We start from the raw sequence: 56,223 nt of genomic DNA, 5'->3' as shown, positions 1-56,223 counted from the left end.
GAATGACTGGGTGCCGAACAATGCGCGGTTGCCGGTCGTCATCTATCGCGCCGCGCTGGACGGCGAGGGCGAAGACCTGGCCGGCCGCTTCGAGGCTCTGTTCGAGGACCATGGTTGGCCGCCGGATTGGCGCGACGGCATATTCGACTATCACCACTATCATTCGACCGCGCACGAGGTTTTGGGTGTGTTCGCGGGCGAAGCGACGCTCGAGCTTGGCGGGCCAGACGGGCGCAAGGTGTCCGTCGCAGCCGGCGATGCGCTTATGCTACCGACCGGCACCGGCCACCGCGCGATTCATGCGAGCGAGGATTTCCAGGTTGTCGGCGCCTATCCGCGGGGACAGGGCTGGGACATCTGCCGCGAAGCTCCTGATGATGCGGCGCGCGCGCGGATGGAGGCGCTTCCCGATCCGAAGCATGACCCCGTCACCGGCGCGACGGGGGCACGGACGGGCACCTGATCTTGACCGACACTTAGGAGGTTCGGGCCTTGCTCTTGGACGGTGCGATCGAGGGTCCGGCCTGGGTGGGGAACGCGAACCCGTGCTGGACGCTTCAGCCGTTATGAAAACACAAGAGTACGCGCCGGCCGACACCGGCGAGGCAGGAACGATCGTCGATGCGCAGGAAGCCGCGGAAAATGCGGGTCTCGTCTACGTAACCGACGACAGCCCGGGAATCGTCCGCCAGTCCTACCGTGGCAAGTTTCGATATCGCGATGCCCGGGGCAACGTCGTGACGGACGAAAAAATCCTGAAGCGGATCGCTTCGCTCGCCATCCCCCCGGCCTATACCGATGTCTGGATCTGCCCCAAGGCAAACGGGCACATCCAGGCGACAGGCCGTGACGCCAAGGGCCGCAAGCAGTATCGTTACCATCCGCGTTTCCGCGAGGTGCGCGACAGCACCAAGTACGAGCACATGCTGGACTTCGCGAAGGCACTTCCTGGCGTGCGCGAGCGCATCGATGCCGATCTCAAGAAGCGCGGGCTGCCGCGCGAGAAGGTCCTGGCCGCCGTCGTGCATCTGCTCGAAACCACGATGATCCGCATTGGCAACGCGGATTATGCCAAGCAGAACAAGAGTTATGGCCTCACGACCCTCCAGGATCGCCATGTCGCGATCGACGGCGCTGAGCTCCGATTCAATTTCAAGGGCAAGAGCGGAAAGCAGTGGCGGCTGAAGCTGAAGGATCGGCGCATCGCGAAGATCGTCAAGGCCAGCCAGGATCTTCCCGGACAGCATCTGTTCCAATATGTGGGCGAAGACGGCGCGCAGTACGAAGTCACCTCGAACGACATCAATGCCTATCTTCGGGAGATCTCCGGGACGGACATTACCGCCAAGGATTTCCGCACCTGGAATGGCACGGTGCTCGCCGCTCTGGCGCTGTCCGAATATGAAAAGGTCGACAGCCAGGCTGCGGCGAAACGAAATGTCCGGACCGCAATCGAAGCCGTCGCTTCGCGGCTGGGCAACACGCCCACTGTGTGCCGCAAGTGCTACATTCATCCCGAAGTGTTCGAAAGCTACCTAAGCGACGAATTGGTCCTGGAGGCGCGGGACGCCGTCGAGAAGGAGCTACGGGAAGACCTGTCCCGCCTCCGTCCGGAAGAAGCGGTTGTGCTGGCGTTCCTCCAGCGTCGGCTCGCTCAAAAGGTTAAAGTTTCAGCCCTGTAGCGTTGTGATCGAGGGGTAGGGCTCCGACCGCCGCAGCGTTTCTGGCCGATCGATGCCTACGCTATCATGCCGGTTCCCCGCAGCCGCTGGCCGGCAACCTGCCAGACTTGTCGGGAAGCCTATCCCAGCTGAGGCTCTTGCGCCGCGGCTCGCCCCGCACTGAACCAGATGGCGAAAACCTTCTGCGGCAGCGGCTGCCAGGCATCAGCCCCAGAGATGCGCCCGATAACGTTCGAAACACCGGGCGCCGCAATTTAGGCGCATAAGCGCGCCTTCGGCGATCGCAGTCGCTAGTAGGGGCGTTTTTTCAATTGTCGGCCGGATTGCCTCGCGGTTCCAGTCGGCACTGTGCTTAACGTCGAGCACCGCATGAAGATCGAAATATCGTCGCTCACTATCTGTAAGCCCGATCCGTCGGAGCCCTTGGGCCACCATTGCCGACCGACCGGGCGCGGTCAACTCAATGACGCCGAGCGCGCCAACCGAATGCCAGGCGTAATGGCGCGTCGTCGCCATGGCCGTCATCGCGTTGGCTAGCGCCAGACTCTCCCAAACAGTCGTCTCGATCGCCGGTTCAACGCCGAGCGTTTGCACCAGGCGAGATAGCATTGGCCCGTGCATGCCCTTGGCATTACCGCGCCCCATCTCATCCCAGTAGTTTCGCGCGAGTTCGAGCTTGGCCGCCATAGGCAGTTTGACTTGGGTGTAAGCGACGAGATCGTCAAATCCCGCTTCACCAGCCGCTTCCTGCTCGAAGAACCAGCAGAGCTCCTCCCGGGTCGCCCGTTCGGCAAGCCAAGGGAACAGGGGATCGTCCTGTCCGGGTCCCGCAGCCTTCAAACCTTCGAACCACGCGATGAAGCCATCTGCATCGGTTGGCACTGCTGCGGCTTCTTCGCGAACCTCGGCGCGAAGCTCCTCAAGGAAGCCGATCTCGAGCCGGTGCATCCGGGTGTCGCGGTCCTCAATCTCGCGCCAGTTTTCCGGCGGCAGGCCCGGAGCCAGCCGTTCGTGGTTCCAGTGGGCGAGACCCTGTTGGAAGCTGTCGTTGAGGAACTGAGAGGTGCCGATCGCGGCGCGCGAATTCAATTGAGTTACCATGCAAAAAAGAACGACAGCCGTCTCAGGGGGTTCCTGACAGCTTTTGTGAATCGGCTGAGATGAGTGTGCGGGAACAGACGCGGCGGTGCGTTGTAGCACTTGGAAAATATCAGGCGGCCGCCTAGCCGGGCCGCCCGCCTTCAACGAAAGCTCGCCTTCAGCCGTGTGCCGGCGAAGCGCTGGGCTTCTCCCGCTTTACGGATCACCGCATCGGCGCTGAAGAACTAATGCGTGACGCCCGGATAGAGCTGCGTCGCAACCGGCACAGCCGCCGCGCGCAGCCGGCCTGCGAGTGTTTGGCCCTCGGACGTCAACGGATCGATCTGGGCCTGGATAAGGGTCACGGGCGGGAGTCCGCGCAGGTTTGCCGCGACGAGATTGATGCGCGGGTCAGTTGCGTCAGCCGGACCGCGCGTCGTGTGATGGAGGAACCAGGCCATGGCCGCCCGATTGAGCGGCATCGCATTCGCGTTTTCCTGATAGGAGGGGGTGTTGAGGTCGGAACCGGCGATGGGATAGATGGCCAGTACATGCGCGGGCTTTTGCAGTTTGGCATCGCGCGCGGCGATCGCGGTCGCGAGGGCGAGGTTGCCGCCGGCGCTTTCGCCCGCGAGCGCCACCTTGCGCGGGTCACCGCCGATCTCGCCGGCATGGCCGAGCGCCCAGCGGTATGCGGCGAGGGCGTCGTCGTGCTGAGCCGGGAACTTCGCCTCGGGCGCCTTGCGATATTCGACAGAGATCACGATCGCGCGCGCTTCACGGGCGAGGGCACGGGCCGAGGCGTCATAGGTGTCGATGGTCGCGAGCACCCATCCGCCGCCATGGTAGTAGACGATGACGGGGAGGGGACCTTGCGCGTCGGCAGGCCGATAGACCCGAGCTGGGATCGGACCTGCCCCGCCGGCTATCTGGATATCCTGCGTCGTGATGCCGGGTGGAGGCGCAACCGCGCGACCCTGCTTCTGGAGCGCGGCTTTTACTCCGTCGGCGAAGCTGGGTTGCAGGCGCGCTTCGGCCGGACTGAGCGTGTGGTAGGGCCGCAGGCCAAGCCCTTTCAAGGCATCGAGAACGGCCTGGTTGTCGGCGTCGACCTTGGCGCCGCTCGCCGGGACGCCCGGCTGGCCCTGCAGCGCCGCCGCCAGGACCGGCGCCGCTACGGGCGCGAGCGCGGCGAAAGCAAGAGCCGCGGAGACGAGCGTGCCGGCGGCGAGCAAAGGCGCTTTACGCATGAAGAGTGGTTCCCTGTTGCATGAAGTTGCGACAGGTGAACGGGCGCTGCGCATGCCCGTTCCCTAAGTCATTCCAGCTGCGGAAATAAATCATGCGAGTCTTCGCGCGGCAGGAACTGCGGAACCGGTCTGTCGTTCTCGAAAAACGCTGCTCAATGCAAAGCGCCGAAAAGGATGCTCCCATGATTTCGACTTCCGCTAGGCTGCTCTGCCTCCTTTCGCTCGGCCTGGCCGGCTCTGCCTTTGCCCAGAGCCCATCGAATCCCCCGCCGCCGACGCCCGCCTCCACAGGCGCGGCGATGCCCTATCTCCAGATTGCCGGGGAAAGCGATGTCTACGAGGTGACCTCCAGCCAGATCGCGGTGCAGCGATCGCAGAACCCGCGCGTCCGCGCCTTTGCGTCGATGCTGATCGATCACCATACGGAGACGACGAATGTCACGCTAACGCAGGCAAAGGCCGCCGGGCTTGTTCCACCGCCGGCAGTCCTGGGGCAGGGCACGCGCGCCCAGATCGACCAACTCTATGCAGCGAACCCGGCGGACTTCGACCGGATCTACATCGCGCAGCAAATCCCGGCGCACGAACAGGCGCTCGCGGTCCAGACTGCCTATGCCCAGACCGGCGACAAGGCGCCGCTGCGCACGGCCGCCACCGGTGCGATCCCGATCATCAAGCAGCATCTCGAGGGCTCTGTTGCAAAAATCGTGAAGCTTGAGCATGCTTGGCGGAGATTGGACGGACGGAACGATGACGGATTTCAAGTGGCGCCATTTCCAGGGTGATGTGATCCTGTGGGCGGTGCGCTGGTATTGTCGCTATCCGATCAGCTATCGCGACCTTGAGGAAATGCTGGCGGAACGCGGCATTTCGGTCGACCATACGACGATCTATCGCTGGGTCCAGTGCTACGCCCCGGAGATGGAGAAGCGGCTGCGCTGGTTCTGGCGGCGTGGCTTTGATCCGAGCTGGCGCCTGGATGAAACCTACGTCAAGGTGCGGGGCAAGTGGACCTACCTGTACCGGGCAGTCGACAAGCGGGGCGACACGATCGATTTCTACCTGTCGCCGACCCGCAGCGCCAAGGCAGCGAAGCGGTTCCTGGGCAAGGCCCTGCGAGGCCTGAAGCACTGGGAAAAGCCTGCCACGCTCAATACCGACAAAGCGCCGAGCTATGGTGCAGCGATCACCGAATTGAAGCGCGAAGGAAAGCTGGACCGGGAGACGGCCCACCGGCAGGTGAAGTATCTCAATAACGTGATCGAGGCCGATCACGGAAAGCTCAAGATACTGATCAAGCCGGTGCGCGGTTTCAAATCGATCCCCACGGCCTATGCCACGATCAAGGGATTCGAAGTCATGCGAGCCCTGCGCAAAGGACAGGCTCGCCCCTGGTGCCTGCAGCCCGGCATCAGGGGCGAGGTGCGCCTTGTGGAGAGAGCTTTTGGCATTGGGCCCTCGGCGCTGACGGAGGCCATGGGCATGCTCAACCACCATTTCGCAGCAGCCGCCTGATCGGCGCAGAGCGACAGCCTACCTCTGACTGCCGCCAATCTTTGCAACAGAGCCAGATGACTATCCATCCCAGGATCTCATCAAGGGTGAACGGCCACCAGAGAAACGGCATCCTAGTATCGGGCATGGCTCATCTGCCCTCCAGCGATGCCTCGCCGCAGGCCAATTGATGGAGCCGTGTGACCATCGTCACCATGATGCGGCGAACCGAAATCGGAGCCCCTATCCGTGGATCGCACCACAGATCGGCATAGAGGTTCGCGTAGGCGCGGAAGAATGCGGATTGGTCGCGCATGCCTGACAGATTTTCGGCTTCGACCAATGCATCGACGGCCCGCGCCGCGGCAGCTATTGGCAATCCTGAACCCGGTAGGTCCGCCATGACAGTGCGACGTTGGGCTTCCACGGTAAAGCTCGAAAGACCGGACTCAAAGACCTGGATCAGATCTTCCCGCAGCTCTGTTCCGTCGAGCCGACCTGCGCGCCGGAAGGCGAGTGCAAGCAACTGGTCATCGGCCTGTGGCGATAGCTCCAATCTTTCGATCCGACTCAAGCCATCATCCTCAACGCGCTTTGCGATCAGGATGCCGGAGGGCAGGCGCAGCACCTCATACGCACGCCGCGCGGCCCGCTCTATCAAGCCGACCAAAAGGCCGGCCTGACATACGCTATTATTCGACAATTTCTTCTCCATCGGATGGACCCAAACCAGCGGTTCACGCCGCTGTCGGCGGGTCAGGGTCCTCCTCATCCTGGATTGGCAGGGTTGGCTTGCGGCGGGACGCAAAGGGCACAACGACTCTTTCGTCCGCGATCTGCGCCTTATCGCCACCCGCCTCGCCTTTCGCGGACGCCACATCTTGTCGAATTATATTCATGTCATGCTCCTGGCGGCGATCGCCGCCTTCATCGACCTATGGGAAGGGTGATGACCCCGAGCCCTGCAATGGACTCGGGGAGGCTAGCCTCGGAGCTGGCGGCCTGCGTGGTGCGTCAAGCGCCCAATGGACACAATATCAGACATATCGCCACTCAAGATGGACCTTATGGAGTCGATGTCAATCCATTGCCCTGATCTTGACTAATCCTGCTGGAATACCGATCTTCTTGTTATGAGCAGCTTTTCTTCCCGACGCTCTCGTGAGCTTCACGCCGGCAGCATCGTCGCGGGCTCTTGAGCCCCGGCCGGTGCCGGCCTTCGCTGGCACGACCGGGGCCACTCCTGTCCCCTTGATGTAAGCCGCCGACTGCTCGTTTCTCTGGACCGACCTGCGGCCGACGGCATAGACCGGAGGTTAGAATGTTGGACTCCTTTGTGGTGGAAGCCAATCGTCGCGTGGTAGGCATCGCCATCCGCTGTCGCGGAGGCTATAAGTTTCATGCGTCAGAACCTGAATTTCGCGCGCTTGATAAGCAGACGTTTCGCCGCGCGAAGAACCTGGCGCACGGCGTCGCGGAGTATGCCCGGAAACTGCTGAAAGCGGGCGACCCAGCAAAGCTTACACTCCATTAAGCCGCGTTTGTACGGCTCACTGTCCCGCCGGAGCTGCATGCCCTCGCATGCGGCTCCGCTACGTCGATAGGCTCCCATGTCATTTCCCAGATCAAACACGGGGCCCCCTCCCGCAAAACGAGCGCCGGCTCGAACGTCGGCCGATGTCGCCAGCCTCCCACGCGCTTTGTCCAAGCTTGGCTTTTGTTCGCGAACCGAAGCCTCAGCGCTGATCGAGGCGGGCCGTGTTATGGTCGATGGCCGCGTTGCACGATCGATGCGGCAAAGAGTAAATCTGAAGACGGCGCGGATCGTCGTTGATGGCGAGCGCCTGCGCGAGGAACCCAAAATCTATCTGAAACTCAACAAGCCCCGCGGATATGTCACCACTTATCGCGATCCGAGCGGCCGTCCCACCGTATATGACTGCATGGCCGACGACCTGCCGTTCCTGTTCCCCGTGGGACGCCTCGATCGAGCAAGCGAGGGGCTACTGCTCATGACGAACGACACTCTATGGTCCGAGCGCCTTCTCAATCCCCTGAATGGGGTGAGGAAGTGCTACCATGTCAAGGTCGACCGTGCGCTCGAGCCGGACGACCTCGTCGCCATCGCCCATCCGGTCGACGATGGCGCGGAGACATTGACCACAGCATCCGTGCGCCTGCTTCGCCGCGGACCGCGCAGCTCTTGGCTGGAGATAGTTCTAACCGAGGGCCGCAATCGTCAGATTCGCCGGATCCTCGCTGCTAACGGGCTGAACGTCATGCGCCTGGTGCGCGTGGCGTTTGCGGGTCTGTCGCTTGGCGACTTACCTAAGGGCGGCACCGCCATGTTCGACGGCGTGGAAGCATTGCGCTCGATCGGGTTTTCTTGCGAGCCTGTAGTGTGAGAGAGATCAGCCGCTTCACCGTCTGGGCGCTGTGCGCTGCCATCGCGCTGGTCGCCTTTGCGCTCGCGCCGCATCATCATGGCTTGTGGAGCCTGGCCGTGGCCGCGACCGTGCTGGTTGCCGTGGGCGCCTGGGACTGGCGACAGCCCAAACATAGCTTGCGGCGCAATTATCCGATTATCGCGCATGTCCGCTGGCTTGTGGAAGCCGTCCGGCCTGCGCTGCGTCAGTATCTTTTCGAGGCGGATGAGGAGGCTGTGCCCTTTTCGAGGGCACAGCGATCGCTGGTCTATCGGCGCGCCAAGGTGGAGCAGGACGATCAGCCGTTCGGCACGTTGCTTGACGTCTATCAGGACGGGTACGAATTCATCAGCCACTCGCTCCGGCCAGTCGAGCTTCCCGATCCCAGCACTTTTCGGATCGTCATAGGGGGCGGTCAATGCGCGGCCCCCTATAGCGCGTCGATCCTCAATATCTCGGCAATGAGTTTCGGCGCGCTGTCGGCCAATGCGATCCGTGCCCTCAACCGGGGCGCGAAGCTTGGCGACTTTTATCATGATACCGGCGAAGGCAGCATCAGCCCCCATCATCGCGAAGGCGGAGGTGATCTGGTGTGGGAGATCGGGAGCGGCTATTTCGGCTGCCGCGATACGCTCGGCCGCTTCGAGCCTCAGAGTTTTGCAGCGCAGGCCGCCTCTGAACAGGTGCGTATGATCGAGCTCAAGCTCAGTCAGGGCGCGAAGCCTGGCCATGGCGGCATTCTCCCGGCTGCCAAGGTCACCCCTGAGATCGCCGCAACGCGCCATGTCCGAGCGGGGCAGGATTGCATTTCTCCCGCGCGCCATTCCGCCTTTTCCACGCCTCTGGAGATGATGATGTTCATCGCGGAGCTGCGGTCGCTCTCGGGTGGCAAGCCCGTTGGCTTCAAACTCTGCATCGGCCATCCCTGGGAGTTCATGGGGATAGTGAAGGCGATGTTGGAAACCGGGATCTTCCCCGACTACATTGTCGTCGACGGCGCCGAGGGCGGCACCGGCGCCGCGCCTTCGGAATTCTCGAACCATATCGGCGTCCCCATGCGTGAGGGCTTGTTGTTCGTCCACAATGTGCTGACGGGTGCGGGTATCCGCGACCGCATCAGTATCGGCGCGGCGGGCAAGATCATCAGCGCCTTCGACATCGCAAGCGTGCTCGCCATCGGCGCGGACTGGGTGAACAGCGCGCGCGGCTTCATGTTCGCGCTCGGATGCGTGCAATCGCTGTCCTGCAACACCAACGACTATTCTGCCCGTGCGACGACGCTGCGCGAGCATCGCGCCGAGATCGAAGCGTATCTTGGTCTGCGCGCCTTTGACCGGATCGACGTACGATCGACGCTGGCACTGGGATCAGAGATCGCCACCTCGACCGATCGGGGCGAGGCGATCGTCGCCGGCATGGTCAATCGCCTGCGGCTCGACCGGATTGTTCTGCCTGCGGCATCGACGCTGGAACGGCTCGCCCTCATCGTGCGGGCCCATGCACGCAAGGCCGCCCATGCCGGACTGATCCGCGATTGCTCGGCCGATCAGGAAGCGGCACTCGAACGCCTGATCGCATCCGATGACAATGGTCGCACCCGTCTGGGATGGCTACGCGAATGGCCGGAAGCGCCATCGGCGTCGAACCTGAAGGGGATCGTCGAACGGCTCGACGCGGTGCGCGGCATCGGGATCGCAACCGATCGGGCACGACGTATCCATGCCGCCCGCTATGCCGTCATCGCCCGGACCGCCGGCATCGTCACTGCGCAACACCTCCGGCGTCTCGAACGCCCGCGCCGACTCGCGATGCTGGTCGCCTCCATGATCGAGATGGAGGCGGCGCTGACCGATGCCGCCTTGGTCATGGTCGAGAAGATGGTGGGGGCGCTGTTCCGCCGCGCCGACCGTACCCGGTCCGACCGGCTGCTCGGGCAGGCACGGATGCTGAAAGACACGGCGCGCTTTCATGTCCGGCTCGGCCGCTTGCTGGTCGATGCACGCGCGAGCGGACGCGACGCCTTTCGCACGATCGATGACCGGGTGGGCTGGGATCAGCTCGAACGCAGCATCCGCTTCGCCGAGGATCTGACGCGTGCGGCCGATGACGGTCTGGAGGAAGTGGTCGAACGCTACCCTGCCGTGCGGCGGTTCGCCCCGACCTTCCTCGCCGCCTTCACCTTCCGGACCGCGAGATCGGGCGATCCGCTGCTCGGCGCGATCGAGGCGCTGCGAACGATGTACCGCGACGGCCGATCGGTCCTGCCGAAGCGTGTGCCGACCAGCTTCATCAAGCCACGCTGGCACAAGGTCGTGCAGCCGGCCGAAGGGACAATCGACCGCCGCGCCTATGAGATCGCGGTGATCGTCCACCTGCGCGAACGGCTCGGATCAGGCAGCATCTGGGTAGATGGCAGCCGCGCCTATCGCACGCTGGACGATTACCTGCTGCCGGTGCCCGCCTTTGAGACGATGCGCACCGATAGCGATCTGCGCCTCGCCGTGCCGTCCCGTTTTTCTCAATGGTATGAGGAACGGCGCGCGATGCTGACCCAGCGCATGACCGAGGTGGAGCGCGCAGCCGCGGCCGGCGAACTGGTCGACGTAACGATCGAGCGCGGGCAGTTGTTGATCTCGCCGATCCGGCGATCTCCGTCCGACGATGCCGAGGCGCTGAAGGCCCGGCTCTACGCGATGCTGCCGCGTGTCCGCATTACGGACCTGCTGGTTGAGGTCGCCGCGTGGTCGGGCTTTGCCGACCGTTTCGTTCATGCCCGCAGTGGCGAGCCGGCCTCTGACCAGTCCGCGCTGATGGGGTCGATCCTCGCCGATGCGACCAATCTCGGCCTCGGGCGCATGGCGGAAAGCTCGCGTGGGCTGACATTGTCACGCCTGCGCTGGACTGCGGAATGGCATGTGCGCGATGAAACGTACCTGTCGGCGCTGGCGGCGATCGTAGACTGCCACACCGCGCATCCGCTCGCCCAGGTCTGGGGACCGGGCGACACATCGTCCTCGGACGGGCAGTTCTTCCGCGCCGGCGGTCAGGGCGAGGCGCGCGCCGATCGCAACGCCCGCTACGGCAGCGAACCCGGCGTGCTGTTCTACACCCACGTCACCGACCGCTTCACGCCGTTCCATACCAAGGTCATAGCCGCCAATGCTGGCGAGGCCGCGCATGTCCTCGACGGCCTGCTCGATCATGAGAGTGAACTGGTGATCCGCGAACATGCGACCGATACCGCCGGGGCGGTCGATCATGTCTTCGGCTTGTGCCATCTGCTCGGCTTCCGCTTCGCACCGCGTATTCGCGACCTCAACGAACGCCGCCTGTATAGCCTGTCGTCGCTCGATCCTTGGCCGACGCTGCGCCAACTTGTCGCGGGCCCGGTCAACGTGCGCGCGATCGAAGAGGATTGGGACGAGACGCTGCGGCTCGCCGCCTCGATCCGCGCCGGCACCGTCAGTGCCTCGGTCATGCTGCGCAAGCTGGCGGGTTTCCCGCGTCAAAACCCCGTCGCCCGCGCGCTGCGTGAGATCGGGCGGATTGAGCGCACACTGTTCATGCTCGACTGGTTCGACGATCCCGAACAGCGGCGTCGCACCGGCAGCATCCTCAACAAGGGTGAGGCCCGCAACGCGCTCGCCCGCGCCATCTTCTTCAACCGCCTCGGCGAACTGCGCGACCGCACCTTCGAGAACCAGCGCCATCGTGCCTCTGGCCTGACCCTGCTCACCGCGGCCGTCACGCTCTGGAACACCGTCTATCTCGACCGCGCCGTCCGGCATTTGCGCGCCAGCGGTGTCGAGGTGCTGGACGAACTGCTTGCCCATGTCGCGCCATTGGGCTGGGAGCATATCGGCCTCACTGGCGACTATCTGTGGAGCGAGATGGACAAGCCCCGCGAGCGGTTCAGGCCGCTCCGCCTCCATCGGAACGGTCGGGATGCTTAGCGTACGTTTTCGAACATTCTCTCACCGGCCCCCATAGAGAGCCGCCACCGCCCGGCCGATCCCGCTGTCAGCACCGGTTATGATCGCGACCTTGCCCGCGAGGCGATCGGAACCCTTGTAGCGCGGTTGCCACTCTGGCCGCGGATCGAGACCGCTCTCGTGACCCGGAAGCGCATCTTCGTGAATCATCCCCTGGGTATCGCTCATGGACATCTCCTTCTCACAAGAGAACTCGCCCACCGCGGATCGGTTCTCCGCCTTGGCGACGGAGCGAAACATTAGGAGCCCAGGCGCCGGTACAGGATGGAGGAAGCCACCGGGACGACGACGCGGCGAGGCGCCGTCATCGCGAGAATTCATCCCGGGCAACGCCATTCATGGTTGCGCGTTCTCGTCCCTGTGCCTCGAGGCATTCGAGGAACCCATCCTGAACGGTCGCGCACCGGGAAGGCGCAGATCAGCAGGAGATTATCGCATGACCGACATCGTCTTCGTCCACGGCATGTTCCAGAACCCCAAAAGCTGGGAAAACTGGATCCGTATGTTTAGCGACAAGGGGTACAACTGCCACGCCCCGGCCTGGCCGCTGCATGAAGGTGATCCGCGCTCGCTGCGCGATAATCCGCCGCCGGGTCTGGGCGAACTTCGCCTCAAGGATGTCATCGCATCTATCGAGGCTACGGTGCGTGGCCTCGACCGCCCGGTGATGATCGGCCATTCGGTGGGCGGTCTCATTACCCAGATCCTGTTGAGCCGGGGACTGCTGTCGGCCGGGGTGGCGATCGATTCCGTCGCGCCCAATGCCATGGTCGACTTCGACTGGGGCTTTCTCAAGAACAGCGCGATCATCGCCAACCCGCTGAAGGGTGACGAACCGATCTACATGGATGCCAAGACCTTCCACGGCGCATTCGCCAACAGTTTGAGCGAAGGGGAGGCAGAGCGCGCGTTCGAAGCGACGGCGACGCATGACAGCCGCAATATCCTGCGCGACTGCATGGGCGAGGACGGCCGGATCGATCTCGACGCGCCGCACGCGCCCTTGCTGCTGATCGGCGGTGAGGAGGACGAGATCATTCCGGCGCATCTGACCGAGAAGAACCACAGGGCCTATAAGGATGAGGGGAGCGTTGCGGAGTTCGTGTCCTTTCCAGGCCGGAGCCACTTCATCTGCAACGAGCCCGGCTGGGAAGAGGTCGCGCAGACGGCGCTCCAGTTCATCGAGCGCAACGGCGTTCGTGCCGGATCTGGCGCCCGCAGCATTGAACCGATGAGCCCGTCCTGATTTGACGGGGGAGGGGCTGTCTCGTTGAGAACGGCCCCTTCCATTGTCCGACGGTTGCGGAGGGCCGGGCGAGCCCTTCCGCCGATTATCAAGGACGCCCCTTGGTGCCTCTCAGGATAGCCGCGCGATCGTGACCATCCGGACGAGGTCGGACAAGGTCTTTGCCTGCATTTTCATCATGACATTGGCGCGGTAGACCTCGACCGTCCTCGCGCTGATCTCCAGGTCATAGGCGATCGCCTTGTTAGCCTGGCCCGCGACGAGGCCGTCCATGACCTCGCGCTCGCGCGGGCTGAGCGTGGCGATGCGGTCGAGGATGGCCTGCCTTTCGGCGGCGGAGGCGGCATCTCCCGCGGTGCGAGCCAGCGCGTTGCGGATCGCGCTCAGCATGACCTCGTCATCGAACGGCTTTTCGATGAAGTCCGCCACGCCGGCTTTCATGGCCTGGATCGCCAGCGGGACGTCGGCGTGGCCGGTCACGACGATGACAGGGACTCCTGCGCCCCCGTGCTGCAGCTTTTCGGCCAGCTCGATCCCGGTCATCCCCGGCATGCGCACGTCGGTCACGAGGCAGGCGCCGGCGAGCGGCGGCGATGATTTGAGGAAAGCGTCTGCCGAAGCATAGGAGCGCACCCGTATCCCCGCCACATCGAGGAGAAATTCCAGTGAATGCCGGACGCTATCGTCGTCATCGATCACATAAACGATCGGGTCACTCGCCATCGTCTGGCCCTTCCTTGTCCGCCTTGGGCAGCGTGAAGCCGAACACGGCCCCGCCGCCTTCATGAGATTCCGCCCAGATGCGCCCGCCATGGGCCTCGACGATCGTGCGCGAGATCGACAGGCCTACACCCATGCCGGTGCGTTTCGTGGTGATGAATGGTTGAAACAGCCGGTCGGCCACATCGGCCGCGATGCCCGGGCCGGTATCGGCGACCGTCACCCGCGCCATGTCGGTGTCGGCCGGCGCGATGGCGATCGTCAACGCGCGTGGCCCCGACCCGGTCCCGGCCATGGCGTCAATGGCATTGCGAACGAGGTTGAGCACCACCTGCTGGATCTGCACCTTGTCCGCGAGCACAAGGTCGATCTCAGGGCTGAAGTCATGCTGGACGCGTATGCCATGCTCCTTGGCGCCGACGAGCGCCAGCGCGCTCGCCTCCTCGACGAGCTTCGGCAGGCTTTCGACTGTTCGTTCGGTTTCGCCGCGCGCGACGAAATCGCGCAGCCGGCGGATGATTTCCCCGGCGCGCAGCGCCTCGGCGGCGGCGCGGCCGACCGCATCGATAACCCGGTCGTTGCGATCCTCCTCGCGTTCAAGCAGCATCTTGCTGCCCTTGAGATAGTTGGCGATGGCGGAGAGGGGCTGGTTCAGTTCATGGGCGAGGGCCGAGGCCATTTCACCCAAGGCGGTCAGCCGCGAGACGTGAACGAGTTCGCTCTGCAGTTCCTGCAGCCTCGCCTCGGCATGTTGGCGCTCGGTGAGATCGCGGATGAAGCCGGTGAAGAAGCGCTGTCCGTTGGCCTGGACTTCTCCGACGGCGAGTTCGAGCGGAAAGGTCGATCCGTCGCGGCGCTCGCCGACGACGACACGGCCCTTGCCGATGATGCGGCGCTCTCCGGTCTGGTAATAGCGATCGAGATAGCCATCATGGGCTGCGCGGTAGGGCTCGGGCATCAGGAGCCGGACGTTGCGGCCCGCGATCTCCTGCGCCTTCCAGCCGAACATCCGTTCCGCGGCAGGGCTGAAGTCACGAATGAGTCCCGCAGCATCGATCACCACCATGGCGTCGGGGACGGTGTCGAGGATCGAGCGCAGATGCGCCTCTCGGCTGGCGAGGCCGGCAGCAGCCTCGTCCGAAGCCAGACGGGCTCGCTGAAACCACTCGCCCCCCAGCGCGATGGCGAGCCCGATCGCCACGAAGGCCACCGCGGCAATCACGCTGCCTTCCTCGATCGGGCCTGTCAGGTGGTCGCACCACAGGCCGGCGGCTGCGCCGGCCAGCGAAGCCATCGCGCCGACGCGAAGGCCTGACAGGGCGCTCGCAGCAACCACGCCCGGGACGAAGAAGATGAAGGTCGCGCGCGCGCCGAGCTGATCGGCAAACAGGAGCCGCACCGCGAGGCCGCCGGCGATCGCGAGCAGCGCGACGCCCAGGGCAGCGGGCAGGGCGAGCCGCGGCAGGAGCCGGCTTGCACCATTGCCGCGGGCCACCTCCGGAAAGTCCCTTAGGGGCACTGCGGTAGGGACATCATCCAAATTTTCGTCCTTCCTTTCCCCGTCTACTTACGGCCCATCAGCGGCGCCCCGTCAATCGCGTCGCCATCGGAGACACGACAATGACTGCACCGTTCATCGATCTGGGCGTTCACCACAAGGCCAGCGGACTTTCCGACAAGGTCGCGCTCGGCTTCACCAAGGTCTTGCGCTGGTGCGCGGACACCTTTTTTGCCCAGCGCTATGGTCACCGGGCCGTCGTGCTCGAGACCGTCGCTGCGGTGCCCGGCATGGTCGGTGCGACGATCAACCACCTCGCCTGCCTGCGCCGCATGTGCGACGACAAGGGCTGGATCAAGACGCTCATGGACGAGGCCGAAAATGAGCGCATGCACCTCATGACCTTCATCGAGATTTCCAAGCCGACCTGGTTCGAGCGGGCCGTGATCATCGGCGTGCAATGGGTGTTCTATGTCTTCTTCTTTGCTCTCTATCTCTTGAGCGCCAAGACGGCCCACCGCGTCGTCGGCTATTTCGAGGAAGAGGCGGTGATCAGCTACACGCTCTATCTCGCGGAAATCGACGAGGGCCGCAGCGCCAATGTGCCGGCGCCCGAGATTTCCAAGCGGTACTGGGGGCTGCCCGAGGACGCCACCTTGCGCGACGTGGTGCTGGTCGTCCGCGCGGACGAGGCGCACCACCGCGACGTCAACCACGGCTTCGCCAATGAACTGGGCGGGTTGCCGGTTGGAGCCGTCGCGCAGTGCCCGCCCCACGCCGAGCTCGTCCCCAACTGGAAGAAAGCCGCCTGACCTCGGCCTGACTGCGGAAGGACACGACATGGTCTTGGATCGCCCGGTCCTGCTGTTCGAAAGCGATCAGCCTGTCCTGTCCTCCCTGCAGTTCGCCCTGAGCCTCGAGGGGTTCCTGCCCGCGGATGGCAATGTGCCGGGCGCTGATCCCGCGGCGACCGAATGTCTCGTCATCGACCAGCGATATCGCACCGATGGGATCGGCTTTCTGCAGGAGCTGCGGGACAAGGGTGTCGCCGTGCCGGCAATCCTGCTGGCGACCAATCCCTCGCGGGAACTCCGGCGACGGATGAAGCCGCTCGGAGCGGTCCTGATCGAAAAGCCGCTGCTCGGCAACGAGCTTACCGATGCCCTCCTGACCATCATCGCTTCCACCAAGGCCGCCTGACATGTCCGCTTGCTCCCTCGACGAAACCGCCATCGACCTGCTCGTGCCTGCCTTCTATGCCCGCGTCCGGGCGGATGCGTTGCTCGGGCCGATCTTCGAGAGTGCCATCGACGACTGGCCCCATCACCTGGCGAAGCTGAAGGATTTCTGGTCGTCGGTGATGCTGGCAAGCGGGCGCTACAAGGGCCAGCCGATGCCCGCCCATATCCGTCACGAAAGGGCGCTGAGTGAGGAGGCCTTTGCTCGCTGGCTCGCGATCTGGCGAGAGACCACGGACGAACTTCTCGCGCCGGCCGTCGCCAGGGCGTTCCAGGACAAGGCGGCCCGCATCGCCGAAAGCCTTCAGCTGGGAATGCAGTTTCATCGCGAACGGAGCGCCGCATGACTGCCGCGATCCTAGCGAACGCCAAACCGTACAAGCGCACCGCGACCTTTACCGAAACCACCATTCCGGCAGGCCTTCTGGGCGACCATTCGACCAAGGAGGGCACTTGGGGCCTGATCCGGGTGGAAGAGGGCGCGCTTCACTATGTGGTGACAGACGAGCGCCGGCCGCCTTCGGAGCAGATCCTCACCGCCGCGGGCGAGCCGGGCGTGGTCGAACCGACCATCCTGCACCATGTAGCGCCGGTCGGCCCGGTCCGCTTCCACGTCGAATTTCTAAGGGTGGATTGATCGCCTGACTGGCACATCCTCTCGTCCCAACCTCGATAGCCTATCAAGGAGTTCCCTTATGCGTACTGCCTCCCCCGCCGCCATGGAGATCGTCAAGGCGACGGCTCCCGCTCTCGAAAAGCACGGCGTCGAGATCACCACGGCCATGTATGCCCGGCTGCTGCAGGATCCCGAGATCGCCGCCATGTTCGATCGCGCGGCGCAGGAAAGCGGTGAGCAGCCGCGCCGGCTGGCCGGCGCGATCCTAGCCTATGCCAAGAATATCGACAAGCTCCAGAACCTTGGAAGCGCCGTGCAGCGCATGGTCGCCCGGCACGTCGAGACCGGCGTCAGGCCAGAGCATTATCCCCATGTCGCGGCCGCTCTCCTTCCGGCGATCCGTGAGGTGCTGGGCGCCGAAGTCGCCACGGACGATGTGCTGGCCGCCTGGGGCGAGGCCTATTGGATGCTCGCCGACATTCTCATCGCTGCTGAAGCCCAGGCCTATGAAGAGGCCAGCGCGGCCTGATCGGTCGCGGGGGGGCATCCTTTCCCGAGGCAGCCGACAGGAGAGCTTTAACCAAGTTGCGATATCGCGAGTCCATGCCCGCAGCTGTCCGTCTTCTCCGCGTTTCTGTGCCACGGCAGTATCTTTGGCCGCTCCTGTCGCTGCTCGGCGTATGCTTCGGTTTCATCTTCCTGCTCATCTTCCTGAGCACCCGCGCGCAGGATGCCCAGCAGCTCGAGCGGGAGCGGCAGGCGCTCGGGGGTGTGTTCGCCACCGCTTCCGCGATGGTGCAGCACGATCTGCAGGATTACGCCAAATGGGACGATGCCGTGCGGCACATCGGCTCGAGGTTCGATGCGGCCTGGATGGATGACAATGTCGTGGCCTATCTGGGCCGCACCCAGGGATATTCCGACATCTTCGTGCTCGGCGCGGACGATCGGACCCTTTACAGCTTCAAAGACCGAAAGATCGCCGCGAACACCGCTCACCTGCGTCTTGGCGCCGACTTCGTCCGCTCGATCGCCGAAGTGAGGCGCTTGCCGCCTGAGGGCAGCCCGATCGTCAGTGGCTTCACGCGCTCGGGCCACCAGGTCATGGTCTATGCCACGGCCGCCGTGGTGCCCTTGACGGGTAAGATCGCGGCGCCCCGAGGGCCGACCCGCCTTCTGGTCATCGCCCGCCACGTCGACGAGGCGTTCTTGGCGGACCTCACGAGCGAACTCAATGTCCACGATGTGCGGATGACGCTGGGGACCCGGACAGCGGGAATGGACGCCATCGCCATCAAGGGCCGGTCGGGCGAACGGATCGCCTGGCTGGAATGGCGGTCGCATCATCCGGGTGCATCGCTGAGGCAGCATCTGGTGCCGGCGATCCTGGCGGTGGCTTTCGTCGCCTTTCTGGCAGCCGGCCTAATTCTTCGCCGGGGCAGCCAGTCGATCGAGGCTTTGCGCGCAAGCGAGCTTCTTGCCCGGCATCTGTCGGATCACGATACCTTGACCGAACTGCCCAATCGCCGCGCGCTAGGGGAGCGGCTGGACGAGCTTGTCGCGGCAAGGCAAGGACTGGCCCTGCTGTTCCTCGATCTCGACGGGTTCAAGGACGCCAATGATGTCTACGGCCATAGTGCCGGCGATCTCCTGCTCAAGGAAGCCGCCGGTCGCCTGAAGGCCGCGGCGGGAGAGGCCTTCATCGCGCGCGCGGGCGGCGACGAGTTTGCCGTTCTCTTGGGATCGCCATCGCCTGGCGCGGCGGCCGCGACATGCGAGGCCATTCTCGAAGCGTTCTCGACGCCTTTCAAGGTTGGCGCCTACAGCATCACGATCGGGACCAGCATCGGTTATTTCGAGACCGACGCATCCTGCGACGGCGCGGAAGAGCTCATTCGCAAGGCAGACGTCGCCATGTATGCCGCCAAGGATGCGGGCAGGCACTGCGCGCGGGTCTACCACCCCTCGCTCGACGAAAGCCATGAACGGCGCCAGCGGCTCGAGCAGGATCTCAAGCGCGCGGTCGAGGACGAAGAGATTTATGTCCGCTATCAGCCGATCGTGGATGCGCAGTCGGGTGAAGTCGTCGCCGTCGAGGCGCTGGCGCGCTGGTCTCATCCTGTCCATGGCGATGTTCCGCCCGACGTGTTCATTCCGATCGCCGAAATCAGCGGGCTCATCAACGCCATCGGCCGCCAGGTGCTTCTCCATGCCTGCCGGGAAATGCGCGAGACCGGGCTCGATCTGGCCGTCAACCTGTCGCCGGCGCAATTCTGGGATGGCAATCTCTACGACGAGGTTCAGCAGGTCCTGGAACGGACCGGGTTTCCTCCCGAGCGACTGGAGCTGGAAATCACGGAAAGCTTGCTGCTGCGCCGTCCCCAGGTCGCCGCGGCGGTGATCGACCGGCTGCGCTCACTCGGTATCCGCATGGCGCTCGACGACTTTGGCACGGGGTTCGCGAGCATCGCCTATCTACAGCAACTCACGATCGACCGGCTCAAGATCGACAGGTCGTTCCTTGCTCCGCTGGAATCGCAGCCTGACATGCGAGAGGTGCTGATCTCCATCGTCGGCCTGGCGAAGGCCTATCATCTTGAAGTCTGTGCCGAAGGGGTCGAGACGCCGGGACAGGCGCAGCTTGCGCGCATCGCGGGTTGCGGCCGCTTGCAAGGTTGGCTGTTTGGGCGTCCGCAAGCCGCGAGCGCGTTCCAGACCGTGGCGTTGCGAGCTTAGGAGCGCGAGGGAAGCGGTCGGCCGGTCAACGACTGCGCCGATCCTGCGGAACGATCATGGCCGAACGACGGGCGAGCAATGGGCCGCCTCGATGCGCCACTGATCGCCCGGCAGCCGGTGCCAGCAGCGCGTATAGGCGAAGGTGCCGCTGAAAGGTTGCGCGTCGTATGATCCCGACAACTGGACCGTGACGCAGACCACCGCGCTGTCGCCCAGGAGGCGAATGAGGGCTGGCTCGATGGGGTCCAGTTGTTCGATGCAAAGCAGGCCGGACTGGTGAGCGCCGAGATCATCGCCCTTGTCGAGCCGCACGCCGACCTGGTTGGTAAAAATCAGATCGGGGCTGAGCAGGGCATCGAGGGTCGTCACATCGCTGGCAAGCATCGCCGCGCGAAGCCGGCCTTCGGCATGCTCGATCTGCGCGCAGTCGTCCATAAGCAGGCCTGCCCCAAAGTCGGTTGAAAGGGGAGGGCGGTCAACGGCCGCCCAGGATCGATCCCAATATGCCGCCGAGTCCGCCGGCTGATGCGGCGCTCCCGGAGGACCCGCCGCTACCGGCGAGCGCACCGGCAATGCTGCCGAGAATGGATTCCAGTCCGCCCTGCTGCCCCCCGGAGCGCTTGGCGAGGTGCCCCGCGACGAGCATCGCGAGGATAGGGAGCATCTTCTTGAGGATCGCGGGATCGAGGCCAGTGGCTTGCGATGCTTGCCCGGCGACCTCCCGGCTGACGTCCTTCGAGCCGAACAGGCTCGCCAGCAGTTGATTGCCAAGGCCGGTGTCAGTGGGGTTGGAGCCGACGACATTATCGATGAGCCCCGAGCCGCCCAGCGCCTGGACCTGCGCCGCCAGACCCGCCGGTTCAACCGGGGCCGCTGTCTTGCCGTTGATACTGCCGATGAGCGAGGGAAGAAGAGCCTGCGCCCCGCGTTCGGCATCTTCGCGTGAAATGCCAAGTTGCTGGGTCAAGGCGTCGAGGCTTCCTTCGGGAAGCAGATCGGCAAGGTTCATGTCACGTCTCCAATTCCATGTGGGGCGGGGCAGCGTTGCACCCAGGGGTGGGCATCATCGGTCAGGGCGTCAACAGGCTTTCAGCCGCGCCGATACTTGCGCAGCGATGAGGCGGACAGTTCGCTCAGCCCTGCGGCGCCAAAAGCGAGCGTGGCTACTTGGATCAAGGGCTACCGCGACGATGTCGCCGCGCCCTCGGCCCGCGAGGCGGCCAGCCAATAGAGGACCGCGGCGATAAGCCAGAGGCCGGCGAACAGAGCGCTGAATGTTCCGCCGCGCGCATCAATTTGTGCGCCCATCGCCGCGATGCCTGCCTGGGCAGCGGCAGCCGCGCCATGGGAGATCGCCATGCCCAGCGGCTTGAAGCGCGCCATCGCCGAGCCGATGAAGGCGATGATGGGCACGCCCGCGAAGAGGAGGTTGAAGGGATTGTCTTCCGACCCGATCATGCCGACCGCGAGATTTGCCCAGATCGTCAGGAAAACGGTGAGGAGCGATACCACGCCGGCCGCGCGGGACCATGGATTGGGCGAGCGCCGGACCAGCCATTCGGCGGCGAGCCCCGTTCCGCCGAGCATGAGGCCCATGACGAGGAAGTCGGTTTCGTCCCAACGCACCTGCGGGGTGTAGCTCATCGCGATGGCGGGGAGCGCGAGGAGGAGCAACGCGAGCCCCCAAGCCGAGATCCGCCACGGATTGAGCGCCTGCTTGAGCCTGCCATTGTCGGACGCTGCGTAACTATCGTTCCGATGATCATCCATGATATCGCCTCCATTCGAGATGAGATCATCAGGGTCGCGGAAAGACCGATGAGCGTCATGAGAAGCATATGAGGTTTTGCTGAAAAGTGCCGCCGCGTGGATATCATTTCGGCCAGTTCGTCCTCGATCCCGAGGATCGGCGCCTGCTGCGTGACGGCGTTCCGGTCGAGCTCAACGCGCGCTATCTCGACGCACTGGCGCTTCTCGTGCGCCATGCCGGGTCGCTCGTCGGCAAGGACCGTTTTCTGGCGGAAGTGTGGAAACATGTGCCTGTCACCGACGAGGCGCTGACCCAGTGCATCCGGCTCCTTCGCCAGCGTCTGGGTGACGATGCGAGCCGTCCGCATTTCATCGAGACGGTACCCAAGCATGGCTACCGCTTCATTGCCGAGGTCGACTGGCGCGAAAGCTCTGCCCCGGCCGAAGATGCGGCCCCCCACACCCTTCCCCCACCGGCCCCGCCCTCGGCTCTTCGCCGCATGGCGATGATGGCGGGAGCCGGGACGCTGGGTGCTGGGGGCGCCGGATTGATCGGCGGGCTCGCCTATGGGTTTGTCGCCGCGACGCCGCCGCTGCCAGGCGGAGGCGGCGCCGCGTCCTCCGTCTTCGTGTTGCTCTGGCTCACCCTGGCGGTGGCGCTCGTGGGCGGCGCGGGTGTCAGCCTGGGGATCGCTTGGGCCGAAGCCGCTGGAAAACGCCCATGGCTTACTCTTGGCGGCGCAGTCGGCGGAATGATCGTCGGCGGCGTCGTGAAGTTGCTCGGGATCGACGCGTTCAATCTCCTGTTCGGCCAGTCGCCGGCTGCGATTACCGGCGGGCTCGAAGGGCTTTTCCTAGGGGCCGGGGTGGGCCTTGGCGCGACCCTGTCCGGCATGGGCAGCTTTGATCGTTCCCTTCGCTCTGTCGCAGCGCGCGCGGCGCTTTGCGGCGGTGCGGTGGGCAGCGTTGTCGTTCTTCTTGGCGGACATCTCATGGCCGGGAGTTTCGAGCAACTCGTCCAGACATTCCCGCAATCGCGGATCGGCCTTGCGCAGATCGGCGGCCTGTTCGGTGAACAGGGTCTTGGTCCGGTGGCCGAGACGGCCTGCGCGTTCGTCGAAGGCGCGCTGTTCTCGGCGGGCGTGGTCGTTGCCATGACGCTGGCGCGCCGTGAGTTGGACAGGCCTGAAGGCCGCTCGGCGTCGTCGTCCGGCCTGGTCACGAGCGGCAGAGGCGGCGCGCCTCGGTTGGGCTAGGACCCGCCAGCCCGAAGCATGGGCGGTGAGCGCCGCCGGTCGCGTCGTTCTGGCTATTATTGACCGCCTATATCGCCCGACTTAAATGTCGCGGAAGGCAATGGATTCCTGCCTGGCATGTCGCCGAACCGCCCTCGCACGGGACGATGATTCCTACCGGCGCCATCTGGCGAAGGAGGAATCATGCGTTTGTTCTTCATCGTGTTCATGGGTTCAGGGATGGGTGGCGCGCTACGCCATCTGGTAGGTCTCTTAACGCTCCGACTGCTCGGACCGAGCTTTCCCTATGGAACGCTGGCCATAAATGTGTTCGGCTCGGCGCTGATGGGGTTGGTCGTCGGAGTGCTGTCGATGCGCTCGGGAACCAGCCATGAGTTGCGGGTCTTCCTGACCACCGGCGTCATCGGCGGCTTCACCACCTGGTCGACGTTCAGCCTTGACGCGTACAGCCTGTGGGAACGCGGCGAACAGGCCGCGGCGATAGGCTACGTCCTTAGCAGTCTCGTTCTGTCGTTCGCGGTTTTGGCCGTTGTCGTGGTGGCGGCTCGCCGCTTCGGTTGATGCAGATTAGAGGTTGGATTGAGTGTCAGCGATCATTTGCCGGCGGCCCCGACGGCGGCACGGAGCCAGAAGAAAAACGTGCTGCCAGCCCCCACCGAAATCTTGTTTTTGGCCCGACCGCAACAAAATTGGATGAACGCGGCTATGCCGCGCTGGGCCACTGATACAGGAGCGAGGGCACGACGTTGAGCAGTCCTTATGAGGTCTTGGGGGTATCGCCGACAGCCTCGGCGGATGAAATTCAGAAGGCCTACCGAAAGCTCGCCAAGACCCTCCATCCCGATCTCAATCCCGGCGACCGTACGGCTGAAGACAAGTTCAAGGCCGTCGCGGGAGCCTATGATCTCCTTCGCGATCCCGAAAAGCGGCGTCGCTTCGACGCCGGCGAGATCGACGAGACCGGCGCCGAGCGACCGCCGCAGGGCTATTACCGGGACTATGCCAGCAACGATTACGGCCGATATGCCAACAGCGGCGGCTTTGCGGATTTCGACGAGGACCTGTTCGCCGACTTGTTCCGGCAACGCGGGAGAGCGCAGCCCAATCGGCGCGGCGAGGATCTCCAGTTCCGCCTGGGCCTGACCTTGGCACAGGCGATCACGGGCGGCGAACAGCGACTGACCCTGCCGGGTGGTGGTACGCTCGACGTCAAGATTCCCGCCGGGGTCGTCGATGGCCAGACATTGCGCCTCAAGAGCAAGGGCGCGATGGGCTTTGGCAGCGGCGGCCCCGGTGACGCCTATATCATGCTCGAGGTTCTGCCCGATCCGCGATTTGCGCGAGAAGGCGATGATCTCGTTCTCGAGGTTCCGATCTCGCTGAGCGAAGCGGTGCTCGGCGGCAAGATCCAGGTGGCGACACCCACGAGCCAGGTGTCGATGACGGTGCCGGCCGGTTCGAACAGCGGCAGCACATTGCGACTGAAGGGACAGGGGGCCCCGCGTGCAGGTGGCGGCCGCGGCGACGAACTGGTCAGGCTGAAGATCGTACTGCCCAAGCCGACCGATCCGGAGCTCGAAGCCTTCGTGAAAAGCTGGGAGGCGGGCAGGGCACATAATCCGCGGGAGACAAGCCGATGATCGACCTGGACGACTTCGTGCAGCGCACGGGTATCGCACGGAAGGTTCTGACGACCTGGATCGAGAGCGAATGGCTGGTCGCCGAGCACCCCGGCACGTTGCAGCTCTCGGAGATGGATGCCGCCAGAGCACGGCTCATTCATCAGTTGGAAGGCGATTTCGGGATTAACGACGAAGGGATCGAGATCGTTCTCCACCTGCTCGACCAGATCCATGGCCTGCGCCGCGCGCTCGAGACCATGCAGCGAGCAGGACCTGCCGGGCAGGGCAGGGTGACCCGGCGTGGGAGCCGCCTCCGCCAGCGCTACTATCGCCTGGGCAAGCGCCGGCCCTAGTTGGCCATTCGCCGCCCGCCCATAGGCGCGAGCAAGATGGGGATTATCGCCAAAGGCACACCGGTGACGCGCCTGGTTCGCGCGCAGTGGGAAAGTCGGCGGAAAGAGCGGGGAAGACTGTGGAACGCCTGTGAAAAAGAACAGGACTCAACCGCGATACAATTCGGCGTGTCGTGGAGCATCATCGACAAATCGCGCGGTCACAAAATCGAAGTTAACGACGAGAGTGGCGCAAATCTGTAAGGGTCCGCTTCAGGAGTAGACAGATGCCTTACAGTTTTTCCCCCGTGTGCGTCGACACGGGCTGCGAGGATGTTCAGGGTCTGCAGGTCTTTCGGGACGATCGCCTGATTGCCCTGTTCGTTCGCCTGGACGCGGATTGTCACAGTGACCACCGAGGTTGCTGGTTTCTGGAGCCGGGCTTTGGCCGCTGCGCGGCGATGTCCGCCGGACCCTTTGACAGCGTGTTCGATGCCTTTCGGTGGACCGCGGAACAATATGAAGGCCGTCGCATCGGGGACGGGCCCTTGCACAAGCTTGGTATCCTGGCCGAGCAAGTTGCAAACTGCATCCATTAGCGCTCCGAAGCGATCGCAATAGCGATCCTGGCTCCGAGGAGACGTGACCGGGCACATCTTCGGCCAGCGTCGGCGGCGCGAGCCTCTAATCCTCGGCACCCCGCTACGCGACCCACGCCGCCGCGAGATGATTCCATAGGTATACATCTTCATTTATCCGCGCTAATAAATCAGAACTGATGTTTTAAGCATCACATCGCGGCTTGCATGCCAGCGGCTCGCTGAAAGGAGCGATCTTGGAAGACGTTGTGATTTTGGCCGGTACGCGAACGGCGATCGGCGACTTTGGTGGTAGCCTGAAGGACGTCGCGCCCTGGCAGCTTGGCCGTATCGTCATTTCCGAAGCGATCGCCCGCGCCGGGATCGCGGCCGAGGACGTCGGCCATGTGGTCATGGGGCAGGTGATCCAGAGCGAGCCGCGCGACGCCTATCTCGCTCGCATCGCGGCGATCGCGTCCGGCATCCCGGACCGGACGCCGGCGCTCACTTTGAACCGGCTATGCGGATCGAGTGTGCAGGCGATCATTTCCGCGGCGCAGATGATCGCCCTTGGAGAATGCGAGATTGCTGTGGCCGGGGGCGCGGAAAGCATGAGCCAGTCCCCCTATGTCACCAAGGCAATGCGCTGGGGACGTCGCCTGGGCGACGAGGTGATGGTCGATGCACTGAGCGCGGTTCTAACCGATCCGTTTGGCGCGGGGCATATGGGGGTCACCGCCGAGAATGTCGCCGCGCGCCACGGGATCAGCCGCGAGGCGCAGGATGCGCTAGCCGCGCAAAGCCATGCCCGAGCGGCCCGGGCGATCGCGGAGGGTCGCTTCAAGTCGCAGATCGTGGCGGTCGAAGTAAGGGAGCGGGGGAAAGTCAGGTCGTTCGAAGTCGATGAGCATGTCCGTCAGGACGTGTCCTCCGAGAGTCTGATCTCGCTCAAGCCGATATTCAAACCCGAGGGTGGTACCGTCACGGCTGGCAATGCGAGCGGCATCAACGACGGCGGCGCGGCGGTGATCCTCGCGTCAGAGCGGACGGCGCAGGCCCGCGGTTTGCAGCCCATGGGGCGGGTCGTCGCCTGGGGCCATGCCGGCGTCGCGCCGGAAGTCATGGGACTGGGCCCGGTCGAAGCCGTACCGATCGCTCTGGCCCGTGCCGGGCTGACTCTGGCCGACATGGATGTCATCGAGGCGAACGAAGCTTTCGCCGCCCAGGCCTGCGCCGTGAGCAAATTGCTGGGTTTCGACCCGGAGAAGGTCAATCCCAACGGAAGCGGGATCGGTCTTGGCCATCCGGTGGGCGCAACCGGAGCCATGTTGACAGTGAAGGCGCTCTACGAGTTGACCCGCACCGGCGGCCGCTACGCCCTCGTGACCATGTGCATCGGCGGCGGGCAAGGGATCGCGATGATCATCGAGCGGCTTGGCCCAAGGCTTTCGTGATCCACCCGCTCGGCGGCCATAGGCTAGGCTTTGATGCAAAGGCCGGCGCGCTTCCCCCCTAGGCGGAACCGCCCGGAGGGGTGGCGTCTTGAGCGCTGGCGTCAGCATCCGCGGCGCCGGCCTTTGCGCCTTCTTCGGCGGCTTCGGCCACCGATTTTTCGAACATCTTCTTGAGCACCCAGCCCACCGCGAAAGTGACGGTTGCGGTGACCACTGCCCGTGCCGCGGTTTCCTCGAGCGACCGGATGAATTTCCGACGCCGGCTCGGGGCCGTGGCGCGTTCGATGATACTGTCAGCTGCTTTCATGTCCTGCCTCGCGTGATCCTTCGGTCGTGGAACGCGCTAGGCCCGGCTGCGCTCCCGGCGCCTATGGATCATGCGCAATAAAATGACGTCGAGGAGACGCCAGTAGCCCTCGTCAGCAGGAGGGGCCCAGGTGCTTGGAATGTCGCGCCGATTGCCGACGCTACTTGCCGGCGAGCAAGGATTGGTCAGACGCGCGTCATCCGGAGGATTTTCGCGTCCCATCATCTCGATGGCGTCACGGGCTTTGACACTGCCGCGATCAGGCAGATGGCTCGTGAATCGGACAGCGGTTGTACGCGGAGCGGTAATTGGCCGACATCGGATAGGCGCTGCGCCGGACGCGATTGATGACGCCGAGTGGCTGGTGAGCAGCAAGGCCATGCCATGGACTGAACGCAAGCCCGTCGTCGATGCGACTGGCCTTCTCGTCGTTCCAGCCAGGCTGGGGCTCGACGACAATCCGGCCGATCGCGCGGAATGGGCTTTGAGCTTCGTCCCAGACCACTGTGGCATCCTCTACGGGCATCGCCTCGAGATCGGTGCACAACTGCACGCGCAATTCCCATTCCGCGCCGTGGGAGGCGATCACCGCGTCTACTTCCTCGCGCAAGCCATTGTCCCGGCCCGCCAAATCGACCGGCTGGTCTTTCAGCGCAACGAGGTGCGGCGAAACAGGAGCGAGCGAAAATTTCGCAATATGGTCGCCGAACCGAAAAGCGGTCTGGCTATAGAAGGTTTCGCCGAGCGGATGCGTGACAGGGTGACCGCCCAGTTGCTTGATCTTAGCGCTCTCGCCGCCAAGGGCTTCGATCACCGCTTCTGTGCCGCGCAGGACGGCTGACAGCGCCTTCTTGCTGCGTTCCGCCTTGTCCGTGGTCTTGGCGAGCAGTTTCAGATTGGCGAGAAAGTCCTTGGCTCGCGGCGCCGAGAAGGCCGGTCCGTTGACCATGATGATGTCCTGCGTGCTGGCATCCTCGGAACCTGGAAGCCGCTCGCCCTCGACGCCCAGGATCTTGATCGCCATCCCGCGCGGCAGGGAGACGCTGTCGGGAAGGATGTCGCCGGCGTTCGTCGAGATGCGCAGCACGACCTTGTGGTGGCCGCGGCGGGCGGCGATGCCCTGGGCAAGTTCGGCCGGCAAGCCGTCGAACAAGGTGAGCATACCCTCAAGCAGGCCGTGGCTCTTGGCATGCACGCTTCGCACCGCGTGCCCATAATCCTGCGAGGTCGTCTCGAGGATCCTGTGCAGTTCCCGGTCGATCGCCATGCTGGTCTCCGCTTCCTCCGGCTCAGGCGTCTCGACATCGGGGGAGAACAGAACCGGCTGCGGCATGAGGTGTTCCTTGGATCTAGCGTCTGTGCCGGAACCCGTCGCCGGGCAGGCGAGTTCCCGTAGCGCATCCATTATGCCGGTCGCACGGCAACCGCCGCAAACCGACCGGACCGCCCCATGCCGCACCGACCGCTTTCCGATCAGGTCTTCGTCATCACTGGCGCGAGCTCCGGTATCGGCCTGCTTACCGCGCGTAAGGCGGCAGAGGCCGGCGCGCGCGTGTTCCTCATCAGCCGGAATGACGCGGCCCTGCGCGCGATCGTGCAGGAGATCGAGGCGGACGGTGGCCGGGCGGCTTACGCTGTCGCCGATGTCGGGGATCGCGAGGCGCTGCAGCGCGCCGCTTCCTGCGCCATAGCGGCCTTCGGCCGCGTCGACACATGGGTCAGCAACGCGGGGGTCGCCATCTATGCGCCGCTGCTCGCCACGCCATTGGAGGAACATGAGCGATTGTTCCGCACCAACTATTTCGGGGCGGTCAACAGCGCGCAGGTCGCCATGCCCTATCTCACGGCAAGTGGCGGCGCGCTCGTTACGATCGGCTCGATTGCCGGCGACATGCCTTCGCCTGTCATGGGCGCTTATACTGCCTCCAAGCATGCGATCCACGCCTTCGTCGCCTCGCTGCGGATCGAACTCAAGGCCGCGCGATCGCCGGTGCGGGTGACGCTGATCAAGCCGTCGGGCATGACCACGCCGATCGCGATGCATGCCGCCAATCACCAGGACGGCCAAGCGCGGATCCCGCCGCCGCCTTATGATCCGGCGCTCGTGGCCAATGCCATACTCTATACCGCGACCCACAATGTTCGTGCCCTCACGGTCGGCGGCATCGGACGGCTGGAGGTGTTGTTCGCCAGCCATTTTCCGGCGCTGTTTGAGCGTCTCGCGCCGCTCGTCGGGCCTTTTCTCGTCGATCGCTCGAAGCCCGCGACGCAAGGTGACAATCTTTTCGGGCCGGGCGCCGATGGCGAGGCACGCTCGCGCAACGAGGAAGGGCGCCGATCGAGCCTAACCCTGGCGGCACGGACACGGCCACACGCGGCCGCGGCGCTCGTCGGCGGGGCTGCTGTGATCCTGGGCGGCCTGTTCCTGCGGAATCGGCGATCCTAGGGGAACCAGGGGGCGACCGGGGGGATTATCGAACAGAGCCGCGCTCCCGCGCGGGACAGGGAGCTGCCATGGCCACCATTTCCAAACCCGCGGCCCCTGGCGACGTCGAACCTCTCGATATCAGCCTCACCATCAACGGCGAGCGGCAGGCGTTCACGGTCCTGCCTTGGGTAACGCTGCTCGATCTGCTGCGCGATCATGCCGATTTCACTGGCACGAAGAAGGGCTGCGATCATGGCCAGTGCGGCGCCTGCACGGTGCTGGTCGGCGACCGCCGGATCAACAGCTGCCTGCGTCTTGCGGTGATGCATGATGGCGATAACATCACAACGATCGAGGGGATGGGCGATGGGGACGCGCTGCATCCGCTGCAACAGGCGTTTTTGGACCACGACGCCTTCCAGTGCGGCTATTGCACGCCGGGCCAGATCTGCTCGGCCCAGGGGCTGATCAACGAAGGCCGTGCCCGAAGCCGGGAGGAGATACGCGAGCTCATGAGCGGCAATCTTTGTCGCTGCGGCGCGTATACGAACATCGCCGACGCTATCGAGCAGGTCTTGGGAGAGCGAGCATGAACCGCTTTGGCTATGCGCGGCCAACGTCGATCGCGGACGCCGTCAGCTTGGCCGCAAAGGACGGTGCGCGCTACATCGCGGGTGGCACGAACCTGGTCGATCTGATGAAGGAACATGTCGAACGGCCGACGAGCGTGATCGACATTACCCGGCTGCCTCTGGGTAGGATCGAGGAGGCTGAGGATGGGGGATTGAGGCTCGGTGCGCTCGTGCCCAATGCCGACACCGCCTATGACCGGCGCGTCCAGGATCGTTACCCGCTCCTGTCGTCGGCGATCCTGGCGGGCGCCAGCCCCCAGCTGCGCAATGCCGCGACCAATGGCGGGAATCTCAACCAGCGCACGCGTTGCTACTATTTTTATGACACGGCGACCGCCTGCAACAAGCGGGTTCCGGGCTCTGGCTGCGGCGCGATCGGTGGGGTCAACCGCATCCATGCCATTCTGGGGGCTAGCGATCAGTGCATCGCAACCCACCCGTCGGACATGTGCGTCGCCCTGGCCGCGCTCTCGGCCCAAGTGGAAGTGGCCGGCCCGAATGGCGTCCGCACGATCGCGTTCGCGGACTATCATCGCCTGCCCGGCGAGGATCCCGCGCGCGACAACAGCCTCGAGCGCGGCGAGCTCGTCACGGCCATCATCCTTCCGCATGAGGATTTCACGCAGAACTACACCTATCTGAAGTTGCGCGACCGCTTGTCCTACGCCTTCGCGCTCGTGTCGGTGGCGGCGGCTCTGCGTATCGAGGGCGCCAGGATCGCCGAGGCGCGCCTCGCGCTTGGCGGCGTGGCGCACAAGCCCTGGCGCCTTCCCCACGTCGAACAGTTGCTGGTCGGCCGCGAGGCGGGCGAGGCGGTCTTCCGGCAGGTCGCTGACGCGCTGCTCGACGGTGCGGCCGGCCAGGGCGAGAACGACTTCAAGATCCCGCTTGCGCGGCGCGCGATCGTGCGGGCGCTGTCGCAGGCCGCGGCCGGCACGCCGCAATCGCAAACCGACAAACGCGTCGCCTGAGGACAGGACCATGGCAGCCATCATCGCTCACGACGGCATCGGCGCTCCGCTCAGCCGGGTCGAGGGACTTCTGAAGGTGACCGGCAAGGCGCGCTATGCCGCCGAATATCCCGCCACTGGCCTGCTCCATGGGGTCGTCGTCAATGCCGCGATCGCGCGCGGGCGGATCACCCGGATCGACGACAGTGCCGCACGCGCGGTCGCAGGCGTCGTCGATGTGCTCACCCATGAAAATCGGCTGGAGATCGCATCCGCGGACAAGAAATTTCAGGATGACGTCGCCCCGCCCGGCTCGCCCTTGCGCCCCCTGTGCGACGCGCAGATCCACTATAATGGCCAGCCGGTCGCCCTCGTCGTCGCCGAGACATTCGAGGCGGCGCGCTATGCGGCAAGTCTCGTCGAGCTCGGCTACGAGCAGGATGCGCACAATACCCGGTTCGAAGTCGCGCTTGCGGAAAAGTTCGTGCCCAGGAAGAAGCGGTCAGGATATTATCCGCCCAAGAACCGTGGCGACGCGCGCTCGGCCTTCGAGACCGCACCGGTCACGATCGCCGGCGATTATCACAAGGGCGCCGAGCACCATAATCCCATGGAGATGCATGCCTCGACCGTCTTCTTCGAAGGAGACGGCAGGCTCACGGTTCATGACAAGACACAGGGTCCTCAGAATGTGCAGGCCTATCTGGCCGGCGCGTTCGACCTGAAGGCCGACGATGTCCGCGTGCTCAATCCCTTTGTCGGCGGCGCGTTTGGTTCCGGGCTGCGACCACAATATAATGTGTATTTGGCAGCCATGGCCGCCTTGAAGCTGAAACGCTCGGTACGCGTCGTGCTCACTCGCCAGCAGATGTTTACCCATACGCACCGCCCCGAATGCCTCAACTCGATCTCGCTTGGTGCCGAGCGCGACGGGGCTCTGACAGCGATCCTGACCGACGCCACGACCCTGACGTCCAGGTTCGAGAATTACATGGAGACCGTCGTCAACTGGGGCATGATGAACTATGCGTGCGAGAACGCGGAAGGCGCCTCCTATATCGCGCCGGTCGACACCTATACGCCCGGCGACATGCGCGCGCCCGGCGCGGCGACCGGCATGACGCAATTCGAGATGGCGATGGACGAGCTGTCCTACGCGGTCGGCATCGATCCTCTCGACTTGCGGGTAAAGAATTACTCCAACATCGACGCGATGAACGGGACCGAGTTCACCAGCAAGGCTCTGCGCGAAGCCTATGCGCAGGGCGCCCAGGCTTTTGGATGGGACAGGCGCAGCCCGCAGCCGCGTTCGATGCGCGAAGGCAAGGAACTGATCGGCTGGGGCATGGCGACCGGAATGTGGGACGCGATGTTCTCCAAATGCGCGGCCCGTGCGACGCTCAAGACCGACGGCACGCTCGAAGTCGCAAGCGCGATGTCGGACATCGGCACGGGCACCTATACGGTGATGACCCAAGTCGCGGCGGATACGCTCGGACTACCGGCCTCGGCTATCACGGCAAAGCTCGGCGATTCCACCCTTCCGCTATCGCCGGTAGAGGGCGGCTCCTGGGGTGCGGCGTCAGTGGGCGCAGCGGTGCAGCTTGCCTGTCATGGCGTGGCCGCCCGGCTCGCCAAGGCTGCTGCGAAGATGGACGGCGATCCGCTCGAGGGCGCGAAGCTGGATGACCTGCTCTTCGAGAATGGGACCATGCGCCGCCGCGACGGCAAAGGTGAAGCGGTCCCCTTCACGGCGGCGATGGAGGCCGCGGCGCTGGACAGGATCGAGGTCGAGAAGACAGCGCAGCCTGGCCCCCTCGACATGGTCAGCCTGATGCGCAAGTCGCGCAACACCCATAGCGCGGTGTTCTGCGAGGTGCGGGTGGACGAGGAGCTGGGCGTCGTCCGTGTGACGCGAGTGGTGAGCGCGATCGCGGCCGGCAGGATCATCAACCCCAAGACCGCGCGCAGCCAGATACTCGGCGGGGTCGTGATGGGGATCGGCGCGGCGCTGCACGAGGAAAGCTTCCTCGATCACCGGCTCGGCCGGTTCATGAACCACAACTACGCGGAATATCATGTGCCTGCCCATGCCGACATCCACGATATCGAGGTGATCTTCGTCCACGAACCCGACCCCGAAGTCACCCCGCTCGGCGTGAAGGGCCTGGGCGAGATCGGTATAGTCGGCACTGCGGCCGCAGTCGCAAATGCCATTTATCACGCGACCGGGGTGCGGGTACGCAGCCTGCCGGTCACCATCGACAAGCTGCTCGTGGACTGAAGCCGCGCTTCCCGCATGGGCGCCCCCGGCCACCCTGCGGTGATCGCGCGGGGTGGCGGGTCGCATGAATGTCAGGGAGCGGGATATCGGGCGACGATTGCGGCGAGCTCTGCCGAAATCGCGTCTGCATCGCGGATAAGGTCATCGGCCTGCGCATCGATCTCCTGCTGGATGTCGCGCGGCCACTCATGCTCCATCGTCGCGGCAAGCCGGCTGGCAGAATTGAGATAGGTGCTGGTACGCGCTTCCAGCATGGTGCACTGGTCCGCGTCGGTGTCGCTCTGGGTTGTCGGGGCGGCGGCGAGCACCTTGCGGGCGGCGCGAACCAGCGCGCTCATGCGCAGACCGATCATGCCAAGATGCTGGGCGCGCCACTTGTCGACGGTCGCGTTGTCGTAGGCGGTGCGCGTGTCGCGGATTTCCTGGAGCAGGAAGTCCGCTTCGGCCTGCGGGGTCATTCTGGATTTCGGTTCGAACATAGGCTTTCTCTATGCTTTGGCGCCGCCCGTACAAGCCGCGCGGTCGCCAGGGTTTTAGGAAGGGGAGGGAGGCCGCCTGGCGGAGCAAGTCGGAGCTAGATCGCCGAAGCGGGCTTCGCGGGGCTATTTGCCGGTGATCTTCACCCCGATGATGTCGGCGAGCTCGATGAGTGCAGTGAAGGTGTCGGCATCGGCGACGATGTCGACCGGCGCTTCGACGCTGCTGAATGGATCGGGTGGCAGCCGGTCTTCGAACAGAATGAGGGCCCGCGCGCTGTCATCCTGACGCGATACCCAGCCCAGGCCCTGCACGTCCGGACATTGGGCATGGATGGCCTCCGCCCAGGCGCGGGTCTGCGGATAGATATCCTTGTCGCTCTCGATGAGATCGACCCGCGGAATGCCAAGCTTGCGCAGCGCGGTGCTGCCGAGATCGGCGAGCCTGAGGTCCGCGGCGGGTTGCAATCTGGAATAATGATGCTTCCTGAGCTTGCGTTTCGCGACGGTCTTCAGTCCCGGCGCATGAGGCACATCGTGGAAGACCGTTTCCATGGCGGCGCATTCGAGCGTCGTGCCGCCATAGAGGGTAGGGATCGCATTGCCGGCGGCATTGCAGAGCGGACTGAAGCGCGCGTTGCCGTGTGGACCGGGGTTGAAGGCATCCGGCGCATATTCATCGGGATGGATGCGATGGATGGTCACGTCCGCAGGCCAGCTCGTCCGCTTGACGAGGGCATCAAGATTATCTGGCGGCGTGGCAATAGTGCGCGAAGGAGCGGCACTCGCCGGAGCGGAGAGGGCTACAGGGGAGGCGGGAAGGGCAGCAAGCGTCCTCTTCCGCGTCGGAGCCTTGGCGGGCCGAGAGCCTGTCGGCCCGGACTTGGCGCCTTTAGCCATGCTGCACGCCGGCAATCTCGTCTTGTGCCGCTGCCAGGACGCGTCCGGGATCGCTCACGAGGAGATCCTTGGGAAGCGCGCCGCCCAGGAAACCATTGGCGGACGCAAACCAGATCGCGATATCCCAGGAGTCGAGTTCGTCGCCGAACACCTCGAGGATAGGCGCGAGGCTCTTTACGGGACGATACTGCGCCTCCGGGTCGAGCGCATAAGCTGGGTAGAGATCATTGCCATCGTGGCGCAGCGCGAAGATCCTACCTTCGCGCTTCCATTTATTCGGCTGAGCGCTCGAATTTTGCCCAGTAAACCCTGCGATTTCGGACAATTTGGCCGCAGTGACCCATTCCGCGCCTTCCAACACAGCTTTGCGCGCTTCCGCATTCATCCGCGCTTGGGTAACCAGACGCTCAGGAGGCGAAACGGCCGGTACCAGCGCATCGACCAACTTTTCGAGGGTCGTCGTCTCTCGATTGGCAAGATTGCGCAGGATCATCGGCGCGATCAGCCGCACCGCTTCGGCAAAAGCAGAGGCTGCAGCTTCACCGCCATGTTCGAGCTGAAAGGCGATGATGGGGCCGTCGTCGTCCTTTAGGCGCGCGCGTAAATCGCGCGCAGAGCCGGTAAGCGGTTTGATGCGGACATCCGAGAAATCCGATGCAGTTGCGGTGGCCATAATCGCCTCCTTGGATATGATGGATATCCATATAGCATGATATTCTAAATAATCAATGAGAGGGTCGAGTCCAAAAAGCAAGTGCCGCGCTTTGTGTCGCGCGGCACATTTCTCGCTTCGATAGCCGGGTCGATCGTCAGCATGCCCGCCGCAGAAGACGGGCGGGAGCGCAGCTTGTTAACCAAGCCATGCCATAGTGCTTCAACCAGGCTATCAACGTAGGGACATTGCATGCGGGTTTTGTTGATCGAAGACGACAATACGGTCGCGAGTGCCCTCGAGCTGATGCTAAATGCCGAGGGGTTCAATGTCTATTCGACCGACTTGGGCGAGGAGGGCCTCGATCTCGGCAAATCCTATGATTACGATCTCATCTGTCTTGACCTCAACCTGCCGGACATGCACGGTTTCGACGTCCTCAAGAAGCTGCGGATGGGCCGGGTCGAGACACCGGTGCTGATCCTCTCGGGGATATCGGAACTGGATTCCAAGGTCCGTGCCTTCGCCATGGGCGCGGACGAGTATCTGACCAAACCCTTCCACAAGGTCGAGCTGGTTGCACGGATCAACGCCGTCATCCGCCGGTCGAAGGGTCATGCCGAGTCCGTTATACGTATCGGCAAGATTGCCGTGAACCTCGATGGGAAGGTCGCCGAAGTCGACGGGGCCCGCATACATCTGACAGGCAAGGAATATGCGATGCTCGAGCTGCTGGCCCTGCGCCAGGGTTCAACGCTCACCAAGGAAATGTTCCTGAACCATCTTTATGGCGGCGTTGACGAACCGGAGCTCAAGATCATCGATGTTTTCATCTGCAAGCTACGAAAGAAACTGACCCTCGCATGCGGCGGCGAAAACTATATCGAAACGGTATGGGGCCGCGGCTACATGCTCCGGGCGCCAGGCGAGGAGGCCTTTGAGCAAGCGGCCTAAAGCTTTGGGCGTTCCACACGCCTTGTATCTTTCCAGAGCGCAGCATGTTCACCGGTTCGCCGAGAATGACGACCCCCACGAGGAAGGCGCCGACCGCGCCAATTCCCGTCCAGATGGTATAGGCGGTACCGAGCGGCAGCATCTTCATCGAGAGCGATAGCAGCGCGAAGCTCGCGATCATCGCGGCGATGGTGATGAGCGAAGGGACGAGACGCGAGAAGCCTTCCGACTGCTTCATGGAGAAGGCCCAAAGAACTTCAAGCAGACCGGCGACGGATAGATAGAACTACGCCAAGGCGACCTCCTTTCGCAAGGGTCGCCGGGCCGTCCCGGACATGAGCCTCGGCATGCCGAGGGAGGACGTGGCCTCGCGCCCGTCAGATAGGAAACGCCAAGAACGTTTCAACCCCAGGCTGGAGGCCGCCCGAAGGTCGGGCGCGCGAGGACGAGGGATCATTCGGCGCGCGATCTGCCCGTATGGCATTGCGCGAGGAAGACGTTCGGATCGAACCCGTCAGCGCACGACAATCTCTGCGCCAGCCTTGACCCGGTCGAGCGCGATCAGGCTGCGGAAGCTGGACACCGCCTCATTGTCCGCGAACAGACGCCGGGTGATGGCTTCATATTCGATCATATCGTCTGTCACGATCACCAGCACGAAGCTGATCCCGCCCGTCACATAGTAGCATTGCTGGACTTCGGGCGCCGCCAGGAAAAGGGCTTTGGCACCGTCTACGGTCTGCGGCCGCTCATTGATCAGGGTGACCTCGACGATCGACGTAATGGTCATGCCCAGCGCCTTCGTGTCAACGATCGCGACATTGCGCTCAATGACGCCGGCCGCTTCCATGGCCGCGATGCGCCGTTGAACTGCGGCAGCGGACAGGTTGACCGCTTCGGCAATCGTGCGTTGCGGCGTCTTGGCGTCGCGCTGGACGATACGGAGGATGGCGCGGTCGAAGCTATCAAGCTTGCGAGGGCTGGAGGACGGTCGAGGCATGGGTGATTTTTTGTTGCATTTCGCACCTCGATCAAGAGCGCAAAACCCGTCTTCATGATGATAATCGCTCGGTTTCAGCAAGGAGCAGGTCATGGACATCGCCATTCCCCGTTCGGCGGGGACCGACAGAATGTGGCAGGGCGTGGCCTGCGGGATGGCAGCAGGAGCACTCTGGGGGCTGGTGTTTCTTGCGCCTGAACTGGCCCGCGCGTTCACGCCGCTCGAACTCGCGATCGGCCGCTATCTTGCTTATGGGCTCCTGTCGGCTGCCTTGATCGCACCGCGCTGGCGTGCCGTCGCGTTGATGCTGTCGGCAAGCGACTGGCTCTCGCTGGTCTGGCTCGCGGTTGCCGGCAACACTCTCTATTATGTCTTGCTTTCGAGCGCTGTGCAGTTGGGTGGGGTGACCATGACCTCTCTCGTCATCGGATTCCTCCCGGTTCTAGTCACGATCATTGGCAGCCGCGAGCGGCAGGCGGTGCCGCTGCGGACGCTCGCGCCATCGCTGGCCTTGTGCATTGCTGGCGCTGTCTGCATCGGCTGGCAGGCCATTGCCAAGCCGATAACCGGATCAGGCGGTGCATCGCTGGTGGGCCTCCTTTGTGCCATCGGAGCGCTGTTGTCCTGGACCGCCTTTGCCGTGAGCAACAATCGCTGCCTGGCGCGGCTCGACCGCGTGTCGGTCCATGACTGGAGCCTGCTCACCGGTCTTATGACCGGTGCCCAGGCGCTTATGCTGGTCCCCGTGGCGATGGCTTTCGGGATGCTGCGCCACGATTCCTCATCCTGGCTGCTTTTCGGGAGCATCTCGATGGCGATCGCGCTATTTGCCTCGATCCTGGGCAATGCCGTGTGGAACCGGATGAGCCGGCTCCTTCCTCTCACGCTCTCCGGGCAGATGATCCTGTTCGAGACATTGTTTGCTATGCTCTATGGCCTGCTCTGGGAACAGAGGTTGCCAACGCCGTTGGAAATCGCGGCATTCACCTTGCTGTTCATGGGAGTCACATCCTGCCTCGCGGTGCACCGCCGCCCTGTCGGGGCCATGGGCGCCGGCTGATCGCCCGGCGCGGCCGCCCGGCACAGCTGCCTTTCCAAGCCGTGTGGGACACGCAGCAGATCTTGGCTAGGCAGGATGCCCACACCGTGTGCCGGGGGCCGCGATCGGTTACCGGCCGACGATACTTTCGGCGTTCGCAGTGAGGCCTTCCCGCATGAAAAATTCGAGCCACTTGCACCGACGGATCTCGCGGGCCGCTATGATGGGCTGGGTGCACTGCTCGACCGACTAGATCGGCCACAGGCTTCGTCCTATCACACGTCGAGCAGTCGCTCGAGGCCCTTGGCGACGCATTGCGCGGGCTCATCAGCCGTCAAGACCTCAAGACCCGTTGCGTCCGCGATCATGGTGCGCATCAAGGGCACCAGCGCGCTGCCGCCGGTCAGCAGGATGCCCTTGTCGTGGATGTCCTGACTGAGGTCTGGCGCGGTCTGTCCGAGCACGTCGCGCACGACCTTAACGATCTGGGCTACATGTTTTTCGACGACCCGGTCGAGATCGGCCATCTCGATCGCGATCGTCTTGGGCAAGCCGGTGCGTAGGCAGCGTCCGCTGACGGGTATCGCATCGCCTTGCGCGCTGCGTGCCCCCTTATGCGCGACATAGTCGAGCTTGAGCTGTTCGGCCGAGCGATCGCCGATGAGGAATTTGTGCTGGAGATGGACCTGGTCTGCGAGCGCGCGATTGAGCGTGTCGCCGCCGATCCGTACCGATCCGGTGCCGCAAATCCCGCCGAGCGAGAAGACTGCAACCTCGGTCGTTCCCGCGCCGCATTCCACGATCATCGATCCGGCGGCCTCATCGACGGCAAGCCCAGCCCCGATGGCGGCGGCGAGGGGCTCGGTCAAAAGCGTGATCGGTCCGAGCCCGGCGTCGGCGGCGGCGGTGAGCATCGCTCCGCGCTCAGCCTGGGTCGCGTCGGCGGGGACGCCAATGATGGCGGCGGGTGTGCGCCAGCGGCTCCGGCCCCTGGACTTCGACAGGGCATAGCGGAGCACCCGTTTCGCCGCATCGATGTCCTGTAGCACCCCGCGACATAGCGGTCGCGCGATACGCAGGGCCGCTGGCGTGCGGTCGATCATCGCATAGGCTTCGCGGCCGGCGGCGAACAGGCTGGTCATGTTATGCTTGCCTGCAATACAGCATAGCGACGGCTCGTCGAAAACGAGACCATCGCCGCGGCGCAGGACGCGGATGTTCGCGGTCCCGAAATCGATCGCGATCTCAGGTCGCCGCTGTGGCAGGAAGGACGTCATAGGATCGTCCTACCCGTCCCTGGCCGCATTGTCTTCCATCTTGGCGTCGTTCGAACCTATGCAGCTCGTGGCCGGCTGAAAACGGCGCTCCAGAACCTGTAGCAGCGCGGGGGGCCGGATCATCGGCTTGACGACCACGTCCCCGCGCCCGGAGCACGAACCGGAATTGTGCTATTGATGGGCGGCGACGAAGAGACCATTGGGCCGCGGGTCGTAGGCACAGGGCGGCCTATATGACGCCAAGCGCCCGCATCGCTTCGGCCACGCGGACGAAGCCGGCGATGTTCGCGCCAAGGACATAGTCGCCAGGCGTTCCGAACTCGTCGGCGGTCGCTGCGCAGGTGTCATGGATGCGGCGCATGATATCGGCAAGGCGTTGCTCGGTCTGCTCGAACGTCCAGCTGTCGCGCGACGCGTTCTGCTGCATCTCCAGGGCCGAGGTCGCCACGCCGCCTGCATTGGCGGCTTTGCCGGGCGCGAAGAGCACGCCCGCCTCCCTGAAGAAGCGTACGGCTTCCGGCGTCGATGGCATGTTCGCGCCTTCGCCGACCGCGATCACGCCGTTCTGGATGAGCGCTTTGGCGTCGCGGCCAGTGAGCTCGTTCTGGGTGGCGGATGGCATCGCGATTTCGCAGGGGACGTCCCAGATGGAACCGGTATCGGAGAAACGCGCTCCGTCGCCCTTGAGCCTGGCATATTCCGAAATGCGTTCCCGGCGGCTTTCCTTGACCTCCTTGAGGAGTGCGAGATCGATGCCGCCCTCATCGACGACATAGCCGCTCGAGTCCGAGCAGGCGACGACCTTGCCCCCGAATTCGGTGATCTTTTCGGCGGTGTAGATGGCGACATTACCCGAGCCCGACACCACCACGCGGCGCTGATCGAAGGCGAGCTGCTTGGTCGCGAGCATGCGTTCGACGAAGTAGACCGCGCCGTAGCCGGTTGCTTCGGTCCGGGCGCGCGAGCCGCCGTAGACCAGGCCCTTGCCCGTAAGGACGCCGGCTTCGTAGCGATTGGTCAGGCGCTTGTACTGGCCGAAGAGATAGCCGATTTCTCGTCCGCCCACGCCGATGTCGCCGGCGGGCACGTCGGTATATTCGCCCAGGTGACGATGAAGCTCGGTCATGTAGGACTGGCAGAAGCGCATGATCTCGCCATCCGACCGGCCGCGCGGATCGAAGTCGGAGCCGCCCTTGCCGCCACCGATCGGAAGGCCGGTGAGGGCGTTCTTGAACGTCTGCTCGAAGCCGAGGAATTTGATGATGCCGACGTTCACCGACGGATGGAAGCGCAGGCCGCCCTTATAGGGCCCGAGTGCCGAGTTGAACTGTACGCGAAAGCCGCGGTTGATGTGCACCTGGCCCTGGTCGTCGACCCAGGGGACGCGGAAGATGATCTGGCGCTCAGGCTCGCAGATCCGCTCGATAAGGGCGTTCTCGAGATAGCTCGGATACTTCGCGACGACGCGGCCCAGGCTTTCGAGGACCTCGGTCACGGCTTGGTGGAATTCGAGTTCTCCTGCATTCCGGCGCAGGACCTGATCGAGCACGGGCTCGAGCTTCTCATCGATCTTCGACATGATTTCTCCCAAGGGCGAACACCCTCAAGCGCTTAATGCGAGGCTGTACGAAAGGCCATCGCGGTGTCTTCGGTGAGAGCGGTGGGGGTGGCAGGCGCGCTATTCGCGTAGATGCGGTTTGCTAGCAGGTCATTGAGCGCCATCGCCTTTGGCTCAGGCGTTCGGCTTGTCGGCGAGTGCTGCGCAGATCGCGCTGGGGGTCCATCCGGTTTCGGTCGCGGTTTGGACGATCGTATTATAGGTAAGGTCCTTGAGATCGGCGGCTATGCGCGAGCACTCCTCGTCGAACCAGGGATCTAGTTCCTCCATATATTCCAGGAGCGCCGCTTTAACGAGCAGCATATTGACCGAGAGGGAGAAGGCTAGGCCGTCCGGCCTTTGGTGCTCGTTCCAGACGGCGATGAGAGGCATGTCTACCTGGGCCGCTTCGAACGCCTTTTCAGACTGCAGATCGGAGCAGTAGACCGGCTTCAGACCGTGGACGTCGGCCAGATGATTGAGGGTTGCCTGGCGGAAAGCCGCTCGAATTTCGTCATCGGAGATGACCAGAGCTGCTTTCTCCGTTTGCCCGGGCAGTTTCACCACCTTCGCCGATGGGGCACCGCGCAATTGCTGCTTCAGCCAGTCGAACATGCGAAATGCTCCAACCCAGGGTCCACGCCTGCCGATAAGAATATCTGAGTGTTGCGTCTTGAGAAGAGCGATAAATCACGCGCTTGGGCAAGATGCGGGCGCCCAGGGCTGGACTGGTTCCGGGAGTGCTGATCTTCTCGCAGCAAAGCATCCGTAGCGGTTGATATACCGCGTTTTTGCTTGGTTTATCTCTCTGTTCTGGATACTTCCAGGCTTGTGATGGGGGGACGTGTGGGCTTCAAGGTAGCGGCGAGGACGATTTTGGAATTGGGGGCTGAGCTGATCAGCACCGACGCCATCGCCCTGTATGAATTGATCAAGAACAGCTATGATGCCGGCTCCAAACGCGCGACGCTGGACATTCACACAGTCCTCAAGTTTAGTGAGCTGCGCAACTTCAGGCAGCGCCTGGCGGCCGCACAGCGGCTTGTCCAGGACGAGGGTGCGGACGAGGATGAGCTGGTCGACAAGCTGCGCGCGCAGCTTGTCGATCGCATGGACCCCACGGCTGCTCAAGCCGCGCTTGACGCCTTCCAGGCCGCGCTTGCTGAGGTTGATGACCTGGACGAGCTCGGGGAAGCGGTCGAGACGCAATTTGAAGCGCTTAACTACATCGATGTCATCGATACGGGCGAAGGCATGAGCCTGCGCGACCTAAGGGAGATTTTTCTCACGGTCGGCACCACTTCGCGGCTCCACGATACCGGGGGCCGCCACTTCGTGGGCGGCAAAGGGATCGGCCGGCTGTCGGCGATGCGCCTTGGTGACCGGCTGCGGGTCGAGACCGCGCGTGAGAGCGATAGCGTTTGGAATCTGCTGACCATTGACTGGCGGAATTTCACCCATGAATCGGCCGATACGCTCGACACGATCGATGTTGCGCCCAGGCGGGGGCCGCCCAAGGAACAGGTGGACGCGCACGGCACGACGATCCGCGTGCAGGCCCTGAAGGCAGACTGGGACTTCGAACGCGTGAAGCGTCTCGCCGACCGCTATTTCGACCGGCTGTTCGATCCGTTCTCCGGACGGTCACGCTACCCTCTCGTCATCCGGGTGAACGGCGCCAAGGTGCCGGTGCCGACATTCGATCGGGACGTGCTTGAAGAAGCGCAGGCGTCGGTTTCGATCCGCTATATCGTTTCGCCCGAGCCGCAGCTCACGCTGGACATCAACTATATTACCCGCGGCCGGCCAAAGGTCGAAGTCTGGAGCCGGGACGACATTCTGGGCATTACCGCTCACGAGGATGTCTCCGTCGCCGCGCTCGAGAGCCTGGGGCCGTTCAGGGCTGACTTCCACTGGTTCAATCGGCAGCGTCTCAAGGCGATCGAGGGATATGGCGACCGGGAAAAGGTCAAGGACACGGTCAACAATTGGGCCAACGGCCTCCTGATGTACCGCGATGGCTTCCGGGTGAACCCCTATGGAAATCCGGATGACGACTGGCTGGGCCTGGATGCCAAGGCGCTGGGCTCGGGCGGCTATAAGGTCAATCGCAAGCAGATTATTGGCGCGGTATATATCTCAGCCGAGGATAACCCCGCGCTGATCGACCAGACCAACCGCGAGGGTCTCCGGGCCAATGAAGAAAAATCGCTGCTCGTGTTGCTGCTGCGCAAGGCGATTACCGAGAATTTCAAGACCTTCCTGAATGATGTCGAAAAGGAGCTGCGCAAGAGCACGCGCATCGATGCGACCGAGACAGCGGCCTATCTCGACCAAATCTCCAAGCGCGTCGCACGCTCGCTCAAAACGCTTCACAGCCTGGTGCCCCGGGAGAACGAAGAGGAGGTCGAGTTCCTGGAAGAGACTTTCGACGAACTGCAAGGGCGACTGGCCGATGCGAAGGCATCGATCGCCAATGCCGAGAAAGATCAGCGGGATCTTGTAGATTTGGCGGGCGTGGGTTTGCAGGTGGAAATTGTCGCGCATGAACTCGGCCGGGTCACGCGCAGGACACTCGACCTGATCAAGACGCTACAGGGTGTGGACCTTCCGCCGCGGGCACAGAGCACGTTCGGCTCGATCGAAAGCCAGATGCTCGTCATTCGCAAGCGACTGGACGTACTTGATCCGCTGGGGCCGAGCAGCCGCAATGCCAAGGCCAAGACGGATCTCAAAGAATTAGTCGAGCAGGTGTTCGACGCGCATGTCGATCAGTTCGGCCGTTATGGTATCGGTCATGAGCTGCGGGTCTATCCGCGTTCCACGCGGTCTTTCACCAAGCGCGTCGTGCGAGGCATGATCGTACAGGTCTTGGAAAACCTTATCGACAACGCCGTCTTCTGGCTGCGCCAGCGATCACGCGCCGATCCGGACTTCGAGCCGCGGATCGAGATTGAAATCGACGTCGACGACGATGAGATCCGGGTGACCGATAATGGCCCGGGTATTCCCGTCGATCGGCGCGAGGAGATTTTCAAGCCGTTCGTCTCGTTCAAGCCGCCGGGCGAGGGGAAGGGGCTTGGCCTTTTCATCTCGCGTGAAATCGCGCGCCGGCATTCGAGCGATCTTTATCTTCAGGAGGGGGCGGACACGACCGGTCGGCTGCACACCTTCGTTCTCGACATGGCAGGAAGCTGAAGGATGGACCTGCAAAGTATCAAGCCCGTGTTCGCTACCGCCAAGGTCAGCAGCGCCTTGCTGATTGACGACGCGTTCGATCCCTTGCCGGACATCGAGCCAGATGCATTCCAGGCGGGATTCCAGCTCGTTGAAGAGGATGACGCAGTCGAGACAGCCTATCAGGCTATCGGCGGCGCCTGGCCTGTCGATCAGAACGGCTTTTCGACGGCACTGACGACGGACGACGCCTTGCGTGAGCAGATCGAGCAGGCGCTGGCGGGACCCGCGGATGCGCCGCTCGGCCGTCTGGCGCAGGCTCTGTTTGGCGTGGCTGCCGAGAACCACCGGGCAAAGATCGCCCCCTTGCAGGCTCTGTGCGCCCTTCTGAAGCAGGTCGGCATCGAGCCGACGGCAATCGGCAGCGCGGACAAACCGAAGGGCAGGAAGAAGCGCTTCCCGCTAATCTTCCTGGACTATTATCTGGGCGAGGACGGGCTTCCCTCGGTCGATCGCTCGATCGAAAAAATCAAGGACGTGCTCACGGGCTACCCCGATGACGAAAAGCCCATTGTGGTGCTCATGTCGTCCGAGCTTCGTGACGAAAATCTGGCCGACCAGTTCCGTGAAAAAGCCAACCTTTTGGGATGCCAGTTCAAATTCGTTACCAAGGACAAGTTCACAGGCGCCGCGTTCGAATTCGTCTCGAGCCTCGCGGATCGGGCGGAATTCATTGGCCAATCGCGCGTGCTCAGCGAATTCGTCAGGTCTTGGCGCGACGCGCTTGAGGGCGCGATTGGAGCCTTCGAAAAAGAGATCAAGTCACTTGATCTGCAGGACTTCTACTTCATCTGGGAGAAAGCGGGCGAGGGCAAGAACAACCGTTTTGGCGAACACCTGTCGTCACTGTTCGAGGGTTACCTGCGCAAGCAGATAGAAGACGCCGACGCTCTGCTCACGGCCACGGAGAAGGTGAACAAACTTTCCTTTTCGACGATGCCGCCAGGACCGCTCGTGCCGAGTGACACGGTCGCGCGCCTCGCTCATGCCGCGGCCTTCCGCGACATCGATCCCTTCCCGGAAAACTACACCGGTCCACCGCTTGGAATCGACCTTGGCGAACTGTTCATCCGCGACAGGACAATTCCAGCCGCGCGCGGCCGCAAAAAGGCGCGTGAACTGGTGGCGATGATGGTCATCTCCCAGGCGTGCGACCTGGAGCACGGGAAAGTCGGTACGGTTCTCATGGTCGAGGGAACGGTCCAACTGCGCACCGCTTCGACGCGCGACACGAACGAGGAAGCGCACCGCCGGCTGCGCGTCGATATCTTTCAGTATGAAAACGGCGTGGGCGAGAAGGAGGATCTCATCATTGAGTGGGACGCCCAGCGCTTGCGCACATTCAATGTCGATACCTTTCATAAGGATATGCGTGCCGCAGGCTTTGATCGGGTTGCACGATTGCGCCCCGTCCATGCCTTGGCCATGCAGCAGAAGTTCGCGGCGAACCTGACCCGCGTCGGTATGCCCGATGCACTCCCGGCCTATCGATATGGTGGTATGGAGGTGCATGTCGCAGGCCCCGGTGACAATACGCTGATCCGCCTGATGGATCCTGTCCCGAAGGCCGACAAACCAATGTGCGTCGTTGGCGAGGATCCAAGAAGGATGGTTGTGACCGATCCCGCTCTCGAGCGAGTTCGCTCGGCGCTGCGGGCTGCTGATCCTGCCCAGTTCGCGGAAGGTGCCATCGAGGCGCTGCGCACGGAGTTCGACGATATCAAGAAACTGCGCCGTATGCGCAGCTGCGAACTTCAGGCAGGCAAGCGCGATCTGGGCGCCGTTTTGATCGTCGACGGACCGTTAGGTGACGGTTTCAAGCGCCCGGCGAAGGTGAGGATTATCCTCAGTCATTTTGCGCCCTAGGTCCTTTTTTGTTCCAGCTCGTGTTGCGCCTATGGCAAATTTACCATAGGGTCGGTCAGTCCCCATTTGGGGTGCTCGAACGTAGGCGGGGGCATTGGAACATCGGCTGAAAGGCGCGCAAGCAGAGGCGCGCGAGGCGCTGATAGAGGCGCTGCGATCGGCATTATCCGAACTGGACCTGAGCCAGGTAGCCGCCGCGCGCCTGCTCGAGACCGACCAGCCGACCTTGTCCCGATTGTTGTCCGGTCAGCGCACGAGCGTCAGTTTGGACCGGTTGATCCGCTGGTTGGGCCGGCTCGGCCGGACGGTCGACGTCAAGGTAAAGGTGGCCGCGCCAGCCGGCGTGCCGCCACGCGCGAGGCGTGCTCATGGCTGAGCGTGCGGCGCCTCTACACCCTCCGGTCTATCTGGATCACCATGCGAGCACACCCGTCGATCCCCGGGTGATCGAAGCGATGTGCGAAGCGATGCGCACGCTTCCTGCCAATCCCAACAGCGTCGAGCACGCGCTGGGCCGGCAGGCCGCGGCGGCCATCGACGTCGCGCGTATCGAGGTCGCTTCGCTTGTCGGCGGGGAGGCGCAGGATATCCATTTTACCGCGTCGGCGTCCGACGCAATCCGCAAGGCGCTGGAACTGGCGATCGCCCAGCGGGGGGAACTGCGGGTTGCAGCCATGCCGGTGGAACACCCCGCAATGATCCACGCACTGCGGGCGTTGGAGCGGCAGGGCTTGGCCACGGTGCATTGGTTGCAGGTCGATGCTTGCGCGCAGCTTTGTCGCGCGAGCCTGGACGCAGCGCTGGCTGAGGGTCTGGACCTTGTGTGCATGATGGCTGCGAACAACGAGGTGGGCACGGTCTATCCTGTAGAGGAGGTCCTGAATGCCTGTCTGGAAAACGGCGTCCTTACGCTGGTCGACGCGACGCAAGCTGCTGGGCGCATCGATCTCCATCCTGTCACGCCCTTGGCGGACTATCTGGTCCTGAGCGGCCATAAGATCTACGGTCCCAAGGGTATCGGCGTCCTGAACGCGCCTGGCTCAGGCGCCGCTGTCGCCGAGGTTTTTGCCCAGGCTGGCACGCCTAATGTTCCGGCGATCATAGGCCTTGGCGTCGCCTGCCGCATTGCCGGCGAGGAGCGGGTTGCGGAGTGCGCGCATGCCCAAAAGCTTCGGGACCGGCTGGAAGCGGGTCTGCGGGCCTCGCTGGACCAGCTCGTGGTAAACGGCGATCTCCAGCGCCGCCTTCCGCACAGCCTCCACGTGTCGATCCCGGGTGTCACCAACGACGCGATGCTCGCACGGGTGAGCCATCAGTTGGCCTTGTCGACAGGCGCAGCGTGCGCTTCGGGCGCCCAGGAGCCGTCCCATGTGCTGCGGTCGATGGGGCTTGGCGACGAGTTGGCGGATAGTGCCCTGCGGCTCTCGGTGGGCCGCTTCAATACCGAACAGGACGTCGATCGTGCCGTCCAGATTCTTGTCGGCGCGGCTCGCGCCATTCTCAGTGCGCGCCAGGAGCACCATCTATGCTGACCTCTGCCCGTCCCCATTATCGCTTTTCCGGGCATGAAAGCTTTGCCTGTCGCTATGCGTGGCTGCCCAAGGCCTACCGCGCACTGCGCAACGATCCGTTGATCTTCAGTGACGAACCGCGCGCCATGGTCGAGCTGGGGCTTGGCAAAAACATGGTGCGCTCGCTGCGTTTCTGGGTGGAAGTCGCGGGTTTGGCGGAAGCTGATGCCGAGCGCGGCCGCGGGCTCCGAACAACGGCGTTTGGCGATGCCTTGCTTGGCGAAGAGGGTGCCGATCGCTATCTGGAGGATCGCCGTACGCTCTGGTTGCTCCACTGGAAGCTGAGCTCGCGCGATGAGGGCGCGCTGTTCGCCTGGGACTTTCTATTCAGTCGTTGGCCCTATCCCGAGCTGACGCGCACGGAGGCGCTTGGCGCTTTCATGCGGGAATCCGAAAAGCTTGGCCACGACCATTCGCAGGTCACCTTGGGGCAGCACCTGGACGTTTTTCTCCATAGCTATCTGGGCGCGCGGTCCGGAAAGACGGCTCTTGAAGACTCGCTCGATGGCCCGCTGGTCGAGCTTGAACTTCTTCAACTTGTCGGTGAGCGCAAGGGCGAGGGAGGCCGCTTCGAGCCGGTCTACAGCTTCCGGCGGGAGCCCAAGGGCGAAATCACGGCCGCGTTGTTCGACTATTGCGTCATCGATTTCTGGCAGCGCAACCACCCGGGTGAGAATAGCCTGACACTGCGCGATATCGCGATGGCACCGGGCTCCCCTGGGCAGGTCTTCAAGCTGCCCGAAGATGACGTGCGCGCACGCCTGGAAAGCCGGGATCATGGTTATCCGGCCCCCTATACCTATCAGCCGTCGGCAGTTCAGGGTCTCCTGTTCCGCACGTCTGCGACGGTCTCACTTGAACAAGTCTATGCCCAGGAGCTGGCCGATGCCTAAGTCCCCCGTCGCGATCTCCAGCCTGTTTCATGTCCCTGGGCGCTTCGTGCGCTCGGTCCAGCTCGAGCGCGATTTTGCGGATCCCGCGGCGCTTGACGATTATATCGCGACCCCGGCAATCGCACAGGCGTTCGCGCGCATCACCGAGGGCCTGCGCCCGGCGTCGGGTCGCCGCGCCTGGCGCATCACTGGTGATTATGGCGTGGGCAAATCGTCCTTTGCACTGGTCGTCGCCCAGATGCTTGCCCGCCGAAACGACGAGAATGTCGCGCGTATCGGCCGAGGCCTGGGATGGGACGCGGCGGGCGACAATGTTCCCCGCTTTTGGTCAATCCTTCTAACCGGTAGCCGCGGCCCCATCGTGCCGAACCTGGCGCGTGCGATCAGCGATGCGGTGGAGGCGCGCCGACCCGCGCGCGGGAAAGTGCCACGCGCTCACAGTGCAATAATGACGGAGGCGGCAGCGGTAGCCCAGTCCGGGGACGCCGGCGCGCTCGAGGCCCTGGTTGCGAGTTTTCGAGCGCTGGCGGCTGAACAGGGCGAGGGTGTCCTTCTTGTTATCGACGAGCTCGGCAAGTTTCTCGAACATGTCGCACAGAATGACGGCAACCAGGATGTGTTCATCCTCCAGCGGCTCGCTGAAGCAGCATCGCGCAGCGGCAAGCAGCCTTTTGTGCTGGTGACCATGCTGCATCAGGGTTTCCATGCCTATGCGGAAAAACTGCCCATGGCCTCGCGCAATGAATGGGAGAAGGTCGCGGGCCGGTTCGAGGAAATCGTTTTCGATCAGCCGCTCGCCCATATGGCGGCGCTGGTGGCAGGTGCGCTTCGCGTCGAAACCGCTAAGCTCCCGGCCCCGCTCCGTTCGGCCGCCTCGGGCATCGCTTCGGCGACTGCCGACATGGGATGGCTGGCAGGGGGCACGGTGAGCGCCGCGGACCTGGATATCACCCGTCTCTATCCGTTGCATCCGACGATCCTGCCGGTGCTTGTGCGGTTTTTTGCCCGCTTCGGTCAGCACGAGCGGTCGCTGTTCGGCTTTCTCCTGTCGAATGAGCCGTTCGGTCTGCAGAGCTTTTCCGCCCAGTCTGTGGCGGCCGACTGCTGGTATCGGCTCGACGACCTCTATGATTACGTGCGGGCGTGCTTTGGCCATCGGCTTGCCGGTGCGAGCTACCGGTCGCACTGGCTCCGGATCGTTGAGACGATTGATTCAGTGGTCGATGCATCCGCACTGGAACTGCGTCTTCTCAAGGCGATTGCTCTGCTCAACCTGATCGATGCGGAGGATCTTCTGCCCACGGACAGGGCTCTTGCGGCTGCCTTTTCGCCTGCGTGCGAGGCCGAGGTGGGCAAGGCTCTGTCATCGCTGCAGGCCCAGGGCGCCATCTTCCGTCGAGGTATCGCCGGCGGTTATCGCCTCTGGCCGAATGCCAGCGTCAACCTGGAAGTTGCGCTCGAAACCGCAGTGCGCTCCGTCGGCGAGATCCGGTCTGTTGCTGGCGCCCTGATCCCGCATTTGTCGACTGACCCGATCATGGCTCGCCGACACTATCTCGAGACCGGCACTTTGCGCTATTTCGAGATCGGCTTCTGCGCTGCGGAAGATCTTGGCGAAGCTCTGTGCCGCGAACATAAGGCCGACGGCTTGCTGTTCGTTGCGCTGGCTGATGATCAGGCGGGTGCCGATCAGGCTGCGACCGTCGCATACTCGAAGGCGGCTGCCGAGCGGTCCGATATCGTCCTCTGTATACCGCCGCCGGTCGCGGGATTGGCCGGTGAGTTGCGCGATCTGTCGCTCTGGACCTGGGTGGCGCAAAATACCCCCGAGCTTGCGGAGGACACGTTTGCAGCCGCCGAAGTGGCGCGCCAGGTCGCCGCCGCGCGGCGTGCTCTGCTGACGCGTGCCGAGCAGCTGATCGGGATGCGCCATGCGAGCCTGGGTTCGCAGTGCATCTGGAAGGGTGCCGATGTCCCTGGCGCCAGTCGTCGTCGCGGCATGTCGTCGGCGTTGTCGGCTATCTGCGACGAACTGTTCGGCAAGGCCCCCCGGATCACCAACGAGCTTCTCAATCGTAATGCGCTCAGCACACCTGCCGCAGCGGCGCGTATGCGGCTCATCGAGCGGCTCTACCAGTCGGCAGAGGCGCCCGACCTGGGAATGGACCCGGACAAGGCGCCCCCGGAGAAGTCGATCTACCTCTCCGTTCTCAAGGCGGGCGGCATTCACGTCGCGACGGACGAGGGGTTTGGCGTGACGCTGCCTTCGTCGGATGATCCGCTCCAGCTGGCGCCAGCCCTGGAAGAACTGCGCACGCGTATCGAAGCTGGACAGGGCGACCGTGTTGGCGTGGTCGACCTTTTCCAGCATCTGCGTCGGCCGCCCTACGGCGTCCGCGATGGCGTCGCACCGCTCCTGCTGGCGATCTTGCTGCGGACCAATGCGCATGAGCTCGCCGTCTACGAGCATGGTACGTTCCTGCACAGATTTGGCCCATCGGATTTCCAGCGGCTGATAAAAGGCCCGCACTATTTCGAAATCCAGCACTGCCGTGTCTCTGGTGTTCGCCTGGAGGTGTTCGACGCGCTGGTCTCGACTTTCGCCAAGGATGTGCAGGGCAAATCGGTCGATCTGCTCGACGTCGTGCGGCCGCTTTGCCAGTTCGCCGCACAGTTGCCGCCTTACAGTCAGAAATCAACTGGCCTCAGTCCTGCAGCGCTGGGTGTTCGCGACGCGCTCCTGACCGCGCGGGAGCCGATCACCCTTCTCTTCCGCGATTTGCCGGTCGCCTGTGGTTTTGCCGCATTCGAGGAGGGGTTGGGAGGCGACACCGTGCGCGCCTTCGCGTCGCGCCTTCAGGATGCGATCGACGAGCTGCGCCAGACCTATGACGCGTTGTTGCAGCGGATCATGGACCGGATTGCAGCGGCGCTCGACCAGACCGAGGGCTTTGATCGTGTGACGCTGGCGTCGCGAGCCTCCCGCGTATCCCTGGTGGCGCGTGAGCCGCGCCTGCGTACTTTCGCCCTGCGCCTGCGAGACCCGGGGCTTTCGGATACCGCTTGGGCCGAGGCGCTTGCGAGCTATGTCGTGGCGAAGCCGCCTTCGAAGTGGCTCGCGGCGGACGAGGCGCGTTTTGCTGAAGAGGCTGGGACTCTTGCCGAGCATTTCCGCAAGACCGAAGCGGCAGCGTTCGCCCACGCCGACATGGCGCCACAAGCCGATGCGGTGCGCGTGAACCTGACCCGGGGCGACGGTGAGGATCTGGTGTGCATCGTCGAGCCGGGCGAAGATGAGGATCTTCGCCAGCAGGCAGAGCTGCTCAGCGGTCGCCTCCCCAAGGATGCCCAGCTGCGCCGCCGCCTGCTGGCTGATCTCATGTGGCGGGAATTGCAGGCTGAAGCCGGAGAAGCGAAGGTCAGCAAACCGACAGGCGCGACCCGGCGAGGTGCCGCATGACAGCGCGCGGCGACGAGGGGGGCGAGCCCGTCCGCCATATCCTGAGTCTTTCTGGCGGCAAAGACAGCGCGGCGCTCGCCATTTACCTGCGCGATCGCGTGCCGGAGATGGAGTATATTTTCCACGATTCCGACAAGGAGTTGCGGGAAACATATGATTATCTGGGCAGGCTCGAAGCCATCCTGGGCAAACCGATCATTCGAACCTCGCCGGTCGACACATTCGACCACTGGCTGGCCGTGTTCGGCGGGATGCTGCCGTCCAATCATCGGCGCTGGTGCACGAAGATGCTGAAGCTCAAGCCGTTCGAAAACTATGTCGGCGACAGCCCGGTCATAAATTATGTCGGTCTGCGGGCCGATGAGAAGCGGGTCGGTTACATCAGCACCAAGGCCAATATCACGGCGGTCTATCCGTTCATCGAGGACGGCCTCGTGCGCAAGGACATCATGCAGATCCTCGAGGATTCAGGTCTTGGCCTGCCTCCCTACATGGAATGGGGACGTTCGCGCTCTGGCTGTTATTTCTGCTTCTACCAGCAGAAAATCGAATGGGTACGCCTCTATGAGATGCATCCCGATCTCTATGCGCTGGCTCAGGGCTACGAGGAAAAGGCCGTGGAATATGGTGAGCAGTTCTACTGGTGTCAGAACGAGACGCTGGCCGATCTCGCCAAGCCGGAGCGACGTGCGCAGATCAAGCGCAATTGGGAGATTTCCGAGGCGCGCAAGAAGGCCAAGCGCAAGAATGTGGCGCTTGTCGAGACGTTGGGCGGGTTGGAGCCGGAGGACGATCCAGGTTTGCGGGATGGCTGCCTGATCTGTTCCCTCTGAGGACCGGATGTTTGGCGCTTGCGTAAGGCTTCAGCGCGGTGTCCGTTCCGGATTCCGCGACGGCGCGGGATCGTGCGCTTCCTCGACGGCAGCTACGTCCTGCTCGGGCGCACGAACGATCTCCAGCGCTACATTGACGATCTCGTCGCCGGCGATCTGCAACTGAACGATCGGCGTAGCTTCGGATTCTAGACGTTGGAGTCCGTTGTCGGTGATCTTGACCAGGAATCTATCCACATCGTTGAGGACGATCAGCTTTATCGATTGGTCGCCATCAAGGGCGAGTTGCTGAACTGTCCCCTCATAGGCAATGGAAGAGCCTTCGTGGCTCGTTCCGGTCAACACATAGGCGACGACGAAGGAATCACCTCGTTTGACTGCCTGGACGGCCGGAGCCAGCCATCCAAACGCGACGGGATCGAGCCGATCGGTCACCCATTTTTGCCGCGACAGCCAGTAGGCCAGTGAGCCCGTGCCGATTCCGACCATCAACATCGAGAAAAGCCATATTTCGAAAGCGGCATCGGGCGCCGTCCCTGCACCTTCAACGCCTTTCACCAGAGCGCGATAGATGTTGGGATCGAAGGAGATGGAGAGGCACAGCCCGGTTCGGCACCACAGGCTCTGCAAAGTATAAGCAGTGGTGCCTAGAAGATGACCCAGAAGCGTGCCGATGACGACGATGAACAGGGTCAGTGTTGAGTTTGGAACGTCAGGCGAGGGACTGAGGAAGTCGGTTCGCTCCCCGAAGCGCCAGCCGGCCCAGAAACATAGACCCGGGAATATCAGCAGTAGGACGAGAAAGAGCGTATAGCTGAAGGCCAAGGATCAGGCCCCGGCGGGCTGCAGGCTTTCCTGGCTCGTTTTCTCATCGCCGGCAGCGCCAGGCTCGATGATGTAGATGCCATTTTCGACGCGCGCTGCCTTGCGCACGGCCTGCCAGGTGCCAAACTGGCCCTTCACGCGGCGCGCGAGCTTCATCGACTTGGCAGTGTTCAGGCGCATGTTGTGTCTCCGATTCCAATGTAGCGCGTGGAACGGAAACGTCCAATCCCTATCTCGGTGCCGCGGAAGAACCAAGCCTGCGCGAGAGCTGGCGGAGAGCCAGGGCTGTCATCGAACGTCGTCGTGTGCGATGTCAGCGGCCATGCCAATGGCCGGTTTGTCCCACCGCGTCGCCAGATGCTCAACCACTGCCTCGATGAACTCGGGCGAGGAGAACGGCACCTGCGCGTAGATGAGGTCCTGTTCTCCTTCGAGTTTTGCGATGAGATGGCCGCGCCCCAGCAACCGTTCCGCCCCTTTCTCGCCCAGCGCGATTTCGGAGGTGCCTTCGGAATCGACGCGCAGGATAAGACGGTTGCCAAGCTGGGAGCGCAATTGCATCGGCATGACATTCGCCTCGGGCCTTTGCGCCGCGAAGATGAGGTGAATGCCTGCCGCGCGGGCTTTGACGCCCAGGCGGCCGACTGTCGAGGTCACTGCAGCCTTATATTCATCAGTGAGCATCCAGTCCGCGAACTCGTCGTGGATGACCCAGTAGACCGGCAGCCGCTCATCGTCACTGACCTTGGCGTTATATGCCGCAACACCATTGGCCCGCTGTTCCCGGAACAAGCGATAGCGGCGTTCCATTTCGGCGACCAGAGCTTCAAGGCGCTCGATCGCCCCTTCCTGGGTATCGACGACGCCGCCATCCAGGTGAGGAAGGGCATCAAAGGCAAAATAGTCGACGCCCTGCTTGGGATCGATCAGGATGATACGGGCCTGCTGGGGCGTGTTGGTCGCGGCAAGACCCAGCAGAATAGACTGCATAAGAACCGATTTGCCTGATCCGGTGCTGCCGGCGATCAACGTATGGGGCGCGTGGAGATTGCCGGGGGAGAAGGTGAGGAGCGAGTTGTCCTCCTCCTTGATGCCGATGACAATGTCCTGGTTCGTTCCTTCCTGGACTTGCGGTGCCCAGCGATCCCAAACCTGTTCGATCGTCACCAGACGCCGCTTAGGACGGGCTACGGCCACCGCGACAACGCCAGGCTCTGGGCGAACGGAAATGACGTTCAGACCGAAGGTAGTCAGGAGCTCCGACCGCTTCTTGTTGACCTGATCGACGGTAAGATTTGCGCTCCCGGCAAATCGCAGGATCGCCGAGTTGGGCGTAAGCGTCTGGCCGACAGACTTTGCCTGGAGAGAAAGCTGCTGCAACGCGCTGCGGGTCGCTGCAGCAACCGAGACGAGCCACGCATCGTCCTCCTCCTCCAGCCTGAGTGTGGCACGAACGATCTGCTCGATGCCTTCCGCTTGGGCGGCACCTGAGCCGGGAGGATCCGCCTGGACGAGCGTTGGAGCGGGGTTGGCTTCCGGGTCCGGCGTGCCGGGCTCGTCCGGGACGACCGTTGGCGGGACTACCACGATCGGGGCCAAGACGGGGACGATGCCGACGGACGAGCCGGCGTCGACGCGGATCGGAGTGGGGTCTTCGTCCGCAGCGAAAGCCATGAGGAGCCGCTTGAGATCGGCACGGCCAAACACTTCTTGCTCGCAACCGTCGACCCCGGTGATGGGCGCTACATCGGTGGGACTGGCACCGTCACCGGCTGTCGGCACGAATACGTGGCTGTATCCGCGCACCTGAACGTCACAAGCACCCTCGCGAATGGCGCGCCGCCACGATCCGAGATCGACCGGGCTGGCCGCCGGAATCTGGATACCGTCCAGCACCAGATCAGCCAGACGGGAGCGCCAGGCTTCACGGTCCAGCCGTTCACCCTCGCCCAGTAATGCTTCGCGGATGCGCTTGACGGTGTCTCGCACCTGTCGGGCCGACTCCTTGCGCTTCGTCCCCAGAATGCCCGCGCTGACATATTTGGCTTCCGTCACGAGGATGGTGAGTTCGAG

Annotated in this window: 54 protein-coding genes, 2 pseudogenes and 1 riboswitch (2 of these 57 running past the window's edge); of the genes and pseudogenes, 34 read left to right on the top strand and 22 right to left on the bottom strand. The window is 63.5% G+C overall.

Annotated features, from left to right (window positions below):
• Together ACFFF7_RS09560 and ACFFF7_RS09555 are read left to right on the top strand one after the other, a co-directional pair.
• Window positions 1–463, top strand: partial view of a cupin domain-containing protein gene (locus ACFFF7_RS09560; RefSeq protein ID WP_379481128.1) — the 3' portion only. 29 nt of this gene lie to the left of the window's left edge; the window shows 463 of its 492 coding nt (coding positions 30–492); the start codon falls outside the window, past its left edge; the stop codon is at window positions 461–463.
• Between the two features lie 82 nt (window positions 464–545).
• Window positions 546–1,682 (top strand): DNA topoisomerase IB, encoded by a 1,137-nt coding sequence (locus ACFFF7_RS09555; protein ID WP_379481127.1) that lies wholly within the window; start codon window positions 546–548, stop codon window positions 1,680–1,682.
• Window positions 1,683–1,886: 204 nt separating this feature from the next.
• Here the strand turns inward: ACFFF7_RS09555 and ACFFF7_RS09550 are convergent, their stop codons facing one another.
• Window positions 1,887–2,783 carry an iron-containing redox enzyme family protein gene (locus ACFFF7_RS09550; RefSeq protein ID WP_379481126.1) on the bottom strand — a complete coding sequence of 299 codons (897 nt, stop codon included), beginning with the start codon at window positions 2,781–2,783 and terminating at the stop codon, window positions 1,887–1,889.
• A gap of 224 nt (window positions 2,784–3,007) precedes the next feature.
• On the bottom strand, window positions 3,008–4,012 hold the full coding sequence (locus tag ACFFF7_RS09545; protein WP_379481125.1) for an alpha/beta hydrolase: 1,005 nt from the start codon (window positions 4,010–4,012) through the stop codon (window positions 3,008–3,010).
• Between the two features lie 92 nt (window positions 4,013–4,104).
• Here ACFFF7_RS09545 and ACFFF7_RS09540 point away from each other — a divergent pair, with 92 nt between their 5' ends.
• Together ACFFF7_RS09540 and ACFFF7_RS09535 are read left to right on the top strand one after the other, a co-directional pair.
• Entirely contained in the window at window positions 4,105–4,797 is a 693-nt protein-coding gene (locus ACFFF7_RS09540) for a DUF4142 domain-containing protein (RefSeq protein WP_379481124.1), read from the top strand.
• Window positions 4,763–5,527: an IS6-like element IS6100 family transposase gene (locus tag ACFFF7_RS09535; protein WP_001389365.1), complete on the top strand. Its 765-nt coding sequence runs from the start codon at window positions 4,763–4,765 to the stop codon at window positions 5,525–5,527. The genes ACFFF7_RS09540 and ACFFF7_RS09535 overlap by 35 nt, the downstream gene beginning before the upstream one ends.
• Window positions 5,528–5,657: 130 nt before the next feature.
• Here the strand turns inward: ACFFF7_RS09535 and ACFFF7_RS09530 are convergent, their stop codons facing one another.
• Window positions 5,658–6,278: a hypothetical protein gene (locus ACFFF7_RS09530; protein ID WP_379481123.1), complete on the bottom strand. Its 621-nt coding sequence runs from the start codon at window positions 6,276–6,278 to the stop codon at window positions 5,658–5,660.
• A gap of 549 nt (window positions 6,279–6,827) precedes the next feature.
• Between ACFFF7_RS09530 and ACFFF7_RS09525 the strand changes: the two genes are divergently transcribed.
• From ACFFF7_RS09525 to ACFFF7_RS09515, 3 genes are all read left to right on the top strand, one after another.
• A complete protein-coding gene (locus ACFFF7_RS09525; protein ID WP_379481122.1) occupies window positions 6,828–7,040 on the top strand; it encodes a hypothetical protein in 213 nt (70 codons plus the stop codon).
• Window positions 7,041–7,206: 166 nt separating this feature from the next.
• On the top strand, window positions 7,207–7,911 hold the full coding sequence (locus tag ACFFF7_RS09520; protein ID WP_379481121.1) for a pseudouridine synthase: 705 nt from the start codon (window positions 7,207–7,209) through the stop codon (window positions 7,909–7,911).
• A gap of 83 nt (window positions 7,912–7,994) precedes the next feature.
• Window positions 7,995–11,885, top strand: a complete 3,891-nt coding sequence (locus ACFFF7_RS09515; RefSeq protein WP_379481160.1) for a Tn3 family transposase — start codon at window positions 7,995–7,997, stop codon at window positions 11,883–11,885.
• 33 nt (window positions 11,886–11,918) lie between these two features.
• On the opposite strand, the pseudogene ACFFF7_RS09510 reads toward ACFFF7_RS09515, so the two are convergent.
• Window positions 11,919–12,092 (bottom strand): annotated as a pseudogene (locus tag ACFFF7_RS09510) (NAD(P)-dependent oxidoreductase); the annotation flags it as partial.
• 268 nt (window positions 12,093–12,360) lie between these two features.
• Between ACFFF7_RS09510 and ACFFF7_RS09505 the strand changes: the two are divergent.
• On the top strand, window positions 12,361–13,170 hold the full coding sequence (locus tag ACFFF7_RS09505) for an alpha/beta hydrolase (RefSeq protein WP_379481120.1): 810 nt from the start codon (window positions 12,361–12,363) through the stop codon (window positions 13,168–13,170).
• Between the two features lie 111 nt (window positions 13,171–13,281).
• On the opposite strand, the gene fixJ is transcribed toward ACFFF7_RS09505, so the two are convergent.
• Window positions 13,282–13,893 carry a response regulator FixJ gene (fixJ, locus tag ACFFF7_RS09500; protein ID WP_095687323.1) on the bottom strand — a complete coding sequence of 204 codons (612 nt, stop codon included), beginning with the start codon at window positions 13,891–13,893 and terminating at the stop codon, window positions 13,282–13,284.
• Complete coding sequence (locus ACFFF7_RS09495; protein ID WP_379481119.1) at window positions 13,883–15,385, bottom strand: sensor histidine kinase; 1,503 nt, start codon at window positions 15,383–15,385, stop codon at window positions 13,883–13,885. The genes fixJ and ACFFF7_RS09495 overlap by 11 nt, the downstream gene beginning before the upstream one ends.
• Before the next feature lie 125 nt (window positions 15,386–15,510).
• Here ACFFF7_RS09495 and ACFFF7_RS09490 point away from each other — a divergent pair, with 125 nt between their 5' ends.
• From ACFFF7_RS09490 to ACFFF7_RS09465, 6 genes are all read left to right on the top strand, one after another.
• Window positions 15,511–16,200: an alternative oxidase gene (locus ACFFF7_RS09490; RefSeq protein ID WP_379481118.1), complete on the top strand. Its 690-nt coding sequence runs from the start codon at window positions 15,511–15,513 to the stop codon at window positions 16,198–16,200.
• 28 nt (window positions 16,201–16,228) lie between these two features.
• Window positions 16,229–16,588, top strand: a complete 360-nt coding sequence (locus ACFFF7_RS09485; protein WP_379481117.1) for a response regulator — start codon at window positions 16,229–16,231, stop codon at window positions 16,586–16,588.
• Between the two features lies 1 nt (window position 16,589).
• On the top strand, window positions 16,590–16,973 hold the full coding sequence (locus ACFFF7_RS09480) for a group III truncated hemoglobin (protein ID WP_379481116.1): 384 nt from the start codon (window positions 16,590–16,592) through the stop codon (window positions 16,971–16,973).
• Window positions 16,970–17,263 carry a TehB family protein gene (locus ACFFF7_RS09475; RefSeq protein WP_379481115.1) on the top strand — a complete coding sequence of 98 codons (294 nt, stop codon included), beginning with the start codon at window positions 16,970–16,972 and terminating at the stop codon, window positions 17,261–17,263. Before ACFFF7_RS09480 ends, ACFFF7_RS09475 begins: the two co-directional genes overlap by 4 nt.
• Window positions 17,264–17,321: 58 nt before the next feature.
• Window positions 17,322–17,771 carry a globin domain-containing protein gene (locus ACFFF7_RS09470; RefSeq protein WP_379481114.1) on the top strand — a complete coding sequence of 150 codons (450 nt, stop codon included), beginning with the start codon at window positions 17,322–17,324 and terminating at the stop codon, window positions 17,769–17,771.
• Between the two features lie 74 nt (window positions 17,772–17,845).
• The gene (locus tag ACFFF7_RS09465; protein WP_379481113.1) at window positions 17,846–19,978 is read left to right on the top strand and encodes a putative bifunctional diguanylate cyclase/phosphodiesterase; all 2,133 of its coding nucleotides are present in this window, start codon (window positions 17,846–17,848) and stop codon (window positions 19,976–19,978) included.
• Between the two features lie 54 nt (window positions 19,979–20,032).
• On the opposite strand, the gene ACFFF7_RS09460 is transcribed toward ACFFF7_RS09465, so the two are convergent.
• From ACFFF7_RS09460 to ACFFF7_RS09450, 3 genes are all read right to left on the bottom strand, one after another.
• Window positions 20,033–20,413, bottom strand: a complete 381-nt coding sequence (locus ACFFF7_RS09460) for a nuclear transport factor 2 family protein (RefSeq protein WP_379481112.1) — start codon at window positions 20,411–20,413, stop codon at window positions 20,033–20,035.
• 40 nt (window positions 20,414–20,453) lie between these two features.
• Window positions 20,454–20,987: a DUF937 domain-containing protein gene (locus ACFFF7_RS09455; RefSeq protein ID WP_379481111.1), complete on the bottom strand. Its 534-nt coding sequence runs from the start codon at window positions 20,985–20,987 to the stop codon at window positions 20,454–20,456.
• Window positions 20,988–21,157: 170 nt separating this feature from the next.
• Window positions 21,158–21,748 carry a hypothetical protein gene (locus ACFFF7_RS09450; protein ID WP_379481110.1) on the bottom strand — a complete coding sequence of 197 codons (591 nt, stop codon included), beginning with the start codon at window positions 21,746–21,748 and terminating at the stop codon, window positions 21,158–21,160.
• 86 nt (window positions 21,749–21,834) lie between these two features.
• On the opposite strand from ACFFF7_RS09450, the gene ACFFF7_RS09445 reads away from it, so the two are divergent.
• From ACFFF7_RS09445 to bktB, 7 genes are all read left to right on the top strand, one after another.
• A complete protein-coding gene (locus ACFFF7_RS09445) occupies window positions 21,835–22,983 on the top strand; it encodes a winged helix-turn-helix domain-containing protein (RefSeq protein ID WP_379481109.1) in 1,149 nt (382 codons plus the stop codon).
• Window positions 22,984–23,070: 87 nt separating this feature from the next.
• Window positions 23,071–23,146: riboswitch (Fluoride riboswitch) on the top strand.
• Window positions 23,147–23,166: 20 nt separating this feature from the next.
• Window positions 23,167–23,544 (top strand): fluoride efflux transporter CrcB, encoded by a 378-nt coding sequence (gene crcB, locus ACFFF7_RS09440; protein ID WP_379481108.1) that lies wholly within the window; start codon window positions 23,167–23,169, stop codon window positions 23,542–23,544.
• A 185-nt stretch (window positions 23,545–23,729) separates the two neighbouring features.
• Complete coding sequence (locus ACFFF7_RS09435; protein WP_379481107.1) at window positions 23,730–24,623, top strand: DnaJ C-terminal domain-containing protein; 894 nt, start codon at window positions 23,730–23,732, stop codon at window positions 24,621–24,623.
• Window positions 24,620–24,958 (top strand): chaperone modulator CbpM, encoded by a 339-nt coding sequence (locus tag ACFFF7_RS09430; protein WP_379481106.1) that lies wholly within the window; start codon window positions 24,620–24,622, stop codon window positions 24,956–24,958. Before ACFFF7_RS09435 ends, ACFFF7_RS09430 begins: the two co-directional genes overlap by 4 nt.
• Before the next feature lie 36 nt (window positions 24,959–24,994).
• On the top strand, window positions 24,995–25,201 hold the full coding sequence (locus tag ACFFF7_RS09425) for a hypothetical protein (protein ID WP_379481105.1): 207 nt from the start codon (window positions 24,995–24,997) through the stop codon (window positions 25,199–25,201).
• Window positions 25,202–25,224: 23 nt separating this feature from the next.
• Window positions 25,225–25,536, top strand: a complete 312-nt coding sequence (locus ACFFF7_RS09420; protein ID WP_379481104.1) for a hypothetical protein — start codon at window positions 25,225–25,227, stop codon at window positions 25,534–25,536.
• 236 nt (window positions 25,537–25,772) lie between these two features.
• A complete protein-coding gene (bktB, locus tag ACFFF7_RS09415; protein ID WP_379481103.1) occupies window positions 25,773–26,969 on the top strand; it encodes a beta-ketothiolase BktB in 1,197 nt (398 codons plus the stop codon).
• 58 nt (window positions 26,970–27,027) lie between these two features.
• Here bktB and ACFFF7_RS09410 read toward each other — a convergent pair whose 3' ends face one another.
• Together ACFFF7_RS09410 and ACFFF7_RS09405 are read right to left on the bottom strand one after the other, a co-directional pair.
• Window positions 27,028–27,276, bottom strand: coding sequence for a hypothetical protein (locus ACFFF7_RS09410; RefSeq protein ID WP_379481102.1), 249 nt, complete (start codon window positions 27,274–27,276; stop codon window positions 27,028–27,030).
• A gap of 259 nt (window positions 27,277–27,535) precedes the next feature.
• A complete protein-coding gene (locus ACFFF7_RS09405) occupies window positions 27,536–28,609 on the bottom strand; it encodes a catalase family protein (protein WP_379481101.1) in 1,074 nt (357 codons plus the stop codon).
• Between the two features lie 117 nt (window positions 28,610–28,726).
• Here ACFFF7_RS09405 and ACFFF7_RS09400 point away from each other — a divergent pair, with 117 nt between their 5' ends.
• The 4 genes from ACFFF7_RS09400 to ACFFF7_RS09385 all read left to right on the top strand — a co-directional run bounded on the left by ACFFF7_RS09400 (window position 28,727) and on the right by ACFFF7_RS09385 (window position 33,570).
• Complete coding sequence (locus tag ACFFF7_RS09400; RefSeq protein ID WP_379481100.1) at window positions 28,727–29,722, top strand: SDR family oxidoreductase; 996 nt, start codon at window positions 28,727–28,729, stop codon at window positions 29,720–29,722.
• 68 nt (window positions 29,723–29,790) lie between these two features.
• Window positions 29,791–30,297, top strand: a complete 507-nt coding sequence (locus tag ACFFF7_RS09395; protein ID WP_379481099.1) for a (2Fe-2S)-binding protein — start codon at window positions 29,791–29,793, stop codon at window positions 30,295–30,297.
• Window positions 30,294–31,307 (top strand): FAD binding domain-containing protein, encoded by a 1,014-nt coding sequence (locus ACFFF7_RS09390; protein WP_379481098.1) that lies wholly within the window; start codon window positions 30,294–30,296, stop codon window positions 31,305–31,307. Before ACFFF7_RS09395 ends, ACFFF7_RS09390 begins: the two co-directional genes overlap by 4 nt.
• Before the next feature lie 10 nt (window positions 31,308–31,317).
• A complete protein-coding gene (locus ACFFF7_RS09385) occupies window positions 31,318–33,570 on the top strand; it encodes a xanthine dehydrogenase family protein molybdopterin-binding subunit (protein WP_379481097.1) in 2,253 nt (750 codons plus the stop codon).
• Window positions 33,571–33,641: 71 nt separating this feature from the next.
• Here ACFFF7_RS09385 and ACFFF7_RS09380 read toward each other — a convergent pair whose 3' ends face one another.
• From ACFFF7_RS09380 to ACFFF7_RS09370, 3 genes are all read right to left on the bottom strand, one after another.
• A complete protein-coding gene (locus ACFFF7_RS09380; RefSeq protein ID WP_379481096.1) occupies window positions 33,642–34,049 on the bottom strand; it encodes a hypothetical protein in 408 nt (135 codons plus the stop codon).
• A 123-nt stretch (window positions 34,050–34,172) separates the two neighbouring features.
• Window positions 34,173–34,751 carry an RES family NAD+ phosphorylase gene (locus ACFFF7_RS09375; protein WP_379481095.1) on the bottom strand — a complete coding sequence of 193 codons (579 nt, stop codon included), beginning with the start codon at window positions 34,749–34,751 and terminating at the stop codon, window positions 34,173–34,175.
• 187 nt (window positions 34,752–34,938) lie between these two features.
• Entirely contained in the window at window positions 34,939–35,619 is a 681-nt protein-coding gene (locus tag ACFFF7_RS09370) for a hypothetical protein (RefSeq protein WP_379481094.1), read from the bottom strand.
• Between the two features lie 231 nt (window positions 35,620–35,850).
• Between ACFFF7_RS09370 and ctrA the strand changes: the two genes are divergently transcribed.
• A complete protein-coding gene (gene ctrA, locus ACFFF7_RS09365; protein WP_379481093.1) occupies window positions 35,851–36,552 on the top strand; it encodes a response regulator transcription factor CtrA in 702 nt (233 codons plus the stop codon).
• Window positions 36,553–36,604: 52 nt separating this feature from the next.
• On the opposite strand, the pseudogene ACFFF7_RS09360 reads toward ctrA, so the two are convergent.
• Window positions 36,605–36,823 (bottom strand): annotated as a pseudogene (locus ACFFF7_RS09360) (DMT family transporter); the annotation flags it as partial.
• A gap of 243 nt (window positions 36,824–37,066) precedes the next feature.
• Entirely contained in the window at window positions 37,067–37,552 is a 486-nt protein-coding gene (locus tag ACFFF7_RS09355) for an Lrp/AsnC family transcriptional regulator (protein ID WP_379481159.1), read from the bottom strand.
• Between the two features lie 91 nt (window positions 37,553–37,643).
• On the opposite strand from ACFFF7_RS09355, the gene ACFFF7_RS09350 reads away from it, so the two are divergent.
• On the top strand, window positions 37,644–38,612 hold the full coding sequence (locus ACFFF7_RS09350) for a DMT family transporter (RefSeq protein WP_379481092.1): 969 nt from the start codon (window positions 37,644–37,646) through the stop codon (window positions 38,610–38,612).
• A 254-nt stretch (window positions 38,613–38,866) separates the two neighbouring features.
• On the opposite strand, the gene ACFFF7_RS09345 is transcribed toward ACFFF7_RS09350, so the two are convergent.
• The 3 genes from ACFFF7_RS09345 to ACFFF7_RS09335 all read right to left on the bottom strand — a co-directional run bounded on the left by ACFFF7_RS09345 (window position 38,867) and on the right by ACFFF7_RS09335 (window position 42,080).
• Window positions 38,867–39,868, bottom strand: a complete 1,002-nt coding sequence (locus ACFFF7_RS09345; RefSeq protein ID WP_379481091.1) for a rod shape-determining protein — start codon at window positions 39,866–39,868, stop codon at window positions 38,867–38,869.
• 229 nt (window positions 39,869–40,097) lie between these two features.
• Complete coding sequence (gene gdhA, locus ACFFF7_RS09340; RefSeq protein ID WP_379481090.1) at window positions 40,098–41,447, bottom strand: NADP-specific glutamate dehydrogenase; 1,350 nt, start codon at window positions 41,445–41,447, stop codon at window positions 40,098–40,100.
• Window positions 41,448–41,600: 153 nt separating this feature from the next.
• Window positions 41,601–42,080 carry a hypothetical protein gene (locus ACFFF7_RS09335; protein WP_379481089.1) on the bottom strand — a complete coding sequence of 160 codons (480 nt, stop codon included), beginning with the start codon at window positions 42,078–42,080 and terminating at the stop codon, window positions 41,601–41,603.
• Window positions 42,081–42,311: 231 nt separating this feature from the next.
• On the opposite strand from ACFFF7_RS09335, the gene ACFFF7_RS09330 reads away from it, so the two are divergent.
• The 7 genes from ACFFF7_RS09330 to ACFFF7_RS09300 all read left to right on the top strand — a co-directional run bounded on the left by ACFFF7_RS09330 (window position 42,312) and on the right by ACFFF7_RS09300 (window position 53,325).
• Window positions 42,312–44,663: an ATP-binding protein gene (locus ACFFF7_RS09330; protein WP_379481088.1), complete on the top strand. Its 2,352-nt coding sequence runs from the start codon at window positions 42,312–42,314 to the stop codon at window positions 44,661–44,663.
• 3 nt (window positions 44,664–44,666) lie between these two features.
• Complete coding sequence (locus tag ACFFF7_RS09325) at window positions 44,667–46,568, top strand: hypothetical protein (protein WP_379481087.1); 1,902 nt, start codon at window positions 44,667–44,669, stop codon at window positions 46,566–46,568.
• 94 nt (window positions 46,569–46,662) lie between these two features.
• Window positions 46,663–46,944 carry an XRE family transcriptional regulator gene (locus ACFFF7_RS09320; RefSeq protein WP_011950586.1) on the top strand — a complete coding sequence of 94 codons (282 nt, stop codon included), beginning with the start codon at window positions 46,663–46,665 and terminating at the stop codon, window positions 46,942–46,944.
• Window positions 46,937–48,100, top strand: a complete 1,164-nt coding sequence (locus tag ACFFF7_RS09315; RefSeq protein ID WP_011950587.1) for a cysteine desulfurase family protein — start codon at window positions 46,937–46,939, stop codon at window positions 48,098–48,100. Before ACFFF7_RS09320 ends, ACFFF7_RS09315 begins: the two co-directional genes overlap by 8 nt.
• Window positions 48,094–49,032, top strand: a complete 939-nt coding sequence (locus ACFFF7_RS09310; RefSeq protein ID WP_379481086.1) for a DUF4007 family protein — start codon at window positions 48,094–48,096, stop codon at window positions 49,030–49,032. Before ACFFF7_RS09315 ends, ACFFF7_RS09310 begins: the two co-directional genes overlap by 7 nt.
• Window positions 49,025–52,492: a DUF6079 family protein gene (locus ACFFF7_RS09305; protein WP_379481085.1), complete on the top strand. Its 3,468-nt coding sequence runs from the start codon at window positions 49,025–49,027 to the stop codon at window positions 52,490–52,492. The genes ACFFF7_RS09310 and ACFFF7_RS09305 overlap by 8 nt, the downstream gene beginning before the upstream one ends.
• Window positions 52,489–53,325, top strand: coding sequence for a phosphoadenosine phosphosulfate reductase domain-containing protein (locus ACFFF7_RS09300; RefSeq protein WP_011950590.1), 837 nt, complete (start codon window positions 52,489–52,491; stop codon window positions 53,323–53,325). The genes ACFFF7_RS09305 and ACFFF7_RS09300 overlap by 4 nt, the downstream gene beginning before the upstream one ends.
• A 30-nt stretch (window positions 53,326–53,355) precedes the next feature.
• On the opposite strand, the gene ACFFF7_RS09295 is transcribed toward ACFFF7_RS09300, so the two are convergent.
• From ACFFF7_RS09295 to ACFFF7_RS09285, 3 genes are all read right to left on the bottom strand, one after another.
• Complete coding sequence (locus ACFFF7_RS09295; RefSeq protein WP_379481084.1) at window positions 53,356–54,150, bottom strand: hypothetical protein; 795 nt, start codon at window positions 54,148–54,150, stop codon at window positions 53,356–53,358.
• A gap of 3 nt (window positions 54,151–54,153) precedes the next feature.
• Window positions 54,154–54,330 (bottom strand): hypothetical protein, encoded by a 177-nt coding sequence (locus ACFFF7_RS09290; protein WP_158305179.1) that lies wholly within the window; start codon window positions 54,328–54,330, stop codon window positions 54,154–54,156.
• Between the two features lie 108 nt (window positions 54,331–54,438).
• Window positions 54,439–56,223: the final stretch of an FtsK/SpoIIIE domain-containing protein gene (locus ACFFF7_RS09285; protein WP_379481083.1), read on the bottom strand. The gene runs 3,426 nt beyond the window's last position; 1,785 of the gene's 5,211 nt are visible here — the last part of the coding sequence; its start codon lies beyond the right edge, outside the window; it ends in the stop codon at window positions 54,439–54,441.

Origin of the sequence: Novosphingobium aquiterrae, assembly GCF_042434435.1 — a bacterium.
GTDB lineage: Bacteria > Pseudomonadota > Alphaproteobacteria > Sphingomonadales > Sphingomonadaceae > Novosphingobium > Novosphingobium aquiterrae.
The sequence above is the reverse complement of the archived record's forward strand: the minus strand, read 5'-3'. Positions and strand labels throughout refer to the sequence as shown.

Coding starts and splice junctions, on each gene's coding strand:
- ACFFF7_RS09505 (WP_379481120.1), top strand. CDS start 12,361: ATGACCGACATCGTCTTCGTCCACGGCATGTTCCAGAACCCCAAAAGC.
- ACFFF7_RS09420 (WP_379481104.1), top strand. CDS start 25,225: ATGCCTTACAGTTTTTCCCCCGTGTGCGTCGACACGGGCTGCGAGGAT.
- ACFFF7_RS09535 (WP_001389365.1), top strand. CDS start 4,763: ATGACGGATTTCAAGTGGCGCCATTTCCAGGGTGATGTGATCCTGTGG.
- ACFFF7_RS09460 (WP_379481112.1), bottom strand. CDS start 20,413: ATGGACGACTGCGCGCAGATCGAGCATGCCGAAGGCCGGCTTCGCGCG.
- ACFFF7_RS09390 (WP_379481098.1), top strand. CDS start 30,294: ATGAACCGCTTTGGCTATGCGCGGCCAACGTCGATCGCGGACGCCGTC.
- ACFFF7_RS09350 (WP_379481092.1), top strand. CDS start 37,644: ATGGACATCGCCATTCCCCGTTCGGCGGGGACCGACAGAATGTGGCAG.
- ACFFF7_RS09485 (WP_379481117.1), top strand. CDS start 16,229: ATGGTCTTGGATCGCCCGGTCCTGCTGTTCGAAAGCGATCAGCCTGTC.
- ACFFF7_RS09385 (WP_379481097.1), top strand. CDS start 31,318: ATGGCAGCCATCATCGCTCACGACGGCATCGGCGCTCCGCTCAGCCGG.
- ACFFF7_RS09545 (WP_379481125.1), bottom strand. CDS start 4,012: ATGCGTAAAGCGCCTTTGCTCGCCGCCGGCACGCTCGTCTCCGCGGCT.
- ACFFF7_RS09425 (WP_379481105.1), top strand. CDS start 24,995: ATGGGGATTATCGCCAAAGGCACACCGGTGACGCGCCTGGTTCGCGCG.
- ACFFF7_RS09315 (WP_011950587.1), top strand. CDS start 46,937: ATGGCTGAGCGTGCGGCGCCTCTACACCCTCCGGTCTATCTGGATCAC.
- ACFFF7_RS09410 (WP_379481102.1), bottom strand. CDS start 27,276: ATGAAAGCAGCTGACAGTATCATCGAACGCGCCACGGCCCCGAGCCGG.
- ACFFF7_RS09310 (WP_379481086.1), top strand. CDS start 48,094: ATGCTGACCTCTGCCCGTCCCCATTATCGCTTTTCCGGGCATGAAAGC.
- ACFFF7_RS09300 (WP_011950590.1), top strand. CDS start 52,489: ATGACAGCGCGCGGCGACGAGGGGGGCGAGCCCGTCCGCCATATCCTG.
- ACFFF7_RS09525 (WP_379481122.1), top strand. CDS start 6,828: ATGTTGGACTCCTTTGTGGTGGAAGCCAATCGTCGCGTGGTAGGCATC.
- fixJ (WP_095687323.1), bottom strand. CDS start 13,893: ATGGCGAGTGACCCGATCGTTTATGTGATCGATGACGACGATAGCGTC.
- ACFFF7_RS09550 (WP_379481126.1), bottom strand. CDS start 2,783: ATGGTAACTCAATTGAATTCGCGCGCCGCGATCGGCACCTCTCAGTTC.
- ACFFF7_RS09400 (WP_379481100.1), top strand. CDS start 28,727: ATGCCGCACCGACCGCTTTCCGATCAGGTCTTCGTCATCACTGGCGCG.
- crcB (WP_379481108.1), top strand. CDS start 23,167: ATGCGTTTGTTCTTCATCGTGTTCATGGGTTCAGGGATGGGTGGCGCG.
- ctrA (WP_379481093.1), top strand. CDS start 35,851: ATGCGGGTTTTGTTGATCGAAGACGACAATACGGTCGCGAGTGCCCTC.
- ACFFF7_RS09380 (WP_379481096.1), bottom strand. CDS start 34,049: ATGTTCGAACCGAAATCCAGAATGACCCCGCAGGCCGAAGCGGACTTC.
- ACFFF7_RS09305 (WP_379481085.1), top strand. CDS start 49,025: ATGCCTAAGTCCCCCGTCGCGATCTCCAGCCTGTTTCATGTCCCTGGG.
- ACFFF7_RS09455 (WP_379481111.1), bottom strand. CDS start 20,987: ATGAACCTTGCCGATCTGCTTCCCGAAGGAAGCCTCGACGCCTTGACC.
- ACFFF7_RS09465 (WP_379481113.1), top strand. CDS start 17,846: ATGCCCGCAGCTGTCCGTCTTCTCCGCGTTTCTGTGCCACGGCAGTAT.
- ACFFF7_RS09355 (WP_379481159.1), bottom strand. CDS start 37,552: ATGCCTCGACCGTCCTCCAGCCCTCGCAAGCTTGATAGCTTCGACCGC.
- ACFFF7_RS09290 (WP_158305179.1), bottom strand. CDS start 54,330: ATGCGCCTGAACACTGCCAAGTCGATGAAGCTCGCGCGCCGCGTGAAG.
- ACFFF7_RS09405 (WP_379481101.1), bottom strand. CDS start 28,609: ATGCCGCAGCCGGTTCTGTTCTCCCCCGATGTCGAGACGCCTGAGCCG.
- gdhA (WP_379481090.1), bottom strand. CDS start 41,447: ATGTCGAAGATCGATGAGAAGCTCGAGCCCGTGCTCGATCAGGTCCTG.
- ACFFF7_RS09370 (WP_379481094.1), bottom strand. CDS start 35,619: ATGGCCACCGCAACTGCATCGGATTTCTCGGATGTCCGCATCAAACCG.
- ACFFF7_RS09430 (WP_379481106.1), top strand. CDS start 24,620: ATGATCGACCTGGACGACTTCGTGCAGCGCACGGGTATCGCACGGAAG.
- ACFFF7_RS09450 (WP_379481110.1), bottom strand. CDS start 21,748: ATGGATGATCATCGGAACGATAGTTACGCAGCGTCCGACAATGGCAGG.
- ACFFF7_RS09395 (WP_379481099.1), top strand. CDS start 29,791: ATGGCCACCATTTCCAAACCCGCGGCCCCTGGCGACGTCGAACCTCTC.
- ACFFF7_RS09530 (WP_379481123.1), bottom strand. CDS start 6,278: ATGAGGAGGACCCTGACCCGCCGACAGCGGCGTGAACCGCTGGTTTGG.
- ACFFF7_RS09480 (WP_379481116.1), top strand. CDS start 16,590: ATGTCCGCTTGCTCCCTCGACGAAACCGCCATCGACCTGCTCGTGCCT.
- ACFFF7_RS09490 (WP_379481118.1), top strand. CDS start 15,511: ATGACTGCACCGTTCATCGATCTGGGCGTTCACCACAAGGCCAGCGGA.
- ACFFF7_RS09345 (WP_379481091.1), bottom strand. CDS start 39,868: ATGACGTCCTTCCTGCCACAGCGGCGACCTGAGATCGCGATCGATTTC.
- ACFFF7_RS09475 (WP_379481115.1), top strand. CDS start 16,970: ATGACTGCCGCGATCCTAGCGAACGCCAAACCGTACAAGCGCACCGCG.
- ACFFF7_RS09540 (WP_379481124.1), top strand. CDS start 4,105: ATGCGAGTCTTCGCGCGGCAGGAACTGCGGAACCGGTCTGTCGTTCTC.
- ACFFF7_RS09325 (WP_379481087.1), top strand. CDS start 44,667: ATGGACCTGCAAAGTATCAAGCCCGTGTTCGCTACCGCCAAGGTCAGC.
- ACFFF7_RS09335 (WP_379481089.1), bottom strand. CDS start 42,080: ATGTTCGACTGGCTGAAGCAGCAATTGCGCGGTGCCCCATCGGCGAAG.
- ACFFF7_RS09470 (WP_379481114.1), top strand. CDS start 17,322: ATGCGTACTGCCTCCCCCGCCGCCATGGAGATCGTCAAGGCGACGGCT.